This is a genomic window from Pseudomonas bubulae, from assembly GCF_900618535.1.
Taxonomy (GTDB): Bacteria; Pseudomonadota; Gammaproteobacteria; order Pseudomonadales; family Pseudomonadaceae; genus Aquipseudomonas; species Aquipseudomonas bubulae.
On record NZ_UYJA01000006.1, the window covers coordinates 223,325 to 277,250 of the forward strand.

Annotated in this window: 68 protein-coding genes and 1 tRNA gene (2 of these 69 cut by a window edge); 47 read left to right on the forward strand and 22 right to left on the reverse strand. The window is 56.7% G+C overall.

From position 1 onward, the window contains the following. On the forward strand, positions 1-37 hold the final stretch of the coding sequence (gene copD, locus PPTH39_RS21150; protein ID WP_095018569.1) for a copper homeostasis membrane protein CopD. The gene continues 812 nt to the left of window position 1, outside the view; only the last 37 of its 849 coding nucleotides appear in the window; the start codon falls outside the window, past its left edge; it ends in the stop codon at positions 35-37. A gap of 102 nt (positions 38-139) precedes the next feature. On the opposite strand, the gene lpxO is transcribed toward copD, so the two are convergent. The 8 genes from lpxO to PPTH39_RS21190 form a co-directional block, all read right to left on the reverse strand. Further along, on the reverse strand, positions 140-1,039 hold the full coding sequence (gene lpxO, locus PPTH39_RS21155) for a lipid A hydroxylase LpxO (RefSeq protein ID WP_095001991.1): 900 nt from the start codon (positions 1,037-1,039) through the stop codon (positions 140-142). Positions 1,040-1,273: 234 nt separating this feature from the next. Further along, positions 1,274-2,203, reverse strand: a complete 930-nt coding sequence (locus tag PPTH39_RS21160) for a PfkB family carbohydrate kinase (protein ID WP_095018570.1) — start codon at positions 2,201-2,203, stop codon at positions 1,274-1,276. Continuing rightward, positions 2,196-3,659: a purine-cytosine permease family protein gene (locus PPTH39_RS21165; RefSeq protein WP_095001989.1), complete on the reverse strand. Its 1,464-nt coding sequence runs from the start codon at positions 3,657-3,659 to the stop codon at positions 2,196-2,198. Before PPTH39_RS21165 ends, PPTH39_RS21160 begins: the two co-directional genes overlap by 8 nt. A 98-nt stretch (positions 3,660-3,757) precedes the next feature. After that, positions 3,758-4,762 (reverse strand): ADP-ribosylglycohydrolase family protein, encoded by a 1,005-nt coding sequence (locus tag PPTH39_RS21170; protein WP_130872401.1) that lies wholly within the window; start codon positions 4,760-4,762, stop codon positions 3,758-3,760. Continuing rightward, entirely contained in the window at positions 4,759-5,472 is a 714-nt protein-coding gene (locus PPTH39_RS21175) for a GntR family transcriptional regulator (RefSeq protein WP_095001987.1), read from the reverse strand. Before PPTH39_RS21175 ends, PPTH39_RS21170 begins: the two co-directional genes overlap by 4 nt. A 156-nt stretch (positions 5,473-5,628) precedes the next feature. Beyond that, positions 5,629-6,318, reverse strand: a complete 690-nt coding sequence (locus PPTH39_RS21180) for an endonuclease (protein ID WP_095020767.1) — start codon at positions 6,316-6,318, stop codon at positions 5,629-5,631. Positions 6,319-6,322: 4 nt separating this feature from the next. Further along, positions 6,323-6,574, reverse strand: a complete 252-nt coding sequence (locus PPTH39_RS21185; RefSeq protein WP_095001985.1) for a DUF1654 domain-containing protein — start codon at positions 6,572-6,574, stop codon at positions 6,323-6,325. A 173-nt stretch (positions 6,575-6,747) separates the two neighbouring features. Next, entirely contained in the window at positions 6,748-7,827 is a 1,080-nt protein-coding gene (locus PPTH39_RS21190) for an asparaginase (protein ID WP_095001984.1), read from the reverse strand. A gap of 438 nt (positions 7,828-8,265) precedes the next feature. Here PPTH39_RS21190 and PPTH39_RS21195 point away from each other — a divergent pair, with 438 nt between their 5' ends. The 7 genes from PPTH39_RS21195 to PPTH39_RS21225 are packed head-to-tail and all read left to right on the forward strand — an operon-like array spanning position 8,266 to position 15,225. Then, positions 8,266-9,219, forward strand: a complete 954-nt coding sequence (locus PPTH39_RS21195) for a sugar ABC transporter substrate-binding protein (protein ID WP_095001983.1) — start codon at positions 8,266-8,268, stop codon at positions 9,217-9,219. 55 nt (positions 9,220-9,274) lie between these two features. Then, complete coding sequence (locus PPTH39_RS21200) at positions 9,275-10,831, forward strand: sugar ABC transporter ATP-binding protein (RefSeq protein WP_095018574.1); 1,557 nt, start codon at positions 9,275-9,277, stop codon at positions 10,829-10,831. Then, positions 10,828-11,805 (forward strand): ABC transporter permease, encoded by a 978-nt coding sequence (locus PPTH39_RS21205; RefSeq protein WP_095001981.1) that lies wholly within the window; start codon positions 10,828-10,830, stop codon positions 11,803-11,805. The genes PPTH39_RS21200 and PPTH39_RS21205 overlap by 4 nt, the downstream gene beginning before the upstream one ends. 3 nt (positions 11,806-11,808) lie before the next feature. Next, positions 11,809-12,843: a LacI family DNA-binding transcriptional regulator gene (locus PPTH39_RS21210; RefSeq protein ID WP_095018575.1), complete on the forward strand. Its 1,035-nt coding sequence runs from the start codon at positions 11,809-11,811 to the stop codon at positions 12,841-12,843. Positions 12,844-12,853: 10 nt separating this feature from the next. Beyond that, positions 12,854-13,774, forward strand: a complete 921-nt coding sequence (gene rbsK / locus PPTH39_RS21215; protein WP_095018576.1) for a ribokinase — start codon at positions 12,854-12,856, stop codon at positions 13,772-13,774. Further along, positions 13,771-14,175, forward strand: coding sequence for a D-ribose pyranase (rbsD, locus tag PPTH39_RS21220; RefSeq protein ID WP_095001978.1), 405 nt, complete (start codon positions 13,771-13,773; stop codon positions 14,173-14,175). Before rbsK ends, rbsD begins: the two co-directional genes overlap by 4 nt. A gap of 21 nt (positions 14,176-14,196) precedes the next feature. Continuing rightward, entirely contained in the window at positions 14,197-15,225 is a 1,029-nt protein-coding gene (locus PPTH39_RS21225; protein ID WP_130872402.1) for a nucleoside hydrolase, read from the forward strand. Between the two features lie 17 nt (positions 15,226-15,242). Here PPTH39_RS21225 and PPTH39_RS21230 read toward each other — a convergent pair whose 3' ends face one another. Next, complete coding sequence (locus tag PPTH39_RS21230) at positions 15,243-15,443, reverse strand: hypothetical protein (RefSeq protein WP_095001976.1); 201 nt, start codon at positions 15,441-15,443, stop codon at positions 15,243-15,245. A 158-nt stretch (positions 15,444-15,601) separates the two neighbouring features. Here PPTH39_RS21230 and PPTH39_RS21235 point away from each other — a divergent pair, with 158 nt between their 5' ends. Then, a complete protein-coding gene (locus PPTH39_RS21235; RefSeq protein WP_130872403.1) occupies positions 15,602-15,907 on the forward strand; it encodes a hypothetical protein in 306 nt (101 codons plus the stop codon). 159 nt (positions 15,908-16,066) lie between these two features. Further along, the gene (locus PPTH39_RS21240; RefSeq protein WP_095001974.1) at positions 16,067-16,375 is read left to right on the forward strand and encodes an I78 family peptidase inhibitor; all 309 of its coding nucleotides are present in this window, start codon (positions 16,067-16,069) and stop codon (positions 16,373-16,375) included. A 70-nt stretch (positions 16,376-16,445) separates the two neighbouring features. Here the strand turns inward: PPTH39_RS21240 and PPTH39_RS21245 are convergent, their stop codons facing one another. Further along, positions 16,446-16,658, reverse strand: coding sequence for a cold-shock protein (locus PPTH39_RS21245; protein WP_003179963.1), 213 nt, complete (start codon positions 16,656-16,658; stop codon positions 16,446-16,448). Positions 16,659-16,952: 294 nt separating this feature from the next. Further along, complete coding sequence (locus tag PPTH39_RS21250) at positions 16,953-17,255, reverse strand: hypothetical protein (RefSeq protein WP_095001973.1); 303 nt, start codon at positions 17,253-17,255, stop codon at positions 16,953-16,955. A gap of 362 nt (positions 17,256-17,617) precedes the next feature. On the opposite strand from PPTH39_RS21250, the gene thrS reads away from it, so the two are divergent. From thrS to PPTH39_RS21295, 9 genes are all read left to right on the forward strand, one after another. Next, the gene (thrS, locus tag PPTH39_RS21255; protein WP_095001972.1) at positions 17,618-19,540 is read left to right on the forward strand and encodes a threonine--tRNA ligase; all 1,923 of its coding nucleotides are present in this window, start codon (positions 17,618-17,620) and stop codon (positions 19,538-19,540) included. Next, positions 19,540-20,091: a translation initiation factor IF-3 gene (infC, locus tag PPTH39_RS21260; RefSeq protein WP_169916631.1), complete on the forward strand. Its 552-nt coding sequence runs from the start codon at positions 19,540-19,542 to the stop codon at positions 20,089-20,091. Before thrS ends, infC begins: the two co-directional genes overlap by 1 nt. A gap of 60 nt (positions 20,092-20,151) precedes the next feature. Next, the gene (rpmI, locus tag PPTH39_RS21265; protein WP_002553160.1) at positions 20,152-20,346 is read left to right on the forward strand and encodes a 50S ribosomal protein L35; all 195 of its coding nucleotides are present in this window, start codon (positions 20,152-20,154) and stop codon (positions 20,344-20,346) included. 29 nt (positions 20,347-20,375) lie between these two features. Further along, complete coding sequence (gene rplT / locus PPTH39_RS21270; protein WP_003442184.1) at positions 20,376-20,732, forward strand: 50S ribosomal protein L20; 357 nt, start codon at positions 20,376-20,378, stop codon at positions 20,730-20,732. A gap of 109 nt (positions 20,733-20,841) precedes the next feature. Beyond that, positions 20,842-21,858 (forward strand): phenylalanine--tRNA ligase subunit alpha, encoded by a 1,017-nt coding sequence (pheS, locus tag PPTH39_RS21275; protein WP_095001971.1) that lies wholly within the window; start codon positions 20,842-20,844, stop codon positions 21,856-21,858. 26 nt (positions 21,859-21,884) lie between these two features. Continuing rightward, entirely contained in the window at positions 21,885-24,263 is a 2,379-nt protein-coding gene (gene pheT / locus PPTH39_RS21280; protein ID WP_095001970.1) for a phenylalanine--tRNA ligase subunit beta, read from the forward strand. A gap of 3 nt (positions 24,264-24,266) precedes the next feature. Next, positions 24,267-24,569, forward strand: coding sequence for an integration host factor subunit alpha (gene ihfA / locus PPTH39_RS21285; RefSeq protein WP_002553164.1), 303 nt, complete (start codon positions 24,267-24,269; stop codon positions 24,567-24,569). Next, the gene (locus PPTH39_RS21290) at positions 24,550-24,906 is read left to right on the forward strand and encodes a MerR family transcriptional regulator (RefSeq protein WP_095001969.1); all 357 of its coding nucleotides are present in this window, start codon (positions 24,550-24,552) and stop codon (positions 24,904-24,906) included. Before ihfA ends, PPTH39_RS21290 begins: the two co-directional genes overlap by 20 nt. A 79-nt stretch (positions 24,907-24,985) precedes the next feature. Then, a tRNA-Pro gene (locus PPTH39_RS21295) sits at positions 24,986-25,062 on the forward strand. 81 nt (positions 25,063-25,143) lie between these two features. Here the strand turns inward: PPTH39_RS21295 and PPTH39_RS21300 are convergent. Genes PPTH39_RS21300 through PPTH39_RS21310 form a run of 3 tightly spaced genes read right to left on the reverse strand, consistent with a single transcriptional unit; the run spans position 25,144 to position 27,028 of the window. After that, positions 25,144-26,295, reverse strand: a complete 1,152-nt coding sequence (locus PPTH39_RS21300) for a tyrosine-type recombinase/integrase (protein ID WP_232527684.1) — start codon at positions 26,293-26,295, stop codon at positions 25,144-25,146. Next, complete coding sequence (locus tag PPTH39_RS23765; protein ID WP_232527678.1) at positions 26,196-26,612, reverse strand: hypothetical protein; 417 nt, start codon at positions 26,610-26,612, stop codon at positions 26,196-26,198. Before PPTH39_RS23765 ends, PPTH39_RS21300 begins: the two co-directional genes overlap by 100 nt. A 35-nt stretch (positions 26,613-26,647) precedes the next feature. Continuing rightward, positions 26,648-27,028: a hypothetical protein gene (locus PPTH39_RS21310; protein WP_130872405.1), complete on the reverse strand. Its 381-nt coding sequence runs from the start codon at positions 27,026-27,028 to the stop codon at positions 26,648-26,650. Positions 27,029-27,501: 473 nt separating this feature from the next. On the opposite strand from PPTH39_RS21310, the gene PPTH39_RS21315 reads away from it, so the two are divergent. After that, positions 27,502-28,098, forward strand: coding sequence for an MltR family transcriptional regulator (locus PPTH39_RS21315; RefSeq protein WP_130872406.1), 597 nt, complete (start codon positions 27,502-27,504; stop codon positions 28,096-28,098). A gap of 314 nt (positions 28,099-28,412) precedes the next feature. On the opposite strand, the gene PPTH39_RS21320 is transcribed toward PPTH39_RS21315, so the two are convergent. From PPTH39_RS21320 to PPTH39_RS21355, 8 genes are all read right to left on the reverse strand, one after another. Further along, positions 28,413-29,225, reverse strand: coding sequence for a YfdQ family protein (locus PPTH39_RS21320; RefSeq protein ID WP_130872407.1), 813 nt, complete (start codon positions 29,223-29,225; stop codon positions 28,413-28,415). Between the two features lie 25 nt (positions 29,226-29,250). Continuing rightward, a complete protein-coding gene (locus PPTH39_RS21325; protein WP_130872408.1) occupies positions 29,251-29,598 on the reverse strand; it encodes a hypothetical protein in 348 nt (115 codons plus the stop codon). Positions 29,599-29,689: 91 nt separating this feature from the next. Further along, a complete protein-coding gene (locus tag PPTH39_RS21330) occupies positions 29,690-30,037 on the reverse strand; it encodes a hypothetical protein (protein WP_130872409.1) in 348 nt (115 codons plus the stop codon). A 393-nt stretch (positions 30,038-30,430) separates the two neighbouring features. Then, positions 30,431-30,814 carry a response regulator transcription factor gene (locus tag PPTH39_RS21335; protein WP_130872410.1) on the reverse strand — a complete coding sequence of 128 codons (384 nt, stop codon included), beginning with the start codon at positions 30,812-30,814 and terminating at the stop codon, positions 30,431-30,433. Between the two features lie 754 nt (positions 30,815-31,568). Beyond that, positions 31,569-32,663, reverse strand: coding sequence for a hypothetical protein (locus PPTH39_RS21340; protein ID WP_130872411.1), 1,095 nt, complete (start codon positions 32,661-32,663; stop codon positions 31,569-31,571). Between the two features lie 492 nt (positions 32,664-33,155). Beyond that, positions 33,156-33,812 carry a BRCT domain-containing protein gene (locus PPTH39_RS21345; RefSeq protein ID WP_130872412.1) on the reverse strand — a complete coding sequence of 219 codons (657 nt, stop codon included), beginning with the start codon at positions 33,810-33,812 and terminating at the stop codon, positions 33,156-33,158. After that, complete coding sequence (locus tag PPTH39_RS21350; protein WP_232527679.1) at positions 33,766-34,239, reverse strand: hypothetical protein; 474 nt, start codon at positions 34,237-34,239, stop codon at positions 33,766-33,768. Before PPTH39_RS21350 ends, PPTH39_RS21345 begins: the two co-directional genes overlap by 47 nt. A 27-nt stretch (positions 34,240-34,266) precedes the next feature. Beyond that, positions 34,267-35,037: a LexA family transcriptional regulator gene (locus PPTH39_RS21355; protein ID WP_095023619.1), complete on the reverse strand. Its 771-nt coding sequence runs from the start codon at positions 35,035-35,037 to the stop codon at positions 34,267-34,269. Between the two features lie 92 nt (positions 35,038-35,129). Between PPTH39_RS21355 and PPTH39_RS21360 the strand changes: the two genes are divergently transcribed. From PPTH39_RS21360 to PPTH39_RS21490, 27 genes are all read left to right on the forward strand, one after another. After that, positions 35,130-35,366 (forward strand): Cro/CI family transcriptional regulator, encoded by a 237-nt coding sequence (locus PPTH39_RS21360; RefSeq protein WP_307987432.1) that lies wholly within the window; start codon positions 35,130-35,132, stop codon positions 35,364-35,366. A 254-nt stretch (positions 35,367-35,620) separates the two neighbouring features. Beyond that, positions 35,621-36,394, forward strand: a complete 774-nt coding sequence (locus tag PPTH39_RS21365) for a DnaT-like ssDNA-binding domain-containing protein (RefSeq protein ID WP_130872414.1) — start codon at positions 35,621-35,623, stop codon at positions 36,392-36,394. Beyond that, the gene (locus PPTH39_RS21370; protein ID WP_130872415.1) at positions 36,391-37,086 is read left to right on the forward strand and encodes a replication protein P; all 696 of its coding nucleotides are present in this window, start codon (positions 36,391-36,393) and stop codon (positions 37,084-37,086) included. Before PPTH39_RS21365 ends, PPTH39_RS21370 begins: the two co-directional genes overlap by 4 nt. Next, entirely contained in the window at positions 37,079-37,288 is a 210-nt protein-coding gene (locus PPTH39_RS21375; RefSeq protein ID WP_130872416.1) for a hypothetical protein, read from the forward strand. The genes PPTH39_RS21370 and PPTH39_RS21375 overlap by 8 nt, the downstream gene beginning before the upstream one ends. Beyond that, a complete protein-coding gene (locus PPTH39_RS21380) occupies positions 37,285-38,580 on the forward strand; it encodes a tyrosine-type recombinase/integrase (protein ID WP_130872417.1) in 1,296 nt (431 codons plus the stop codon). The genes PPTH39_RS21375 and PPTH39_RS21380 overlap by 4 nt, the downstream gene beginning before the upstream one ends. A 2-nt stretch (positions 38,581-38,582) precedes the next feature. Then, positions 38,583-38,966 carry an antiterminator Q family protein gene (locus PPTH39_RS21385; RefSeq protein WP_198417416.1) on the forward strand — a complete coding sequence of 128 codons (384 nt, stop codon included), beginning with the start codon at positions 38,583-38,585 and terminating at the stop codon, positions 38,964-38,966. A 177-nt stretch (positions 38,967-39,143) separates the two neighbouring features. After that, positions 39,144-39,614, forward strand: coding sequence for a YodC family protein (locus tag PPTH39_RS21390; protein ID WP_130872418.1), 471 nt, complete (start codon positions 39,144-39,146; stop codon positions 39,612-39,614). An 87-nt stretch (positions 39,615-39,701) separates the two neighbouring features. Next, positions 39,702-40,022 carry a phage holin, lambda family gene (locus PPTH39_RS21395; protein ID WP_130872419.1) on the forward strand — a complete coding sequence of 107 codons (321 nt, stop codon included), beginning with the start codon at positions 39,702-39,704 and terminating at the stop codon, positions 40,020-40,022. Between the two features lie 60 nt (positions 40,023-40,082). Next, complete coding sequence (locus PPTH39_RS21400; RefSeq protein WP_130872420.1) at positions 40,083-40,280, forward strand: hypothetical protein; 198 nt, start codon at positions 40,083-40,085, stop codon at positions 40,278-40,280. Beyond that, positions 40,277-40,618, forward strand: coding sequence for an HNH endonuclease (locus tag PPTH39_RS21405; protein WP_130872421.1), 342 nt, complete (start codon positions 40,277-40,279; stop codon positions 40,616-40,618). Before PPTH39_RS21400 ends, PPTH39_RS21405 begins: the two co-directional genes overlap by 4 nt. 230 nt (positions 40,619-40,848) lie before the next feature. Further along, positions 40,849-41,343 (forward strand): terminase small subunit, encoded by a 495-nt coding sequence (locus tag PPTH39_RS21410; RefSeq protein WP_130872460.1) that lies wholly within the window; start codon positions 40,849-40,851, stop codon positions 41,341-41,343. Next, complete coding sequence (locus PPTH39_RS21415) at positions 41,344-43,017, forward strand: terminase large subunit (protein ID WP_130872422.1); 1,674 nt, start codon at positions 41,344-41,346, stop codon at positions 43,015-43,017. Then, positions 43,017-44,288, forward strand: a complete 1,272-nt coding sequence (locus PPTH39_RS21420; RefSeq protein ID WP_130872423.1) for a phage portal protein — start codon at positions 43,017-43,019, stop codon at positions 44,286-44,288. The genes PPTH39_RS21415 and PPTH39_RS21420 overlap by 1 nt, the downstream gene beginning before the upstream one ends. Before the next feature lie 17 nt (positions 44,289-44,305). Next, a complete protein-coding gene (locus PPTH39_RS21425; RefSeq protein WP_019829234.1) occupies positions 44,306-44,968 on the forward strand; it encodes an HK97 family phage prohead protease in 663 nt (220 codons plus the stop codon). A gap of 3 nt (positions 44,969-44,971) precedes the next feature. Next, positions 44,972-46,141 carry a phage major capsid protein gene (locus PPTH39_RS21430; RefSeq protein WP_130872424.1) on the forward strand — a complete coding sequence of 390 codons (1,170 nt, stop codon included), beginning with the start codon at positions 44,972-44,974 and terminating at the stop codon, positions 46,139-46,141. Between the two features lie 38 nt (positions 46,142-46,179). Next, entirely contained in the window at positions 46,180-46,440 is a 261-nt protein-coding gene (locus PPTH39_RS23610; RefSeq protein WP_095003531.1) for a DUF7302 family protein, read from the forward strand. Beyond that, complete coding sequence (locus tag PPTH39_RS21440) at positions 46,437-46,769, forward strand: head-tail connector protein (RefSeq protein ID WP_130872425.1); 333 nt, start codon at positions 46,437-46,439, stop codon at positions 46,767-46,769. Before PPTH39_RS23610 ends, PPTH39_RS21440 begins: the two co-directional genes overlap by 4 nt. Continuing rightward, on the forward strand, positions 46,766-47,101 hold the full coding sequence (locus PPTH39_RS21445; protein ID WP_130872426.1) for a phage head closure protein: 336 nt from the start codon (positions 46,766-46,768) through the stop codon (positions 47,099-47,101). The genes PPTH39_RS21440 and PPTH39_RS21445 overlap by 4 nt, the downstream gene beginning before the upstream one ends. After that, positions 47,094-47,567, forward strand: coding sequence for an HK97-gp10 family putative phage morphogenesis protein (locus PPTH39_RS21450; RefSeq protein ID WP_130872427.1), 474 nt, complete (start codon positions 47,094-47,096; stop codon positions 47,565-47,567). The genes PPTH39_RS21445 and PPTH39_RS21450 overlap by 8 nt, the downstream gene beginning before the upstream one ends. Further along, positions 47,567-47,932, forward strand: a complete 366-nt coding sequence (locus PPTH39_RS21455) for a DUF3168 domain-containing protein (RefSeq protein ID WP_130872428.1) — start codon at positions 47,567-47,569, stop codon at positions 47,930-47,932. The genes PPTH39_RS21450 and PPTH39_RS21455 overlap by 1 nt, the downstream gene beginning before the upstream one ends. 57 nt (positions 47,933-47,989) lie before the next feature. Then, positions 47,990-48,481 carry a phage tail tube protein gene (locus tag PPTH39_RS21460; protein ID WP_130872429.1) on the forward strand — a complete coding sequence of 164 codons (492 nt, stop codon included), beginning with the start codon at positions 47,990-47,992 and terminating at the stop codon, positions 48,479-48,481. A gap of 9 nt (positions 48,482-48,490) precedes the next feature. Continuing rightward, positions 48,491-48,841: a phage tail assembly chaperone family protein, TAC gene (locus PPTH39_RS21465; RefSeq protein WP_130872430.1), complete on the forward strand. Its 351-nt coding sequence runs from the start codon at positions 48,491-48,493 to the stop codon at positions 48,839-48,841. A gap of 29 nt (positions 48,842-48,870) precedes the next feature. Continuing rightward, a complete protein-coding gene (locus PPTH39_RS21470; protein WP_086797694.1) occupies positions 48,871-49,128 on the forward strand; it encodes a phage tail assembly protein T in 258 nt (85 codons plus the stop codon). A gap of 68 nt (positions 49,129-49,196) precedes the next feature. Further along, a complete protein-coding gene (locus tag PPTH39_RS21475) occupies positions 49,197-49,616 on the forward strand; it encodes a zinc ribbon domain-containing protein (protein WP_086797692.1) in 420 nt (139 codons plus the stop codon). An 87-nt stretch (positions 49,617-49,703) separates the two neighbouring features. Then, positions 49,704-53,297, forward strand: a complete 3,594-nt coding sequence (locus PPTH39_RS21480) for a tape measure protein (RefSeq protein WP_130872431.1) — start codon at positions 49,704-49,706, stop codon at positions 53,295-53,297. Next, positions 53,294-53,776 (forward strand): DUF1833 family protein, encoded by a 483-nt coding sequence (locus tag PPTH39_RS21485; protein ID WP_095003539.1) that lies wholly within the window; start codon positions 53,294-53,296, stop codon positions 53,774-53,776. The genes PPTH39_RS21480 and PPTH39_RS21485 overlap by 4 nt, the downstream gene beginning before the upstream one ends. 12 nt (positions 53,777-53,788) lie before the next feature. After that, positions 53,789-53,926, forward strand: partial view of a hypothetical protein gene (locus PPTH39_RS21490; protein ID WP_130872432.1) — the 5' end (the start) only. Its footprint extends 261 nt past the window's final position; only the first 138 of its 399 coding nucleotides appear in the window; the start codon lies at positions 53,789-53,791; its stop codon lies beyond the right edge, outside the window.

Consider the following 53,926-nt stretch of genomic DNA (forward strand, 5'->3'; position numbering starts at 1 on the left):
GTCATTGCTGGGCACCTTGCCGCCGCTGGTGGTGTAGCGGCTGACGAGGTGCGAGGCTGCATTAAGGGCCACAGGAGTTTAAAAGTGCGGGCCCGCTACGCAGCCCTTCGCAGCTTCGTGCCTCGTAGCGGCTACAAGGCTAGACCAACAAAAACACACCCAGCAACCCGCCGAACACCAACCATTTTTCTACGTAGTAACGCGTGCGATTGCGCTTTTTCAGCTCTTTGCCGCGCAGGCGAATCTTGTATAACCGGGTAAATGCGCGGTTCAGGGCGCCGGTTTTGTCACTGGCATCGTTAGGCGAACTGGCGGATGCCATCACTGTGCGGCTGAACCACTGATTGAAGGCACTGGCCCAGCGATACTGCATCGGACGCTCGACATCGCAGAACAGGATGATGCGATTTTTATCGGTAGTGTTTTCGGCGTAATGGATAAAGGTTTCGTCAAACATCACCGCCTCGCCGTCACGCCAGGCGTAGTTCTGGCCGTCAACGTTGATATAGCAGCCTGGATCATTCGGGGTGTCCAGGCCCAGGTGAAAACGCAGCGATCCGGCGTAGGGGTCGCGGTGACGCACCAGTTTGGAGCCAGGGGGCAATTCGGCAAACATGGCGGCCTTGACCGTACCGATGCTGTTGAGCAGCTCAATGGTGCGCGGGCACAGTTCGACCGCCGAAGGGTGGTTGTCGCCATACCACTTCAAGTAAAAGCGCTTCCAGCCACTTTTGAAAAACGAGTTGAAGCCGACATCGTTGGGTTGCTCGGAACGCTTGATCTCGCCCGCCTGCATCAGGTTTCGCGCTTCTTCACGGATTTCCTGCCAGTGATCCTGCAAGGGTTGCAGTTCCGGGAAATCGGCAGGTTTGAGGTAGGGCTGGCCGGGCACTTTGGAAAACAGATACAAAAAGCAGTTGATCGGAGCCAGGAAGGAGGAGTGATCGGTCAGTTGACGCCCGAGCTTATGGCGAACCTTGCCCCGCAGGTGGACATAGGCGATGGACAAGACGTAGACAGCAATAATGATGAGTTTCAAGAGTATCTTCACAATTCAGGAGAAACGCAGCCCTGCAAACACGCACAAATGGCCCGACCTCTAGAAGAGTTATCGGGCGCTGGAGTTGCATTCCGTGAGCCTGGTTAGGGTTAAAACAGTATTTTGAATATTTTCTAACGTTTCATCATGTTTTTGCAGATGTTTTTTACAGTCTTTAGTCCTGTTGTGGGCAGGCCTATAGTCGTATTTGCATGTAGGGGAATTCTTTTTCGATCAATGAAAACCATTTTCGCCCAATAAACGATCAATTTCGCCAGCGCCCGGCGCTGTGGCAGGCCCCCGACGGGTCACGGCGATTGCCGCTGCTGCATTGGCCCGTTGCGCCGCTTGCGGTGCGGGATGCCCGGCCGCCAATGCGGCAATCAGCACGCCTGTATGAGCATCCCCGGCACCATTGCTGTCGATGCACTGCACCTTGAACCCGGCGATGTGTTGCTGACCGTGGCGGTCACTGATCCAGCAGCCTTGCGGGCCGTCGCGCACAACCGCAAGGCAGTGTGTGGGCAGGCGTGCGCTCAGGGCAGGCAGGGCGTCGGTCAGTGTGGGGGCATGGGTAAAACTCAGCGCTTCGGCAGTGTTGCCGGTCCACAGGTTCAGGCGCGGGAGCAGGGCGTCGAGCAGTTGCGGGTCAATATCGGTCAGTAACGGGCCGGGATCGAAGGTCACCTGGACACTCTGCGCCAGGCCCTGTATCCACTGCAAAAGCGGCCTCGCCTTGCCGACATGGAGCAGGCTGTAACCGCTGACATAGAGATGGTCGTCGGGCTGCACGCTGACGTGCGCGAGGTCGTGGGCAGACAACCCGCCTTCGGCACCAATGCAGGAAATAAAAGTACGCTCGGCGCTGGCTTCGGTGAGTGCGACGCACAGCCCGGTGTCTTTATGCGGGTCTACTGGCAGGGTCATGTGTATGCCCTCGGCGTGCATGGCCTGGCGAGCCATGTCACCGAACTGTCCCTGACCATGACGCCCCAGGTACACACTCTGCAGGCCGTTGCGCTGGGCAGCGGCCATTACGTTGAACCCGCCACCGGCGTGAAAGCTGGCGCTGTGGGCCAGCGCGTCGCCGCCGGAGGCGGGCAGTGTGTCCAGGCTCATGGCCAGATCGATGATCACCTGGCCTGTGTGCAGCAATCTAGGCATGGGCGCTGTCCTGTGCTGGCAGGCGGCGGTCTCTGGCGCCGCCCAGCAGCGCATACAGGCCGCCAGCCACGATGAAAGTCACGACCCAGCCGAGGCCGTTGTGGCCCAGCCAGGAATCGGCGAGCGGGCCGGTAAACCAGTCGGCATCGTTGCTGCCAACCCGGGTAAAGCATAACCCCAGCAGCAGGGCCACGGCCCAGGCACTCAAGGCCCGCCATTCGATGCCGCCGCTGTACCAGTAGGCGCTGCTGGGGCTGACGTTGAGCAAGTCGTTGGCGCTGTAGCAGTGACGGTGCAGCAGGTCGACGACAAAAATCGCTACCCAGGCGGTAATCGGGATGGCAGTGAGTGAAATAAAAGTGATGAAAGGGCCGTAAAAGCTGTCGGCAAATAGCATGAAGTAAATCGAACCACAGAAAATCGCCACGATATCCACGACGACGGCCTGCACCCGCTTGATCCTTACACCCAGGGTCAGGGTAGTGAGACCGGCCGAATAGACGGACAGATGATTGGACAGCAACAGGCCGCCAAAGGCGCTGACCAGGTAGGGAACCGCCATCCAGGAGGGCAGCAGGCTGCGGATTGCTGCAATGGGGTCGGTTGCGGATGCCAGCGCGTGGTTGCCGACCGTCAGCAACCCCCCCAGAGTAATCAGCAGAACCAGTGGAATCCCTGCGCCCCAGGCTGCGCTGGCCACCAGTTGCGCGGCGCTGACGCTGGATTTTTGGTAGCGCGACATGTCAGCCCCGGCGTTGGCCCAACCGATACCGGTGCCCGCGGCCATGATGCCAATCCCGATAATCACGGCGCTGACGGGTGCCGGGCTGGCGCTGAAGACGCCTGGCCAGTCGATGGTGGCGCATAGAAAACCGCCGACCAGCAGGTTGAGCGCGCCGAACACATAAGTTGCCCACTTCTGGATCAGCAGCAGCGTGGCGTGGCCCAGGCCGGACACCGCAAGGGTCAGCAGGGTGAAGAGGGCGATAAACACCAGGGTGAGCACCGGTGCGCTTTTGGCTTCGGTGGGGGTATTGAACAGGATTGAAGACAAGGCCAGCAGCACAAATGCCGCGGTGGTGGTGTTTACGGTTTCCCAGCCGACACGGGAAATCAGTGAAACCAGCGTAGGACCTATGTTGCCCCGTACGCCGAATATGGCTCGCGATAGGGTCAGGCTTGGTGCTCGGCCCCGTCGACCGGCGATTGAGATGACGCCGACCAGGGCGAACGAGCCGCCAGCCCCGATCAAGGCGACGATGACCACCTGCCAGATGGCCAGTTGATGGAAGGCCACCAGCGTGGCGCCCAGTGGCAGGCCGAGGATGCTGATATTGGCAGCAAACCATACCCAGAACAGCTGCCCGGGGTTGCCGTTGCACTCGTTTTCGGGAACCGGCTCGATGCCGCGTGTTTCCAGTTGCCCGGCACTGTGCCCGGGGTCAGGGGAAGTCATGGCGTATGGCTCCTGATGCGCTTGTTATCGTTGTCGCAGGCTGTGTGTGGCGCTGACTTTGTGCCAGGCCCGTCGTGTTGCTGTCCATGGCAGGTTTTTTACGCAAGGCGCAGGGCTAACAGATCGCGTGCCAGAGGCTGCAGATGCAGGTCGTTGACCCTTGTGATCTGTTCGATCAGTGTCGCGGGCCACTGTTGCATTCCTCCACAGGCACCAAGCATGGCGCCGAGGATGGCGGCAATGGTGTCGGTGTCGCCACCGATGCTGGCGGCCATGCACAGGGCATCGAAACGGTTCAGCCCTGCGCTGGCCACGCGTTGGGCAAGGGCAAAGGCGACTACTACGGACTCCTGGGAGGCGACCGAAGTGCCAATCACGTCATAGAGCAGGTCGCCAAAATTGTCGGGGTTGCACTCGCTGCTGGCCTGCCTGGCCCAGCGAATACGCGGGCCGATGCGGCCCCCGGCAACCCAGTGACCCTGGTGTTCGGCGATATAGGCCATTTCAGTGCCAGCATTGAGGGCGTGCTCAAGTTTTTTACCGTTTATGCCACTGGAGATGACGGCGGCCACTGCGGCTGCGCTGGCAATCCCCAGGCTGGTGTTGTGCGTCACCTGGCACGCCTGAACCACACAATGGATGAAGCGTTCCGGCTGGTTGATATCGCTGGCGATACCTACCGGAGCAATGCGCATGGCCGCGCCGTTGGTGGTGCCGTAGCGGCCCGATTCGGTGGGGCTGTGGCCAGCGAGGATCATCTCGATTGCGCGCTTGGTTGATGGCCCCAGAAGGTCCTGGGAACCCTTGGCCCGCATGCCGGACTCCCAACTGATCAGGCGCCGGGCAAGCTGGTGGGGGTCAATATTGCCTTTGCCTTCAACCAGCAGTTGGCCGACCAGTATTGCCTGCTCGGTATCGTCGGTGATTGAGCCCGCGGGCATATTTGGCGCAATGGGTTGATCGGCCGGGGCATTTTCAAGGGTTGTAATGCGCCCGAAGCGGGCCTGGATCTGTCCGCGACTGAACGATTGGGTCGGCATGCCCAGCGCATCACCCAGGGCCAGGCCGTACAGTGCGCCAAGGGCGAGATCCGGCTGCGTCATGTTGGCGTGCCAAATGAGTGGTACATGCGAAAGTGCACAGGATCCAGCCAGCTCTCGACCATTTCCATAAAGCGTCCTTGGCGGTCGTAGGTGGTGCGCAGGGCTTTGAGAAAAACCGTGCCGGCGGGGCGGCCGAGCAATAGTGCGTCTTCTTTACCCAGCGGCTCGGCGCCAATCCATTGGTCGCCACGATCACCGACAAAGCCGTAGGCCGCCAGCGTAATGGTGAGCGAGTCGTCAATCAGCCCTATACGTGGCAGGCCTTCCAGGCCACCTGTTGCGGGCACGAACGAGCGTTCCAGAGAAATCGCAGTGCCATCATCGCGGCGACGGCGGCGCTCAAGGATCACGAACTGGCTCAAGCCGAAGCGATGCAGGAGGTCCGCACGCTCTATGGCCTCGAGTCGCAGCAGCTCGGTGTGGATACGGGCGCCGGTGTTGGCCAGGGCCTGTGTCCAGCCGTTGTTTTGGTCGAGCGTAATACCGTCGTAGGTGACGATGGCGCCGCCCTCGGTGCGTTTGGCAATGTATTTTCGCTTTTCCAGTTCGGCCAGTGCAGCTCGCAACGTACTGTGGCTGACACGCAGTTCTTGAGCCAATTGGTCTGCTTCCGGCAGCAGGTGACCGTCTGCCAGAAGCCCGCTTTCGATACGGTGGACGAGTTCGTCTACCACCCGTTGTTTTTTATTGAATCGAACCTGTTTGATCATGCCGAAAGTAATAGCTCAGCATTGTCGGTTCGGCAACATTCGCCCTCGGAATCCAGTCGGACAATGATTGGCCGAAAGCGAACGTCGAAGGGCAGGGACAGCACCTTGAACCGCAGTTTTAACCACGGCTCAAGGCGGGTGCAGGCAGGGGGGATTTCAACTGCAGGCTTTGAGGTTGACCGGGCCGACGAATTCGTTGCCACGGCCCATCACGCAGGCTACCGCCTGATTGCGCTGGCGCTCCCAGGCTTGAACCGGGTAGGTTTTGTTCCAGGCTTCGTAAAGCTGGCGGTCCTGCCTGGACAGACGCAAGTTGTATTGCTTGCTCATGTAAAAGTAGGTGCGCGCGATCATCCCGCGAATGGAGGGGCGGGGCATGACCTTTTTTGATTTGAAATCGACTTGTGTCAGGCACGAACCATATTGGCCTTTTTGCTCGGGCAACCAGCCAAAACTGAAATTGCTGCGGTCCCCGTTGACCTCGCCGATGCTGGGTACCAGGTTGTGCAAGTCGGCTTCAGCAACTTTGAACACCGGGTCGTTGCGAGTGCAGTTTTTTCGCCCGCCACTTTGCCAGCATTGGCGCTGATGGCCGATCTGCCAGGCGGGAACGATATGTTCCCACTCGATGCGTGCGGCACGGTTGGCATTTTTGCGCGGGATATAACCGCAGGCTTTCAGGTCGACGCGGTTGCCGGTGTATTTGCAACCGCAGTAGAACTCGGTGGACTGCGGCGCGTAGAGCTTCCAGGCAACCTTCTTGGCTTCGCTGAAGGTATTCGGGGCCGCGGCCTGTGCGCTTGCAACGGTGAAAAGACCGAGCAGTACCAGTAAACAAACCCTCATTGACTCAGTCTTCCTCAAGCACGGTCCAGAAAACATTCACGCCGCCATCATCGCGGTGGGCGACAGTGACGTTATCGTTTTCAGAAATTTCTTCCAGCAGGCGTTCCCAGAACTCAGGGTTATCGCCTTCGAGTCGCTCAAGCACCGCCATTTTGTCTTTTTGAGCTTTTGGCGAGCTGATGATTTTTTGTATACGTGTGCCGAAAATTTCATAGGGGCTTGGCGGAGTCGGCTCTTTTGCTGCTTTTTTAGCCATGATGCAATCCTTGGTGTGCTGTATACGCATACAGTATTTAACTGCGCCACATTTGGCAACTGTTTGGTGCAACTGCCGGTTGTGCCGCAGCTTTTGTCCGACCAATAAAAAGGCCGCCTCCCACAGGGGAGGCGGCCTTGCTTATTCAGCGCGCCAAGGCGTCAAGCAAGCACTCAGTATTCCCAGAAGATGCGCTGCAGCTCTTTGCTGTCCTGGGTCTTGGTCAGGGCGACCATGGCCAGGATGCGGGCTTTCTGCGGGTTCAGGTCATGGGCAACAACCCAGTCGTTTTTGTCGTCAGGCTGTTCTGCGTTACGCAGTACGAAACCGCCGCTGTTTACGTGGGAAGAACGAATGATTTGTACGCCATCCTTACGCAGGGCTTGCAAGGTCGGCACCACGCTGGAGGACACTGAACCGTTGCCGGTACCCGCGTGGATGATGGCTTTGGCACCGGATTGGGCCAGCGCTTTATAGGCGGTGTCGTCCACATTGCCGTAGGAGTAGGCGATGCCAACGTTTGGCAGGCTCTTGATGTTCTTGATGTCGAACTCGGAGTCCATGGTGTGGCGCTTGGCTGGCAAGCGGAACCAGTAGGACTTGCCTTCAACGACCATGCCCAGCGGACCCCACGGGCTTTTGAAGGCTTCGGTCTTGATGTTGATCATTTTGCTGACATCACGGCCCGACTGGATTTCGTCGTTCATGGTGACCAGCACGCCTTTGCCGCGCGCATCTTTGCTGCCGGCAACGGCAACGGCGTTGTACAGGTTCAGCATGCCGTCAGCCGACATGGCGGTGCCCGGACGCATGGAGCCGACCACCACGATGGGCTTGTCGGTTTTTTCGACCAGGTTCAGGAAATAGGCGGTTTCTTCGAGGGTGTCGGTACCGTGGGTGATAACGATGCCATCAACGTCGTTGCTGTCAGCCAGTTCGGCGACCCGGCGGCCCAATTGCAGCAGGTTTTCGTTAGTGATGCTCTCGGATGCTATTTGCATCACTTGCTCGCCACGCACATTGGCCAGTTGGCTTAGCTCGGGGACGCCGGCGATCAATTTGTCGATACCGACTTTAGCGGCCGTGTAAGTGGCGCTGTTGGCAGCGCTGGCACCTGCACCGGCGATAGTGCCGCCAGTGGCGAGGATGATGACGTTGGGCTTGGTGACAGCCTCTTGCGCTTGAGCGGTCGGCAGTGCCAGCAGCAGGGCCAGTGCGCCCGGAACAAAAGTTTTCAAAACAGCATTTTTCATTGTTTTTTCTCTTATTAGTGAGTATGCCGATGACTGCACACTTTGCTCGGCATGTGCCATTTATTGACCATGCATAGAGACTGGAAAGCACTATTTGTGCCACTAAGCGAAGTTTTTCGGGGAGCACACAACGTATTGATTTATGGGTCTTTATTTCCACGATCCGCTTTCTGGAAAAGAAACCGGACGGTTTTCCGAACAGAAGCGTTTTTTTTGTTCGGAGAGTCGAATATCGATGTGTCTGATCGCGTTTTTTTTCACATTGACAAATAACAGGTGGCTTTCCATAGTGAGGGCCTAGCAAACGTTTGCGCCGTTTTCTTGAGTCTGTATTTCTGGCAGTCAGGCAGGACCTGATGCCAGTCACCCAGCTTTTGGCGCTCAGGCGTGTGCGAGCAGGACGTTGCTCACAATAATCATAAGATCGGAGTTGCCCCCATGAAGCTGCCATTTGCTGGACGCCTTCTTGCTGTCGCCATGCTGGCTGCGGCATCCCTTACCCTCCCTGTCGCCAATGCCGATACGCCACAAAAACCCAAAGTCGGCCTGGTCATGAAGTCCTTGGCAAACGAGTTCTTTGTCACCATGCAAAAGGGTGGCGAGGATTATCAAAAGGCCAATGCCGCCAGTTTCGACCTGATTTCCAACGGGATCAAAAATGAAACGGACACTGCGGGCCAGATCGACATCATCAATCAGATGATCATCGCCAAGGTCGATGCGCTGGTGATTGCGCCCGCAGACTCCAAGGCGCTGGTGTCGGCCATCAAAAAGGCCAGTGACCGTGGCATTGTGGTGGTCAATATCGACAACCAGCTCGACCCCCAGGTGCTGAAAAGCAAAGGGCTCGAAGTACCCTTTGTCGGGCCCAACAACAGGCAGGGGGCTCGTGAGGTCGGCGAGTACCTGGCCACCAGGCTCAAGGCCGGTGATGAGGTCGGGATCATCGAGGGTGTATCGACCACGACCAATGCGCAAATGCGCACAGCGGGTTTCACGGATGCAATGAACGCTGCCGGGATGAAGATTGTGCCGGTGCAGTCGGGCAACTGGGAAATCGACGGTGGCAACAAGGTTGCGGCGGGCATGCTCAGCGAGTATCCGAACCTCAAGGCCATCCTGGCGGGCAATGACAGCATGGCGCTGGGCGCGGTGTCGGCTATCCGGGCTGCAGGCAAGGTCGGCAAGGTGCAAGTGGTCGGCTATGACAACATCGATGCGATAAAACCCATGCTCAAGGATGGCCGTGTGCTGGCAACGGCCGATCAGGCTGCCGCCAAACAGGCGGTTTATGGCATCGAAACGGCGCTCAAGCTGGTCAAAAAAGAACCGGTTGAAAACCTCAAGGACGGTGTCATCGATACCCCTGTCGAACTGGTCATCAACAAGTAATCCCACTCGCTGTCGCAGGCACTTGCCCGGTCGGGCAGGTGCCCGGAGAAATGTCATGTCTGCTCCTGATGCCAGCGTGGTCCTCACGGTCAGCGGGATTGGTAAAACCTACACTCAGCAGCCGGTACTGGCTGCTATCGAGCTGTCGTTGCATCGCGGCGAAGTTCTGGCCCTGACGGGTGAGAATGGCGCTGGCAAAAGCACACTATCGAAGATCATGGGTGGCCTGGAGGTGCCGACTCTCGGGCACATGCAATTCAATGGCCAGGCCTATGCCCCGGGCAGTCGTGCGCAGGCCGAGCAATTGGGTGTGCGCATGGTCATGCAGGAACTGAACCTGCTGCCCACGCTGACGGTGGCGGAAAACCTGTTTCTGGACAAATTGCCCGGCCACCTGGGCTGGATCAGCCGCAAGCAGTTGCGCAAAGCGGCCATTGAGGCCATGAGCCAGGTGGGTCTGGAGGCGATTGACCCGGACACCCTGGTCGGGGAGCTGGGCATTGGCCATCAGCAGATGGTCGAGATTGCGCGCAACCTGATCGGCGATTGCCATGTGCTCATCCTCGATGAGCCCACGGCCATGCTCACCGCCCGTGAAGTTGAAATGCTTTTTGTGCAAATCGAACGGCTGCAGGCCCGTGGCGTGGCGATTGTGTATATCTCCCATCGACTTGAAGAGCTGGCACAGGTGGCGCAGCGGATTGCCGTACTGCGCGACGGTTGCCTGGTGTGCGTCGAGCCCATTGCCGATTACAACAGCGAGCAACTGGTCAACTTGATGGTGGGCCGCGAGTTGGGTGACCAGCTGGATTTGGGCGAACGTAGCTTGGGTGAAACGGCACTTGAAGTCTGTGGTATCAGCCGCTCGGACAAGGTACGAGATGTATCGTTTAAAGTCAGAAAAGGCGAGATTTTCGGGATTTCCGGACTGATCGGGGCAGGGCGCACCGAACTGCTGCGACTGATCTATGGTGCCGATGTGGCCGACAGCGGCACGGTTGCAGTGGGTACTCCTGTGCAGGTAGTGACCATCCATTCGCCGGCAGATGCTGTCCGGCAGGGCATCGCACTGATTACCGAGGACCGCAAGGGTGAAGGCTTGCTGCTGACCCAGTCGATCAGTGCCAACATCGGCCTGGGCAATATGGATCGGATTTCAAGCAGTGGCTTGGTCAACCGGGAGCAGGAGGCCGCATTGGCCCGGCGTCAGATAGACGCCATGGGCATCCGCAGCAGCGGCCCGGAACAAGTGGTGTCGCAACTGTCCGGTGGCAACCAGCAGAAGGTCGTCATTGGCCGCTGGCTGGAGCGCGACTGTTCGGTTCTGCTGTTCGATGAGCCTACGCGCGGTATCGATATTGGCGCCAAGTTCGATATTTACCGGCTGCTGGGCGAGCTGACGCGCAAGGGCAAGGCGCTGGTGGTGGTGTCGAGCGATCTTCGCGAGTTGATGCTGATTTGTGACCGCATTGGCGTGCTGTCTGCGGGCCGGCTGATCGATACCTTTGAACGTGACAGCTGGAGTCAGGAACAGTTACTGGCGGCAGCTTTTGCCGGTTATCAAAAACGAGATGCGTTGCTTGCTGAAGCCACGCCAAAGGAAGCCTCATGAACCCTACCCGCGTGCCGCATAAAAGTGCACATAACTACTACGGAATGGGCACCTACCTCGGGTTGGCGGGCGCCTTGCTGGCCATGATCATTCTGTTTTCCAGCCTGAGTGAACATTTTTTCTCCTATGACACGCTCAGTACGCTGGCCAACCAGATCCCCGACTTGATGGTGTTGTCGGTCGGCATGACCTTTGTGCTGATCATCGGCGGCATCGACCTGTCGGTCGGCTCGGTGTTGGCCCTGGCAGCGTCGGCGGTCAGTGTTGCGATTCTGGGCTGGGGCTGGAGTGTATTGCCTGCCGCTTTGCTGGGCATGGGCTGTGCGGCCCTGGCGGGCACCCTTACGGGGTCGATCACGGTGGCCTGGAAAATCCCGTCTTTTATTGTCTCGCTGGGGGTGCTGGAAATGGCCCGGGGCGGGGCCTACCAGCTTACAGGATCGCGCACGGCGTATATCGGCGACGCGTTCGCCTGGCTTGCCAATCCGGTTGCCTTTGGCATCTCGCCCGCGTTCATTATTGCGTTGCTGATTATTGTCATCGCCCAGGCGGTGCTGACGCGCACGGTGTTTGGGCGCTATCTGATTGGCATTGGCACCAACGAAGAAGCCGTGCGCCTGGCCGGTATCAATCCAAAGCCCTACAAGATTTTGGTCTTTAGCCTGATGGGGTTGTTGGCAGGAGTGGCGGCGCTGTTTCAGATATCCCGCCTCGAGGCGGCAGACCCCAATGCCGGTTCGGGCCTTGAACTGCAGGTGATTGCGGCCGTGGTGATCGGTGGCACGAGCTTGATGGGCGGGCGCGGTTCGGTGATCAGTACGTTTTTTGGTGTGCTGATTATTTCAGTATTGGCCGCAGGGCTGGCTCAAATCGGCGCGACGGAACCCACCAAGCGTATTATTACCGGTGCTGTCATTGTGATAGCAGTGGTATTGGACACTTACCGCAGTCAACGCGCACAGCGACGGAATTGAGCAATGGCAACGATTAAAGATGTCGCGGCAATGGCAGGCATTTCGTACACGACGGTTTCTCATGTTTTGAATAAAACCCGCCCTGTCAGTGAACCTGTGCGCTTGAAGGTTGAGCAAGCCATTGCACACCTGGAGTATGTACCCAGCGCGGTAGCACGCTCGCTCAAGGCCAAGACCACAGCGACCATCGGCCTGCTGGTGGCCAATAGCCTGAACCCGTACTTTGCCGAGTTGGCGCGAGGTATCGAGGATTACTGTGAGCGCAACAATTACTGCGTGATCCTGTGCAACTGTGATGATGACCCGGTCAAGCAGCGCAATTACCTGCGGGTGCTGCTGGAAAAGCGTGTGGACGGGCTGGTGGTCGCTTCGTCCACAGGCGACCTGGGGATGGCCAGCGGGTTGGTCGGCGTACGCACGCCGATGGTGATTGTCGATCGCAGCTTTGAGGGGGTTGAGGCTGACCTGGTGTGCATCGACCACGAACTGGGGGCTTATCTGGCTACGCGGCATTTGCTCGATCTGGGGCATCGTGCCATTGCCTGCATTGGCGGGCCCGCCGCCACCCGTGTCGCGCAGTTGCGTATGGCCGGGTATCGGCGTGCGCTGCTGGAGGCGGGTATAACGCCTCAGGGGCAGTGGATGGTCGAGAGTGACTTCAGCAGTGTCGGGGGCTACAACGCGGCGGTCGGCTTGCTGCAGCACAACCCGCCCTCGGCCATTTTTGCCTGCAACGACATGATGGGCATCGGCGTATTGCGAGCGGCGGCCGAGCGCAATATTCGGGTACCCCAGCAGTTGTCGGTGATTGGTTTTGATGATGTACAGATGAGCCGTTATGTCTATCCGTCGCTGACAACTGTCGGGCAGTCGATCCTGCAATTGGGCGAGATCGCTGCCCAGTTATTGTTGCGCCGCATTGCCGTACCCGGGCGGGCGGTGGAGCAGCGGATCGTCAAACCCGACATTGTGCTGCGCGAGTCCACCCGGGCTTATGCGCAAGCACCGTTGAAATCCCCCCCTACAATCACTGGATGAGTGTCGATACATGCAAGCGAATGTTGTGGTTGCAGGCAGTCTGAATATGGATCTGGTCACGCGTACCGAGAGATTGCCGCGCCCGGGGGAAACGGTGTTCGGGCAATCCTTTACCACCGTGCACGGTGGCAAGGGCGCGAACCAGGCGGTAGCAGCGTCGCGCCTGGGGGCCCGGGTGGCAATGCTCGGCTGTGTCGGCGGTGACGCCTATGGCGTGCAGTTGCGCGACGGCTTGCTGGCTGACCGGGTTGATTGTGTGGCAGTGCGCACCGTGCCTGACTGTGCCAGCGGCGTGGCCCTTATCACGGTGGATGCCTGCAGCCAGAACACCATTGTGGTGGTGCCGGGTGCCAATGGCTGCCTGGCCGCGGAAGATATCCGCGCCTTTGATCACGTCTTGCAAGGTGCGCAAGTGCTTGTTTGCCAGCTTGAAGTGCCGATGGAAACAGTCGGATGCGTGCTGGCGCGTGGACGTGAACTGGGCAAAGTGGTGATCCTCAATCCCGCCCCGGTCAGTGCTCCGTTGCCGGGGCACTGGTATGGCGCCATCGACTACCTGATCCCGAATGAGAGCGAGGCCTGGGCGCTTAGCGGTGTGCCGGTTGATTCCCTTGAGTCGGCCGGGCGGGCTGCCCGGCGGTTGGTCGAGCTGGGCGCGGGCAAGGTGATTGTCACCCTGGGCGCGCTGGGGGCCTTGTTTGTCAGTGCCCACCGAGTGATGCACTTTACTGCGCCCAAGGTCGAGGCGGTGGATGCCACGGCGGCGGGCGATACCTTTGTCGGCGGCTTCTCTGCCGCGCTGGCGGCGGGTATGGAAGAGGACGACGCGATACGCTTTGCGCAGGTCGCCGCCGCGTTATCGGTCACTCGGGCGGGGGCTCAGCCTTCGATTCCATTGTTGCGTGATGTTCAGGGCTTTAAAGCACCATGAAAAAAACACCGCTGCTGAATATCGCCTTGTCGCGGCTGGTTGCCTCGCTGGGGCATGGCGACATCGTGGTGATTGCCGATGCCGGTTTGCCGGTGCCCAAGGGCATCGAACTGATTGATCTGGCCCTGACTCAAGGCGTGCCTGATGTTGCCAGCACGTTGCGCGCCCTGCTCAGTGAGATGCAGGTGCAAAGCCATGTGCTCGCCACTGAGTTGTTGCAGGCGCCATGCCCGGCGCTGTCATGTATCGACGAATATGCAGGCAAGGGGGAGTTGGGCTCAAGGAGCCTGCTCACCCATAATGCTTTCAAGGAACTATGCCTGCAGGCAAAGGTGATTGTTCGTACTGGAGAGTGTCGCCCGTACTGCAATATTGCCTTGGTCTCTGGCGTGACTTTTTAGACAAATAACCAGGGAGTTGTGATGCCACGTTTTACCCGGATTTTTCAGCCATTGATCAGGAGTGTCTTGTTCGTGTCCGCCATCACGATGTCGAGTGTTCAAGCCGCAGACAAGATCGATTTGATCATCGACACGGACCCCGGCGCCGATGATGTGGTCGCTCTGCTGCTGGCACTGGCTTCACCGGAGCAGTTACAGGTGCGGGCCATTACCACCGTGGCGGGCAACGTACGGCTCGACAAGACCTCGCGCAATGCCCGGCTGGCCCGGGAGTGGGCAGGGGGCGAAGACGTGCCGGTGTATGCCGGGGCCCCTAAACCCCTGGTGCGTACGCCGATTTACGCCGAGAACATTCACGGCCAGGAAGGCGTCACCGGTGTGCCTGTGCATGAGCCGGCCAAAGGTCTCGAAAAGGCCAATGCGGTCAATTACCTGGTTGATACCTTGCGTGCAGCCAAGCCAGGCAGCGTGACCATTGCCATGCTCGGCCCGCAGACAAACCTGGCCCTGGCCTTGATCCAGGCCCCGGAAATCACGCAGGGAATCAAGGAAGTCGTGGTCATGGGCGGCGCCCATTTCAATGGCGGTAATATCACCCCGGTTGCCGAGTTCAACCTTTATGCCGATCCGCATGCGGCAGACGTGGTGTTGAAGAGCGGGGTGAAACTGACCTATGTACCGCTGGATGTGACACACAAGATCCTTACCAGCGAGGCGCGACTGAAGCAGATCGCTGCACTGGGCAATACGGCCGGCAAACTGGTGGGCGATATTCTCAATGAATATGTGAAAGGCGACATGGTGCACTACGGACTGCCTGGCGGGCCTGTTCACGATGCCAGTGTCATTGCCTACCTGCTCAATCCTGCGCTGTTCTCCGGGCGTGAAGTCAACCTGGTCGTGGATACTCGCGAGGGGCCGACCTTTGGACAGACTATCCCGGACTGGTACAACACCTTGAACCAGCCCAAAAACGCCTTTTGGGTCGAGAGCGGTGACGCGCAGGGCTTTTTTGACTTGCTTACCGCGCGTCTGGGCCGGCTCAAGTGAAGTGAGGTTGCGCGCCGTCAGGTCAGCCTGACGGGCTCGGCCGGTTTGTACTTTTCGAACACCTGACTGACGAACGCTCGGGCAGCTTCCGTGCCGAGCTCTTTAACCAAAAGGTCGATGCCGATAATGGCCAGCTCTTCAGGGCTGCCAGGGCTGTATGAGCACTGTCCTTGATGCCACTTGGCCTTGATATCTGCATCGATGCTGACTGTTGTCATGGGGTGCTCATGGGAAGGGGGCGTGAAAAGGCGATTTTAGCAAAAAGTCGTCATTTCGCTATGAATAGACCAAAGTAAATATTGGTTTTTGCACCCTCAACAGCCCATGACCCCCGCACTGCGTGCCACACTTGCACTTTTTGGGAGCGGTGCAGGCCATGCAAATTGATCTAAACAACCCTGAGGGCTTTACTCTTGGCGCTGTGCGTCAGTTGCTGGCCTCGGCCACTGATGATGCCCATACACAGTTGCGCGTGACCAAGACGGGTATCGCTTATATTTCTTCGGGTGTGGTGGGCGGTGTCGATATCGACGGTCTGCTTTTCAGGCTGGAGACCTGGGCGGCAGGTTCTGGCTATGTCGGAAAAGTTGCAGCAAGCGATGAGGTCTGGGTCATGCAGATATTCAATGCCCTCAAGGACAACTGGCCTAATCCGCCGTTCGATTACATTGATGTGTACTGACACCTGAACATATTTGGCAATGATTAGGGGTGCACGGTAAAAGTCGGCTCGGGCACACTTGCCGGTGCTGGCAAATCAGAAGGCGCTGAGAGGCGTCATGCAACCTATGTGCGAAAAAGCTGTCGCAAGGGTTCAGACTATTTATCTTAAGGAGGCTTCATGTCTTGGAAGCTAGTGTCATTGGGTTCGTTGTTGGCGGTCTTGGCACTGTCCGGATGCAGCACCGCAAGTTCGGTCAAGGAGCCTGTCGCCGAGGCGGGGCATAGCCGTTGCGATGCTAAATCAGCAGCATTTGCAGTCGGTCAAAAGGCTTCGGCGCAGCTTCTGGAGCAGGCCCGTATCAAGGCTGGTGCGCAGAACGCGCGTATTTTGATGCCGCATGACGTGATGACGCTTGAGTACCGCTCGGACCGTCTCAATCTCAATGCGGACGACGCTGGCATCATTACCCGGGTTAACTGCGGCTAACCTGGCCTGACATTGCGTCAGGCATAAAAAACCCCGTCACATGGACGGGGTTTTTTTGTTCGCGGGAGATTTACTCCGGACGAACCTGTGCAGCTTGCATACCCTTTTGGCCTTTCTCAGCCACGAAGGAAACGGTCTGGCCTTCTTTCAGGCTTTTGAAACCGTCGCTTTCGATAGCTTTGAAGTGTACGAACAGGTCGTCACCGCCACCTTGAGGAGTGATGAAGCCGAAGCCTTTTTCATCGTTGAACCATTTTACGGTGCCGGTTTGGCGATTAGACATGGTGTATCTCCAAGAAACTTATATTTTCAGTAGTACTGTGCTGCTCAGGCCAACTGGGCACACCGAGGTATCATAGTCGAAATGTGCGCTTTGGGAGCCCCCCTGAACTACAGATTGCTGCAATGTTAACCCTCGTCTGCTCTTTGAAATGCTCAAGACCCCCGGTTTACGGGGGGTTGAGGGCTAAAGGCTGTTAGAAAAAAAGCAGTCGAGAATCAATATTTTTTACGTGCAAGAGCGTTTTTGACTGTTTTTGCTCTCCTCACGGCTCAATTCGAGCCGTGAGGAGGGTGGTTATTTCTTGGCCCGGCAAGCCTGGATGGCGTCCAGAGCCCGGGTGCGAAGCTCTGCGCTAGGCTGGGTTGTCTTGCTCATCAGCTGTGTGATTTCGGCGCTTGTAAACTTCTCGGACAGCTTGTCCGCACCGCATGCGCAATGCTGTTGGGCCGTTTTTGCGTCAACACTTTGGCTGGCTGCCGCTACGCAGTCCTTCATGTAGTCTTTTTTGGCGCCTGCAGGCCAGTTATCGGCCTGGGCGCTCAGGGGTAGCAGCAGCGCCAGGGGGGCTGCGAAGGCGAGTAAGCGGATCGTGCGCATAAGATGCTCCTTGTAGGCATTAAAACCGAGTGTGTATCACTGAGTATGTGAAAGGTAAGTGGAGCTCAAGTTCACCCTTTTGTAAAAAACCCCGTTTTCTCGCGGATGCGGGGAGGGGTGCGCAACAGGCGTATCCATCTGTGCTAGCATGCCGCCCTGGCTATTTCCTGCATTCGCGTGTTCCTTGAACCGCCATGCAGTGCCATTAACCTTTTTGATTTGAACTCCAGTCACTCTGGTTCGGTTTTAGGTTCGCCGCAAGGCTCCTGCCACTGTGAGGCAGGCATACCACCGAATCGCGTACTGGCTCATCCCAACCCACGTGACCTTTGGTAGGGGTCACCACTAGGAGAGGAGGCGCCATGCCAACTATTACTCTTCCCGACGGCAGTCAACGCTCTTTCGATCATCCAGTTTCTGTAGCCGAGGTTGCCGCTTCAATTGGCGCCGGCCTGGCTAAAGCCACCGTGGCCGGCAAGGTCAACGGCAAGCTGGTGGATGCCTGTGATCTGATTGAAAACGATGCCACCTTGCAAATCATCACGCCCAAGGATGAAGAGGGGCTGGAGATCATTCGTCACTCTTGCGCCCACTTGGTCGGTCATGCGGTGAAGCAGCTGTTCCCGACGGCCAAAATGGTCATCGGGCCGGTCATCGACGAAGGCTTTTACTACGATATCGCCTATGAGCGTCCGTTCACCCCGGATGACATGGCTGCTATCGAACAGCGCATGCAGCAACTGATCGAAAAAGACTACGACGTCATCAAGAAAGTGACGCCGCGTGCCGAAGTGATCGAACTGTTTGCTGCCCGTGGTGAAGACTACAAGCTGCGCCTGATCGAAGACATGCCGGACGAGCAGGCCATGGGTTTGTACTTCCATGAAGAATACGTCGACATGTGCCGCGGTCCTCACGTGCCGAACACGCGTTTCCTCAAATCGTTCAAGCTGACCAAGCTGTCGGGCGCCTACTGGCGTGGCGATGCCAAGAACGAGCAGTTGCAGCGTATCTATGGCACGGCCTGGGCTGACAAAAAGCAGCTGGCGGCCTACGTCCTGCGTATCGAAGAAGCCGAAAAGCGCGATCACCGTAAAATCGGCAAGCGCCTTGGCTTGTTCCACACCCAGGAAGAAGCCCCGGGCATGGTGTTCTGGCACCCGAATGGCTGGACCCTGTACCAGGTACTTGAGCAGTACATGCGCAAAGTACAGCGCGACAATGGCTACCTGGAGATCAAGACTCCTCAGGTCGTTGATCGCAGCCTCTGGGAAAAATCCGGGCACTGGGCCAACTACGCCGAGAACATGTTCACTACCCAGTCGGAAAGCCGCGACTACGCGATCAAGCCGATGAACTGCCCTTGCCATGTGCAAGTGTTCAACCAGGGCCTGAAAAGCTACCGCGAGCTGCCGCTGCGTCTGGCCGAATTCGGTGCCTGTCACCGTAACGAGCCGTCGGGCGCCCTGCACGGCATCATGCGTGTGCGTGGCTTTACCCAGGACGATGCCCACATCTTCTGTACTGAAGAGCAGATGCAGGCCGAGTCGGCAGCTTTTATCAAGCTGACGCTGGATGTCTACGCTGACTTCGGTTTCAAGGACATTGAGCTCAAGCTGTCGACGCGTCCTGAAAAGCGTGTGGGTTCGGATGAGCTGTGGGATCGCGCCGAAAGCGCATTGGCTTCAGCCCTTGATAGCGCTGGCCTGGCGTACGATTTGCAACCGGGCGAAGGTGCCTTCTACGGTCCCAAGATTGAATTTTCTCTGAAAGATTGTCTGGGTCGTGTCTGGCAATGTGGTACCCTGCAGCTCGATTTCAACCTGCCGATCCGTCTTGGCGCAGAATATGTGTCCGAAGACAACAGCCGTAAGCACCCGGTTATGCTGCACCGCGCGATCCTTGGATCGTTCGAACGTTTTGTCGGTATCCTGATCGAACATTACGAAGGCGCATTCCCTGCTTGGCTGGCTCCAACCCAGGCAGTGATCATGAATATCACTGACAAACAGGCAGATTTTGCTGCTGAAGTTGAAAAAACTCTCAATCAGAGCGGATTTCGTGCCAAGTCTGACTTGAGAAATGAAAAGATCGGCTTTAAAATCCGCGAGCATACTTTGCTCAAGGTTCCTTATCTCTTGGTTATCGGAGATCGGGAAGTCGAGATGCAGACTGTCGCTGTGCGTACACGTGAAGGTGCTGACCTGGGCTCGATGCCCGTCGCGCAATTCGCTGAATTCCTCGCACAAGCGGTTTCCCGGCGTGGTCGCCATGATTCGGAGTAATTATTATTAAGCGTGAAATGAGACAAGATAAACGAGCTGCACCGAAAGCCCCGATCAACGAGAATATCTCGGCACGCGAGGTTCGGTTAATTGGGGCTGAAGGCGAGCAGCTTGGGATTGTGTCAATTGAAGACGCGCTTCTTAAAGCTGAAGAGGCCAAACTGGACTTGGTGGAAATTTCCGCTGATGCAGTACCCCCAGTTTGCAAGCTGATGGACTACGGCAAATCTATCTTCGAAAAGAAGAAACAGGTTGCTGCTGCAAAGAAAAACCAGAAACAGATTCAGGTTAAAGAAATCAAGTTTCGTCCAGGGACGGAGGAAGGGGATTACCAGGTAAAACTGCGCAACCTGGTACGTTTCCTGAGTGATGGGGACAGGGCCAAGGTATCGTTACGATTCCGCGGCCGTGAGATGGCCCACCAGGAGCTGGGTATGGAACTGTTGAAGCGGGTTGAAGCTGACCTTGCGGAATACGGTACCGTCGAACAGCATCCTAAGATGGAAGGACGCCAGCTGATCATGGTCATCGCCCCGAAAAAGAAGAAGTAATCAATTGGGCACGGCAGGCCTTCTGATTATGTTTATCAACTGAATGCGGAGTATCCGAACATGCCAAAGATGAAGACTAAAAGTGGTGCTGCTAAGCGGTTTCTGAAAACTGCTAACGGTATCAAGCACAAGCACGCTTTCAAGAGCCACATCCTGACCAAAATGTCGACCAAGCGTAAGCGTCAACTGCGCGGTAGCAGCTTGCTGCATCCGTCTGACGTGGCAAAAGTCGAGCGCATGCTGCGCCTTCGTTAATTTTTGGTTAAGACTAGAGGAAGTAACTCATGGCTCGTGTAAAGCGTGGCGTTGTCGCCCGTAAACGTCACAAAAAAATTCTGAAACTGGCTAAAGGCTACTACGGCGCACGCTCACGCGTATTCCGTGTTGCCAAGCAAGCGGTAATCAAGGCAGGCCAATACGCCTACCGTGACCGTCGTCAGAAAAAACGTCAGTTCCGCGCTCTGTGGATCGCTCGTATCAACGCTGGTGCTCGTATCAACGGTCTGTCTTACAGCCGTTTCATTGCCGGCCTGAAAAAAGCTTCCATCGAGATCGACCGTAAGGTTCTGTCTGATCTGGCAGTGAACGAAAAAGCGGCGTTTGCTGCGATTGTCGAGAAAGCTAAAGCCACTCTGGCTTAAGTACCCCCGACAGTCACTTGGGCTTGCCTGTGTAAGCCCGGGTGCTAAACGTCATAAATAGGGGAAGAGCCTTCAAGCTCTTCCCCTATTTTGTATCTGGAGTCTGTACATGGAAAACCTGGATGCGCTGGTCTCTCAAGCACTAGAGGCTGTGCAAAGCGCTGAAGATATCAATGCCCTGGAGCAAATCCGGGTTCAATACCTTGGCAAAAAGGGTGAATTGACTCAGGTGATGAAGACCCTGGGCAATTTGCCAGCAGAAGAGCGTCCGCAAGTCGGTGCCCTCATCAACGTTGCCAAGGAGCGTGTCACAGAGGTTCTCAATGCGCGCAAGGCGTTGTTTGAAGAGGCCGAACTGGCCGCCAAACTGTCTGCCGAGTCCATTGACGTGACCCTGCCTGGCCGTGGCCAGACCTCTGGCGGTCTGCATCCGGTGACCCGGACTCTGGAACGTATCGAACAGTTCTTTACCCATATTGGCTACGGCATCGCCGAAGGCCCTGAGGTTGAAGACGACTATCACAACTTCGAAGCGCTCAACATCCCAGGCCATCACCCGGCCCGGTCGATGCATGACACCTTCTATTTCAATGCCAACATGTTGTTGCGCACCCATACCTCGCCGGTACAGGTCCGCACCATGGAATCCAAGCAGCCGCCGATCCGCATTGTCTGCCCGGGCCGTGTGTACCGTAGCGACTCGGATATCACCCATTCGCCGATGTTTCACCAGGTCGAAGGCCTGCTGATCGATCGCGATATCAACTTCGCTGACCTGAAAGGGACCATCGAAGAGTTCCTGCGGGTGTTCTTCGAAAAAGAACTGGCCGTGCGTTTCCGTCCGTCCTACTTCCCGTTCACCGAGCCTTCCGCTGAAGTGGATATGGAATGCGTGATGTGCAGCGGTAAAGGCTGTCGTGTCTGCAAGCAGACTGGCTGGCTGGAAGTCATGGGCTGCGGCATGGTTCATCCGAACGTGCTGCGCATGTCCGGGATCGACCCGGAAGAGTTCTCGGGCTTTGCCTTCGGCATGGGCGTTGAGCGTCTGGCCATGCTGCGTTACGGCGTGAACGACTTGCGTCTGTTCTTCGACAACGACTTGCGGTTCCTCGCGCAATTTCGCTAGTCGTAACGAATTCTTAGGAGAGCAGGATGAAATTCAGTGAACAATGGCTGCGTGGTTGGGTAAACCCGCAGGTAGGTCGCGACGAGCTGGTTGCTCGTCTGTCGATGGCCGGTCTTGAGGTCGACAGCGTTACGCCGGCCGCCGGTGTATTCAGTGGCGTGGTTGTGGGCGAGGTGCTGAGCACCGAGCAACACCCTGATGCTGACAAGCTTCGTGTTTGCCAGGTCAGCAATGGTGCCGAGACTTTTCAGGTAGTGTGTGGTGCGCCCAACGTGCGCCCTGGCTTGAAAATCCCGTTCGCCATGATCGGTGCCGAACTGCCGGGTGACTTCAAAATCAAAAAGGCCAAGCTGCGTGGCGTTGAGTCCAACGGCATGCTGTGCTCGCAAGCAGAACTGCAAGTGGGCGAGGGCAATGACGGCCTGATGGAGTTGCCGGCCGATGCACCGGTGGGCGAGGACATCCGCGTCTATCTGGGTCTTGAAGACGCCAGCATTGAAGTCGACCTTACGCCGAACCGTGGCGACTGCCTGTCGCTGGCAGGTCTGGCGCGTGAAGTGGGCGCTCTGTATAACGCCCAGGTGACTCGCCCGGTGGTTGCGCCAGTTGCTGCGGTACACGAGGAAGTGCGTCCGGTTGAAGTGCTGGCACCTGCTGCTTGCCCGCGCTACCTGGGCCGTGTGATCCGCAATGTCGACCTGTCCCGGCCAACGCCGCTGTGGATGGTTGAGCGCCTGCGTCGCGCTGACGTGCGCAGCATCGATGCCGCTGTCGACATTACCAACTATGTCATGCTGGAACTGGGTCAGCCGTTGCACGCGTTCGACCTTGCCGAGATCAATGGCGGCATTCGTGTACGCATGGCTGAAGAAGGCGAGAAGCTGGTACTGCTCGACGGCCAGGAAGTCACCTTGCGCAGCGACACGCTGGTGATTGCAGACCATACCCGCGCTTTGGCCATTGCCGGCGTAATGGGTGGCGAGCACAGCGGTGTGACCGACAAGACCCGCGACATATTCCTTGAAAGCGCTTTCTTTGATCAGATCGCCGTTGCTGGCAAGGCCCGCTCCTACGGCCTGCACACCGACGCTTCGCACCGCTACGAGCGTGGCGTGGACTGGAAACTGGCCCGTGAAGCCATGGAGCGCGCCACTGGTCTGCTGCTGGAAATCACTGGCGGCGAAGCTGGCCCGATCGTTGAAACCGTCAGCGAGCAGTATCTGCCGTCGATTGCACCGATCACCTTGCGTGCAGCGCGTATCAGCCAGATGCTCGGCATGGAAATGGACGCGGCGGAAGTTGAGCGTCTGCTCAGCGCCCTGGGCCTGACCATCACCGCTGAAGGGGCAGGGCAATGGCGCGTAGAAGTGCCAAGCCATCGCTTCGATATCAGCCTGGAAGTTGACCTGATCGAAGAACTGGCGCGCCTGTACGGCTACAACCGCCTGCCGGTCCGTTACCCGCAGGCCCGTCTGGCACCGCAAGCCAAAGCAGAGGCGCGTAGCGACCTGCCGGAGTTGCGTCGTTTGCTGGTCGCTCGTGGTTATCAGGAAGCAATCACCTACAGCTTTATCGACCCGAAACAGTTCGAACTGTTTAGCCCGGGTGTTGAACCGCTGTTGCTGGCCAACCCGATTTCCAACGACATGGCTGCCATGCGTGCCTCGTTGTGGCCCGGCCTGGTCAAGTCGTTGCAGCACAACCTGAACCGTCAGCAAGATCGCGTTCGCCTGTTTGAAAGCGGCCTGCGTTTTGTTGGCCAGCTTGAGGGTCTGAAACAAGAGCCGATGCTGGCGGGTGTTGTTTGCGGCAGTCGTCTGCCTGAAGGCTGGGCTCAAGGTCGTGATGTTGTCGACTTCTTCGACGTCAAGGCTGATGTAGAAGCGGTGCTGGGTTTTGCCGGTGCCCTGGACGCGTTTACCTTCGTGCCGGGCAAACATCCTGCTCTGCATCCGGGCCAGACTGCACGTATCGAGCGTGACGGTCGCGAAGTTGGCTATGTCGGTGCCATCCACCCTGAGCTTTCAAAAAACCTTGGTCTTGACCGTCCAGTGTTTGTTTTTGAACTGGTTCTGGCAGAAGTGGCGGCAGGTAAAATGCCGAAATTCCATGAGTTATCGCGCTTTCCTGAAGTGCGTCGTGACCTGGCGTTGTTGGCCGATCGTGACGTTGCAGCCAGTGCTGTGCTGGATGTAATTCGTGAAAATGCAGGCGAATGGCTGACAGACCTAAGGTTATTTGATGTTTACCAGGGTAAAGGCATTGATCCGCATAGAAAAAGCCTTGCAGTTGGCTTGACCTGGCAGCATCCATCGCGCACTCTTAATGACGATGAGGTGAACGCCGCAACGCAAAATATCCTCACCTCGCTTGAACAAAGGTTGAACGCCACGCTAAGGAAGTGACGTATGGGGGCTCTGACAAAAGCTGAGATGGCGGAACGTCTTTACGAAGAGTTGGGCCTGAATAAACGCGAGGCCAAAGAATTGGTCGAGCTGTTTTTTGAAGAAATCAGGCACGCTCTTGAAGACAACGAGCAGGTCAAACTGTCAGGTTTTGGCAATTTTGATCTGCGTGACAAGCGACAGCGGCCTGGCCGCAATCCGAAAACGGGAGAAGAAATCCCGATCACGGCTCGCCGTGTAGTCACTTTTCGTCCAGGGCAGAAGTTGAAGGCCCGAGTAGAGGCTTATGCTGGAACCAAGTCATAACGACGAGCTCCCGCCGATCCCAGGCAAACGCTACTTCGCCATAGGCGAAGTCAGCGAGCTGTGCGGTGTAAAGCCGCATGTGCTGCGCTACTGGGAGCAAGAATTCCCTCAGCTCAACCCCGTAAAACGTCGCGGAAACCGCCGGTATTATCAGCGCCAAGATGTGCTGATGATCCGGCAGATTCGTGCGCTGCTTTATGACCAGGGTTTCACCATTGGAGGTGCGCGCTTGCGGCTTTCCGGTGATGAAGCCAAAGATGACACCACGCAATACAAGCAGCTGATCCGCCAAACGATCTCCGAATTGGAGGATGTCTTGCTGGTACTGAAGAAATAACCAAGGCATTTAAAATACTTTCGTATTTCAAAAGCTTAAGGTATATTTCTCAACGTTCTAGCAAGTTGTAACGCCTAGTCGGGGCGTAGCGCAGTCCGGTAGCGCACTAGCATGGGGTGCTAGGGGTCGAGTGTTCGAATCACTCCGTCCCGACCATATTATTCAATGACTTAGCCACCTTCTCGGTGGCTTTTTCATTTCTACCCTAGTGACTTTTCGAGTGACCTTGGGTTTCTGCTATCCCTGCCTCCTCTTCAGGATCGTCAGCGCTGGTGCGCGTGAGTCGGTTACTGATACCTTGTTTGCAGCCTCAATCAGTTGGTCCAGCTCTGCCGCTGAGTAGTGACTGGTGATGCTGCCGTTCTTATGGCCGAGCAAAGCTTTGCGATCCTCCTCCGTCACGCCTGCTGCACGCAGCCTTCTGCCAAAGGTGTGCTTCAGGTCGTGAATGCGGATCCGGGCGAAACCATCATGTGCCGGCCGCAAATACCTCTCCTGCCATTTCTTCGCCGCCCTGACCCTGGCCTTCTTCCAGGCTGAGTCATTCATGCGGTGAACCATCGTTTCATCCCCGTCGCCGTCTGGTTTGCCAAAAGGGAAGACGTACAGCTTGTGCTGGCCTCGCTGCTTCTCAATGACCGACTTGGCCACCGTGTTGAGAATCACCAGGCGCTCGTCGCGGTTCTTCACACCAGACCTTGCGCTTCGCCCGCCAAACCCGGCCGGAATCAAAAACACTGTGGTATCCAGCTCCGGTACCGCGATTTCCCAATCCCACTGAAGCTTGCAAACCTCCTGCTCCCGACACCCCGTATTGACCTTGAACATGGCCATGGTCTGCAGGTTTGGCGGCAGCTCAGCAAACAAGATCGACTGCTCTTCCCAAGAAAGCGGGTAGGGCTTGCGACAGTTCGTCTTCTCATCCAGGAGCGAGATCATCGGCACAACATCGAGCCATGGTCTGCGCTCATCATCACGCCATTTGCGCGCACACAAATTGAGAACCCTGATTGCCCGCTGAAGGGCAATATTGACCGTGCGATTCGTTACAGGCTTGCCCTCGGCAGGGTGCAGCTTGGAATGAATGTACGGTGCCAGGGAGTCGTCATCGATGTGCGTGATCGGCATGTCCCCAATGAACGGATCAAGCTGAGCCATATAGGTTGCAGATATATGGATTGACGCTTGATCCTTCACTTCCAGCAAGAAGCGGGTAGCCGCTTCTCGCCACGTCCTTACCTTTTTGACACCGTAGACCTTTTCCTGTCGTAGCTTTTCCAGCAAGTGGATCAGGTACTGCTCTGCTTCTTGGCGGTCACAAGTTCCAGTACTCTCTTGAATTCGTTCTCCTCTGTACTTTTTGTCGATTTTCCAGATGCCGCTCGGCATTTTCTGGAGGCCGGTGATTGCTTTTTGGGCCATGGCGTAGCTCCGTTATCTTTGCCTTGGCGCTCGCTGCGAGGCCGATTGTTGTCCTGATTGACTGCTTTTTCAATCAGCCTGCTTGCGATGTACGCATCTACCCACTCATCGAGCTCGATCCGGTCAAAGCCGACACCCTGGGTGCCGATGCGGAATTCCCGGACGTGGGGCCTGACTGTTTTGTCGAATTCGCCACGGCACATGCCGAGGTAACCAGGTGCTTCGCCGGCGCGAAGAATGCGCGGCAGGTGCTGTCCGACCTTTGCTGCTGTTGCGTTTGCCATAAATTACCTCTGCGCCAAAAGCGCTATGCATTTGGCTAGGGCTTTGCGGGAAACCATTCGGTGTCATATTCGAGCTGAGTTACCCGAATTGGCGTAATAGACGGCACCACCTGGGTGAACGTGTGCACAGAAAAAGGCTTCTCGTTGAAGTGCGTAGCCTCTTTGATGAATCTCTCTTTGTAGATTCGCAACAGGTGCTCAGCGGCCGCGACGTAGCGTTCTTCCCTGTACCAGCCTTCGTTAATCGAGCCATTGCTTACGAGCCAGACCGTAAGCTTCGGAGACTCTTCGGCAGTTTTTATTCTCTCGGCCATCTGATCCCGTGCGTATCGCATCTGGTCCAGGGTAAGGGTCGCAACCCAAGCATCAGTTCCGATGCTTTGGGTGTGGCCGTATTCGCACTTAATTTCAGGCATGACTTCGTCCTGGCCGCTATAACGGCAAACTTAGAAGGGGGAGGGGTTGCGGGGATTTCTTGCTGGTGCCTTTGGCGATCGCTTCGAGTTTCTCGGCCATGGCCCACATGTCGTTGTTGTCGCGGCGTGATACCACTGCGGAGCGTTGGACGTTACGGTTTGTCAGGATCTTGGCAGCCAGCAGGATCAGTCAGGCCTCGATCTTGCGGCGGATGAGGCGCTTCACGGCTTCGCCCCATTCACTATGGTGAGTCCCTCTACAGTCTTGCTGTAAATGAACCTGAACTTCACCGGGTGCGCTGCTGCGATCGCACGTTGATTCTGTGTCGACAAGGTGCTGACTGGCTGGTAGACGGTTACCTGGCTTCCTGAATACTCCGGGCTACCCGCACTAGATGATGTATGTTGTTTGGTGCGATCGTAATAATTGTGTGGCAGTATGTTTTTAAGTGTGTCAATCATCAAGGTGTGAAATGGACGAGGCTTGTATAGATTTAAATGTTAAAAGAGGATTTGATCTTTTTGATGAGTCGGATCGAGGGGCGGCGATCGTAGGGGCTGCATTACTAGAAGATACCTTGGCAACATTACTCAAAGACAACATGTCTTCCGTCGCGATGTCGCAAAAGCAAGTCAGAGATATTTTCGATCTGAGCGGGCCTCTTTCAAATTTCTCAGCAAAAATATCAATTGCATTTGCATTTGCATTTATAGATAAAGTTACTTTTAATGATCTTCAAATAGTCAGAAAAATCAGGAATAGCTTTGCCCATTCCGCAGGTAAACTTTCTTTTGCTGATGTGAGTATAGCGTCCCAAGTACAGAATATGTACTGTTTTAGATATGCTAAAGATCAACTTCCATTTTTTTCGTCTGAGTGTAAATTAATGGTTGATGAGCATGGCAGAAGCTATGGAGAGCTATTACCTTTTAGCAAGGCTGCATTCTCGATTGCGATTCAGCACTTGCAAACTCGGGTGATGTTTTCTTCAACAATACGTAAGATGAGGCAGGATGGGATTGAGCTACCTCTCAGATTCATTGTTTTCAAAGATATTTATGATTCCTAACTGAAGCTCTAATGGGTGCCATCCTTTACCATGGGGCGTCCGCCAGTTTCGGCGGTGCACTTGAATTCAATATGGGGAAAAACAATTTAGAAACTTAGGTATTTTCCGAAAAGTTGGTTGATAATGCGAGGTGGGAGTTGCATTCAAAACTTCCATTTAGCGCTTGGGTCTAACTAGTATCCATTCCAAATTGGTAAATGAGATGTTTGGTGTGAATATATGGTGTGACTGCGCTCCTCTCGGTATGAGTATTGGTTAAAGGGGGGCGGTTGCACTCGCCCCCAGCAAGCTTTAGCCTGTATAAATCCGCTTGATTAAGCCGCAAAAGCTCCAAGCGTCAGCGGGGTCTCCGTACCAATCTGCGCATCGAGTACCGACTTGAACTCTTGCGCGATTTCTTCCCTCTGAACTTCTTCACCGATCCAGCGCAGTTTCAGCATTGGCTGAGCACCGCTGGTGATGACGGATACGCGCAGGGTTATATCGCGCACGCTCAAGCCCTCGTAAGGCATTATGGAGAACACCAGCGAGGCGGGCAGAGTCTCTTTGCTGGTTGCTTCGATCTGGTCCATCGCGCTGCGACTGGTGCGGGTTTCGCTGACGGCGTGATCACTTTCCGATGAGGCTTTGATGGTGATCGTGCGTACCGCAGCGATAGCTTTGGCGATGCTCATTGTCTGGCCGGCTTCGTCAGTGGCGCTCAACGAGGCATTCCAGTCTTCGATCCAGTCACTCAGGTCTTTCTGCGACAGCGCGCGCCCAGGGATGCCCTGGACAGCCTTGTAACCTGCTGACGGCTTGAGACGCAGAACTGCGCGATCATCTGCGTGCCCGGGTGCAACGTTTGTGCCAAGGTTGAAGATCAGCGTGCAGGTCATTTCGTCCTGATCGATAAAGCCTCGGGCGCCTTCAATAGCGCGTTCTTTGACGTAGGTACTGAAATCAATCAGAGAGTTAGTGGAAAGCACACCACGGAAGCGGCTGCGGCCCACCTGGTACTTTTCCAGATCAACCACTTTCACACCTTCAGGCAGGACGGCCGTTGGCGAGTAGGTCGACAGAGTTTTGCCAGCAGCCAAAAGGGCTGTGTCGGTGATTAGTTGAATTGCTTCTTGGCTTAGGGACATGGTTCAAGCACCTGTGAGAGCGGGTTTAAGTGCGCGGGGTGATTGGGGCTTCTTCTCGGCTGAAAAGCTGGTCGTGCTTTTCAGGAAACATGGCGATGCTGCCGCCGGTACCGACATGCATAGGGGTATCGAGCCGGGTGTTTTCGCTGCGAGTTCCACGCTTTGTGGGAACCTTGTAATCCAACTTGTGATTGATCTTTACCTGGCTGGACTCGCCGATCTGGGTGAAGTCGAGGGTAATCACCAGCTTTCCAGCTTTGCCGTGGTCGACTACGCCTGCAGCTACTTCTGAGAGGGCATGGCCGATTTGGCTGATGAAAGCACCTCCATTGAGGTCTTCGAGAAACTGCGCGGTATCAGTAGGTTTGGACATGGCTGTTGCTCCGGTCTGGCTTGGAGTCCGCTTGGCGGCAAGTGGTGTTGGGGCTGGCGAAGGCGTCGTTGCGCGGATGCGCTGGCACGTTTCAAATGTGACTTCCGAAGAAGACGAACACGGTCAGCGTGATGCCAAAGCGCAAAGTCCAACTGCTCAGGAATTTTCCGAACCGCTTAACGTTGAACTGCGCTTCTTTTGCCTCCAGCTCACGAGCATGAGCAGTGGCATTGTTGTGTCCGAAGCGCTCGGCTACGACCACGCCAGTAGCCCGATTGATCAGCGAGAAGGTGTTGTTCCCGCTTGGGCGCACGATGATCAGCGGTGCCAGTGGCGGCGGTTGTACACCGGGCTTTTGGTAGAACTCGGCCGTGGCCTGGTGGGCACGTGCGCGCAACCCGTCGAGAACGGTGATGCGCTGGGCGATTGATGGGTGCATGGTCGATCCTCGACAGGGTTACGGTTATTCGTCAGCACTCGTCACTGCGCTGTTTGCCGATGGGCGCGCAATCGAGTGCTGACGGATAAACCCAGGTATTAAAAAGCCCAGTCGAAACCGGGCTGTGTTGCACTCTTAAAACGCCACCGTATGTAAGAGCCTGGCTGTGCGGGCGTGCCCGTCTTTGTTTACTTGTGCATGGCGGAGTCCTCCGTTTTGGGCTTCAGTGGGGAAGGGGTGATGCAGGTGTCCAGCGTCTGCTGGGTTGGCGTCCGCATCGGTCTGTACTCAGGCGGGTTTATGCCGAAGATCAGACCGATACGGCCTGGTGCTGGGGAGTACCAGGGGGCTCGGGCAGTTAGCGACAGGCTGTCGTGGCGCTGGTTGATTCGATTAACCGACCAGATCAAATGAGTCAGCGCGGCGTGCCATTCTCAGTTCGCCGCTCCGTCGCTCAGTTGGGCGACGATCACGGCGAGCTATCCCGCTGTCATCAAGACCCTGCATGGTCATCACTGCGACCAGTAGCAGGCAGAGCGGGGTGATGATCTGCCGTCGCATCGCTTCGGCGACCATCGCGCCCTGGCGGTGAACGCCGAGCTTGAACATGGCGCAGGCCAGTCGCTTGACCACTGTGCCCGGCGCAATGCCGAACGCTCTGGCGATTTCCTTCGCGGTCATGCCTTGTGCCACGGCAAGAAGAAATTGCAGTTCCCGCGGCGCAAGGCCTCGGCCGAGATGGCCTTTCCATGCACCGTCTACGATTGTCGATTCCATGATGTTTACCCGGTTGTTTTCCCGATGCACCCGGCAAGCCAGGTGCAGCAGTGAAAGTGTCCGTTCTTAAAAGAGCTCTCATTACTGAGCCAGTCGATCCCCGTGAGGGGGCTGGGGTCAGGTTTCCCCCTGGCCGTGGTAGCCGGTGAGTCTCCGGCTTGTTGCCGGTGTGGTCCGGCGATGGCGCAAACAATACCAATGGCAATATTAATTGTAAATGCCAATGGTAATAATATTTTCGTTAGGCATGAAAAAACCCGCGCTTTGCGGGTTTCTATCTGGGTCAGATGAGAGCTTTCAGGTGCAGCGCCTGACGCTAGATGGGAGCAGACTGTCCGAAAAGTGGGGATTTGCATTCCACTTGCCCACCCGTTTACATCGCAATTGACCACCCATTTGCATTCGACTTGACCAGTACATTGGATGACTTTGACCGGCAGAAATCGGCCATAAGCGGACATGGACAAGCGACCGCCGTCGGCCAGAAACAGACATTGCTGACTCGAGCGGTCCCTAAGCGTGATGGTGGCTGAATAACATTAGGTAGCCGATCAGAGGCCCAAGCGATTGGACTTGCCGCACCTGACCGACTGCGGTATATCCCCAAGAACGGTGACGATCATTGCTGCGATCGAGGGACTAGCTATATTGGGTCGTTTTCAGCCCGTGGTGGCGGACCGCTTTTGGCGATAATTTATAACTTCCAGGCTCTGAAGTATTTATGCATTATCCAGTCTTGCTAACATGATCTGATTTACTGCAGGCTATTGATAAAAGACTTTGCGCCATCAAAACTAAATTTTATCTCCCGTTTGCCGAAAAATTTTGACCAGTGAGACATTAATTCTGCTCTATTTTCCACGGAACGATAATCAACCACGTGAATTCTTGCACTTTTCCTTGTCATTCTCGATAGCAGTTGGCGCATTTCAAAATCAGCATAGGGTAATGAGTACCCTATAAATACAATTTCGTCCGCTTCCGAAATCTCTATACCAGCGTTTTGCCAGACAATCCTGTACTGCGGATTAGATAAATCCTTTAAGTAAGTTGGCATTATTAGATTTGGGGAAAGTTTGTGCCTGCCATGTTCTTCAGGAAAATTCTTATCGCAGTGTCGGCATGACGTGGAATTCTCAAAATTCCGCATGGCGTCTTTTTCAAAAAACTTAGCATACAGCCTTGCGCACCTTGGACATTGCAGCCAATTAAGAGACCCATGGAGCTTTAAGAGCTTCACATTGAACCCGCCTTGGCCAAGCTTTTCAAGCCCAGGAACAACCGTATCGTCGTTCTCGTCTCTAGAGCTTATATAGCAGCAGTAGTCTACTACCCCGTTGTAGTCATTGTTCGAGTGCAGTGATTTGTAAATTGAGTTGTCGAGCAAGATGTCCCAGTTCGTACTTATTACGCTAACAGGATCTTTCCTCTTATACTCAACTCCTGCTCGGACTGAAGACTCTCTGGTCAAGTAGCTCGCAAAATGGTCTATATAGTCTTTAGTTTTTGTTGTTTCGTTTAGCAAAAGCTGTATTGTGCGCCCGACGACATAGAACACCGATTCGCGGACTTTCATTATCTTGTCCAAGCTGATCCCTCTGAACTGCGAGCTTTCAGCCAGACACCGATCTAAAGGAGTAAAGATATCTTCAAGATCAATATTTGAAAACATATCCTCAGAGATATTTAACTGCTGTTCAATGAAGCATGTAAATTCTTCAAATTTATTCTGTTCAAAGTTTGCGAGGTTTGATTTATGCAGTCTGAATGCCTCGCGTATAATAGCGGCTTGTGTCGGTGCACCTGCTTCGACAGAGAATCCTGCCCCTAAAATATATACGGTCTTCATGTTGTTTTTAATTCTCAATGTTAAGCATAGTCTATATTTTTTTCAAAAGGCTAAAGGGATGTTTACACTCCAAACCTGCCTTTTATGTTTTTCCTTACCGGCTGGCTATTTTTGTCGTCCGCCCCTATCCAGGATCCCATAGCCAATTCCATGTTAGATCTTGCCATTCCGCCGATATGATGTGAATCGCTCCAGGCCAGTAAGGCATCGTTAGGGATCCTCCGAACAAGTTTTTTTTCGTTAAAGGAGACTGCTGAAGCCCCCGGATTTATAGGGGGCGGATCAGCTCAAACCGACTTGTCCGGAGGATCCTTAGGGGCGCAATGGGTCGAAAGCAGTCCTGCCTGAGCGACTCCTTCTGGCCGATTGCTGCCCCTCGTAAAGGGTAGCTTTGGGTCGGTTTCTGCCGGTGAAAACCACCCGATGTGCTGGTCAAATCCAATGCAAACGACTGGTCAAGTCGAATGCAATTGGGTGGTCAAGTCCGTGCAATTAGGTAAAAAGAGCTTCTTGCCAGGCATACTCACCAATGATGGCTATCGGGCTCCCCGATTCGCGCAACTCAACGGCTCTCATGATCTTTAAGCCATAGCTGCTATGGCGCCACTGATCGTTCCCGACACTACCTACCACCAGGTAGTGGGTCTTCTTATTGATCCCGCCACCAATCAATCCGCCGCGCTCCTCAATAAGCGCCTGGCAGTCCTTGCGCGGCCCGTAGGCCATAACACCCGTGAAAACGAACAGACGCTCTTGCCAGATTATTTCTGGAATTGGCATGTTGAAGGGGAGGTCGTTCGGGGCGGTAAAGCTGGTTTCGGTGGTTTTGCTCTCGGCTTTACCTTGGCCAAGGCTCAGGCCTGAGAAATTTTGCAGCATTGCCAAAAGTTCTCTCGACTCCTCAGCATCCAAGACCCCATCGGAAAGCATGTTTGATAGGCGGCGATAGAGGATATTGACGACAGGGTCTTCTAGATGCAGAAGATTTTTGGCGATCCATTCTTCAAGAAAAATGGCTTCTTTCAAGGTGACGACACCGTCCGAAACAATGCCGGCTGCCAAGCCTACAAGGGCGTCAGCAGAGCGCCTATCAATGCGGTCTTCATGGAAAAAGCGACTCTTCTGAAACTCCTGATGCAGGTCCACCATTTAAAGCTCCTTCTTCAATGTTGTTAGTTTCGGACTCATTCAGGATTTTACGAATGTCCGGAGTGAAGGTCACGATCATCTGCGTTTTTACACATTTGATAGTTACTTCTGAATCCAAGGCGATGCTTAGATCTTCCCCGCGCAGCCCCTGCCATTGGGCCAGATAGCGCAAGGAGCCGAATTTTTCGCGCTTAACCAGAGTGCGATCGCTCCCACCTTTCCAGTTCAGGGGAGGGAGCTCTCCGGCCAGCGTTCGCGATGCCAAGTCGGGTTTCTGGATGGCAAGATTTCGACCAATTTCCCAGTTTTTTATCAGTCCAGAATCTGGACCTAGCCAAGTCTCGTGCCAGCTGAGGTTTGACCTTGCCGGCTCTGCATGGGATCGCTGAATTAGTCGGTTTGTCTCAGGTGATTCAATCTGGGTCATCCAAGGGTCCATCCTGCAGATTCTTTGTTAGAGCTTCTTCACATCCCAGGCCAAGAGGACGCGGGCGTGGACGTGCATGCGTTCCAGTTGTTCGCCATGTAGATCAATCGGGCGGTAGATCGGATTGTCAGAAATCATCGACAAGGACTTGCCGGTGATTCGCTGCAAACGCTTGATAAACAGGTCGCCGTCGAGGGTGAAAACATAAATGGCATCTGTTTTTATTTCAGTAATGCCGCGATCAATCAGAAGGGACGCACCATCGCTGAAAGTGCCTTCCATGCTGTCGCCGTCGCCAGTAATGATTGCCAGATTCTCGAGTTTTGAATAATGGACTCCCCGGCGTGCGAGCCAGTCCAAATGCACCGTAATGTCACGGATCACATCAATGTGTCCGTCTGGCGCTGCTATGCCTCGGCCCATGGATGCGGAGACATCCAGACGGGGGATGGTCACGTATCCCTCGCTGTCGGGCTTTCTGGTGAAGTCGACAGTGATTACGTTGTCTTCTTTGACGGTCTGCGGGCCGATAGCCTGGGCGATTTTTGTCATTTCTTCGGCGAGTCGCTCACTGAATGCAGAAACATCGACGCCGAGAATTTTCGCAAAGCTCGCGGCCACTGCAGCATTGAGCGGGTTAATACCGTTTAGGTAATGGCTTACGGAGCTCTGGTTCATTTCCAAAGCATGAGCAAGCTTCTCCTGGGTTAAACCAAGCTCATTTTTCTTCGCGTTAAAGATTGCCTTGAGTCGCTGGCACTCTTCTTTCTTTTCGGGGGGTAGCGGCTTTTTGCTCATGGCCGAATCCTATTCCCATCGGTAATAAAGCATCAAATGCCATTGGCATTTACATTTAAAAATGCCATAGGTAATATCTCGCCATGAAAACCATGGAGAGAACTCCTGTGAAGAGAACCCACATCACTCATTTTGCTCAGGAGTTTGGGCAATGTGAGGCGGCAGCCTTACTAAAAATGACTCAAGGCGCGCTCAGCAAAGCCATACGCCGTGGTCGGGACGTATACGTCACCAAGCACGCGGATGGCTCGTACACGGCAGAGGAGGTGCGTTCATTTCCTTCGCAGAATCCAGCAAAAAACCAATCACCTGAAGCTGTCGCCGTCTGAGAAATCAAGACGGCCAGCTTTGCGTGCCTGGCAATTATCAATTCTTCCGAACTTACCCAACAGCACCTCGGATTAGCTGTTAATCCATCCAGTTACCAAATCGCAGGCAAAAAAAAGCCGGTGGCTAGACCGGCTTCTTCACAACATATTTCGGGGGCCATTATGTGCACCAATTGTTCATCACGCAACACCGCTGACGTGATACCTCGCCTTGCGCCCTTACTTTCTACGACCACCGCACAGGAGGCCGTGTAATGGCCCGCATCCGCACGATAAAACCCGAGTTCTGGACCAGTGAACAGGTCATGGAATGCAGCCCTTTGGCACGCCTGTTGTTTATCGGCGTGTGGAATTTCTGCGACGACGCAGGCAACCACCCCATGTCGGCCAAGACCCTGAAGGCTCTGGTGTTCCCAGGCGATGACATCACCTCGGCGAAAGTCGCTGAACTGCTCGCCGAGCTGTCAATGAACGGGCTGATCGACCTCTACGAGGTGTCGGGTAAAGAGTACCTGCACGTCAACGGCTGGAAGCATCAAAAGATCGATCGGCCGACGATTAAACACCCTGCATATCGACTGACTATCGACGCTGATTCGGAGAGTGCTCGACGAGCCCTCGCCGAGGAACCGCCAGAGCCTAGACGAGCCCTCACCCCCGGAAGGGAAGGGGAATATAAGGGAGAAAACCCACCCAACGCGCACGAGCCGTTCGATCCACGCGAAATGGTCGCCATGACCCTGGACTGGTTGCCCGATCCGGAAACCCTAAAAACCTATGCCGTTCACGTTGGCCTGTCTGGCGCTCTGTTCACTCCAGCGGTGATTGCCCTGTTCACCTGCCACTACGAGCCGAAGGGTGTGATCAACACCCAGGCCGAGTGGGTGAGCATGCTGGTCAAGTGGGTGCAGCGTGATCAGGTCAAGACCGCCGGAACCAACGTCAGCCGCTTCCCGGGCAAGCCCCGTTCTGACGAACCCTTTGACGATGAAAACACCGACTGGCTGCATCAGGAGGCCTCCCAATGAACCAAGTTTCAGTAATCGCCACCGGCCTGTGGGCCAAGGTGCAGACCGGCCAATTTATCGCTGCCGGTGAAAGCGAGAGCATCCAGCCCGCCACCGAGCTATCCCAGGCCACGGCCAAAGTCATCAACGGCCTGTTCCGTGAACTGCGCTCGATCTTCCCGGCGTGGAAGCAGGCTTGGCCGGATATGGCGACCTACAAAGCCGCCAAACAGCAGTGGATGCGCGGGTTTCTTGAGGCCGGGATCTGCAGCACTGAGCAACTGCGCTTCGGCTTGATGCAGGCGCGCCAAGCCGCCAAGAACTTTGTGCCGAACGTGGGTGTGTTTATCGGCTGGTGTACGCCGACAGCGGAAATGCTCGGCCTACCGAGGTTGGCTGCGGCCCATCGCGAGGCTTGCCGTAACGCCCATCCGTCGATGGCCGGCCAGGCCAAGTGGACCCATGACGCGGTGTGGCACACGGCCAAAGAGTGCGGTTTTGAAAACCTCAACCGGCTGTCCCATGACCTGAGCATCAAGCTGTATGAGCGCAACTACACGATCACGGTGCGTCGCATTCTGGCGGGCCTGCCGTTGCAGAAAATGCCATTGGCTTTGCCGCCACGGGCCTTTGAACGCAGCGCGCCGGAAGTGGGCAACAAAGCCTTGGCGGCGCTGCGGGCCATGCGTTCGGGAGGTGCAGCGCATGCCTAACCCTCATCTGGCCCCGGTTGAACTGAGTGCCTATCGCTGGGCCGTTCACTGCTGCTCGTACAAGCTCGACTTGAGCCACAAACCCGACCGGGCCGTGGCCCTGTTTGAGCATGAAAGTGCGGCACACACGTTTGGTCGCCTGATGTGGCCAACCACTTACGAGGTTGTCGACCGGCAACCCCAGCAGGAAGGTGACCGTTGAACACCAAAATCAAAACCCTGACCGTGAAGCTGTCCGACGCGGAGATTGGGCGCAATGCGAAGCTTGAGCATGTGCGCGACCTGCGGGATGCCGGTCACCCGGCGTTGCACTTTCGCTTCTCCAAGAATCGCACCCGTGGCTCCTGGTACTTGCTCAGCAAGCGCCGCTGGCACCGCATTGGAGCCTTTCCGGACTTGAGCGCCAAGCAGGTTCTGGCCGAGCTGCCAGCCGTGCGCCTGCGTGTATCTGCTGATGCGGGCTCGACCATTTCCCAGTGGGCCACCACTGGTGAGCTGCTCACCTGGTATGCCGATCGCATGGCCCGCGACCGCAGCTTGTCGGCCAAGCGCAAGAACACCGGTGCTTCGGCCATGAAGTGCCACCTGCTGCCGCGCCTGGGTGACTTGCCGCTGGTTGAGGTCAACAAGGCCACGCTCGATACCCTGTTCATGTGGCCGCTGCAGGAATCCCTCTCAATCGATTACGTGCGCCTGGCGTTCCAGTTGCTGGCTCTGGCATTTCGTCAGGCGTTGAAGCTGGGTCTGATCACGTCCAATCCAATGGTGGGCATCAAGTTCAGTGACTTCTCCAAGGCCAAGGTAGGGATCAAGCCGTCGCGCCTGCGCGGTGTGCAGTTGCAGGATCTGCTGGGCGAACTGGGCCGGGCCATGACGAGCGATCCGGCTGACGCCATGCTTGCGTTGATAATGTTGTGCCATGGCACCCGGATCGGGGAGACCCGGCAAGCGCGCTGGCCGCATATCAGCCTGGCCGAACGCGAGTGGTTCATTCCAGCGGAGCACACCAAGACCGGCGTGGAGCATCACCTGCCATTGACCGACCAGGTGCGCAGCCTGTTGATCCAGTACCGCGAAATACAAACCGCCCGTGGCTATGACGGCCAGTACCTGTTCCCGGCACGCAACGGTAAGGCCTTGAGCGAAGGGCAGGCCAGTGCTGTGTTCACCCGGCTGGGAAAGGGCGAGTGGACCAGTCACGACCTGCGCAAGGTGGCCCGTACCGGCTGGGCAGACCTCGGCATCGACCACCTGATCGGTGAACTGCTGATCAATCACGCGATGGGTCACAACGTGAAGGTGTACATCCAGTCGGACGTGATGGGCCGCAAGCGTGACGCGCTGGAAAAGTGGCACGCCCATCTAGACCAAAAGGGTTTCAGCCTGATCCACGGGCAGACAGGCGTTAGATTCGGAGAATCCGGTAATACGCTGGAAGCCACTAACGGCGTGGCTTGCAGCGCTATTCAGAAAACAACCATAGGTGAGGATTAAAAATGATGATTCGCAAAACGCTGCACCGACCTTTGGGTGATACCGAACACATGCTTGAGCAATGGGGCTGGTGGCGAATGGACGGGATGGGGATTCCCAGCTATGCCTCGCCAATGCTGGCCTTGATGCGTGACGCGCTGCCTTCCAGCACGAAGTCTTACACCATCACTGATGAGCTGGCCTGCGCCGTTGACGGGGCGTTGGCCAAGCTGTGCAAGCGTGACCAGCAGATGGGTGACATGGTGTGGCTTTACTACGGATCCAAGTGGCCGGCAGTGCGGGTGGGTCGGCACTTCAAGGTGAGTGAGATGAAGGCGCGAGAGCTGATCAAGGCGGGTGTGGCCTGGATCGACTGCGCTCTCGAGACCCTGCGCGAAGCTGCGTAAAAAGAGTTGCCCATATGGAATAGCTCTGTTTTCATAGCACTGTGTTTAGCTGTTACAGCGGGACACCACAGAGAAAGCTCGGCCTTATGCCGGGCTTTTTGCATTTTAAGAATCACTCCTTCTGTTGTATTCGAATATTCCGCCTCCATATGCATATCGACCAACAGGAGATTCAAAATGAGCGATTCATTGAAGCTAGGCGATATTGTGCGGTACAAGCTGACCGGTGAATTAGAGACCGTCAGTGATGAAGGTCCTATTGCTGTTGGTGGTGTTGGCGCGATCGGTGTTAGTTCTCGGACCGCTTACAAGACGCCACTCAGCCATGACCATGTAATATGCAAGGTCTTTTCAGGGGCTGAGCTTAAAAACAATAGGCGTAAAAAAACTGAGCTGGAATTCGTTAGCTCTGGTAACCATTTTGAATTTAAAGAGTCCGATAAGGTTCGCCTCGCTTCGGGAGGCCCGCTTATGCTCATCACGCGCCTTGGTCCGAAACAGGTTGGCGGTGCTGCAATTGGAGTGAGCGGTAGCATTCGGAGAGTCAGCGGCTCTGTCCGGCATGACCTTATTGGCTGCAAGTGGATTAAGGGTAAAGGCGAAATGACTGAGGAGTTTGAAGTTGGAACTCTGATCCCTGCGGAATAACACCGACCTCGTCACTCGAACCCCGGCCTTTGCCGGGGTTTTTTATTTCCTGCTCCCAATAAAGGGAGGATAAAGAGATACACGAACATGCCTGATAAGCCAGACACCTGGGTGATAGTGCTCGCGTGGCTGAGTCAGCACTCGCCGACGATCTATGCCGCCACACTGTCCTTTGTAATGGCGGCGCTGCGGATCATCTACGGCGGCGGCACTCGGCGGCAGGCAATGCTCGAAGCAACCATCTGCATGCTGCTCACCACCAGCCTGATTGCGGTGCTGGAGTACTTCGGCCTGCCGTCCAGTCTGGCCACACCGGCAGGCATCTGGATTGGTTTCTTGGGTGTGAAGAAGATCGCCGACCTGGCTGACCGCTTCGCTGACCTCAAGCTGCCACGGCGGTCCGAGTGATGGTCTGCAGCGGATGCGCCGCCCGGCGCGAACAACTCAACAAGTGGAAGGCGATTGCATATGAGCGAGCAGCAGAGCTCTTTGGCTGGCCTGCTCAGCCAGGTACTGGCCGAACAGATCAAGCAGACAGCGATCCTCCAACGGATGGCGACCCAGCAGACCCAGTTGATCACAGCCTTGGCCGAGGAGGGGATTGAGTCGGACCCAGAGTCAGCGCCACCGACCTACATGAGCGGCGCACCGCGCCATCCAGCATGAGCCGCCTCAAGACACTGGCCACACGCCTGCAACCCCAAGCCAATCGCATCGCAACCGCAGTGCCTGGGTCATGGCGCAGCGACAAGGCCACCTCGACCCAGCGCGGTTACGGTTACGCATGGCAACAGGCGCGACTGGTGTACCTCAATGCTCACCCTCTGTGTGTCTACTGCCAGCGTGATTATCGGGTGACAGCGGCCAGCGTGGTCGACCACATCATTCCGCACCGTGGCGACATGACTCTGTTTTGGGACCGCACCAACTGGCAGTCGCTGTGCAGACCTTGCCACGATATCGTAAAAAAACGAGAGGAATCAGCAGGTTGCACGACCTTGTAATGTCAATCTTTATTGTTCGTTTTGGGCGAAAACATGCGAATAAGAATGTTTATCAATAAAGTTGTTGCAATTAATTCGCATTTGTGGTTTTGAGAATTATTCTTATTTGATTTAATGAGAATATTTCTCATCTGATTGAGGGGGGAGGGTAAAACTCCAGAGGTCTTTTGCTCCTAGACCACCCATCCCCGCACGCGCACATTTTTTCCCCTTTTCAGGAATTTTTGTTAATGGCTTTAACACCCAAGAAGCGGGCATTCGTCGACGCTTTGCGGGGCGGTGCCTCAAACAAGGACGCAGCCATCGCCGCAGGCTACGCGGCGTCCAGCGCATCGGCTGCCGGATCACGGCTTGCCAAAGACCCTTACGTCATGGCCGCAATGGCCGGGACCACCTTTAACAAAAAAGTTAACAAAATTGTTAAAGCTCCTGCAGCGCAACAACCGACTACCGAGGCGCCGCAATCAGCCGAACCCGACGACAGCCCGGCCTTCGATTTGAGCAAGATCATGTCCTACTCCGATCCGAAGGCCTTCCTGTTGGCAGCCATGAATGATCACGAAACGGAAAAAAAGCTGCGGGTAGATGCTGCCAAAGCGCTGATGCCTTTTATGCACCCGCGCAAAGGCGAGACCGGCAAAAAGACCGAACGCGAAAACGCGGCGAAGGTTGCCGGGGCAGGGCGCTTCGGCTCAAGCCCACCCCCATTGAAGGCGGTCAAGTAAATGCAATGGACGACTGCCTGCCCGGACTGGGAGGAAAAACTGCGCCTGGGGCAGTCGATTATCCCGCGCCCATTGTTTCCGCAGGAGGCCGAAGACGGTCTGGCGGTGTTGCGCGAACTAAAGATCGTCGACGCCCCGGGCAGCCCGACCATTGGTGAGTCCTGCGCCGAGTGGGTGTTCGACTTCGCCGGGGCGATCTTCGGCGCCTACGACTACACAACCGGGCGCCGGATGATCTCGGAATACATGCTGTGTATCCCGAAGAAGAACTCCAAGTCGACCATTGCCGCCGGGATCATGCTCACCGCGCTGATCCGCAATTGGCGCATGTCGGCCGAGTTCATCATCCTGGCCCCGACCAAGGAAATTGCTGACAACTCGTTCAAGCCTGCGGCCGATATGGTCAAGCACGACGAAGAGTTGCGCGACCTGATGCACGTCCAGCCGCACTTGCGCACCATCACCCACCGCGAAACCGGCGCCACGCTCAAGGTGGTGGCCGCCGATGGCGACACGGTGGGCGGCAAAAAGGCCGTGGGCGTGCTGATCGATGAGGCCTGGCTGTTCGGCAAGAACGTCAAGGCGCCGGACATCATCCGCGAAGCCACCGGCGGTCTGGCGTCACGGCCTGAAGGCTTTGTGATCTGGCTGACCACGCAGTCCAACGAGCCGCCTGCCGGTGTGTTCCGCGAAAAGCTCAAGTACTCCCGCGCTGTGCGTGACGGGCGTATCGATGACAACCAGTTCCTGCCGGTGATCTACGAGTTTCCCCAGGCGATGATCAAAAGCGGCGAAGCCCGCCTGGTTGAGAACTTCCACCTGGTGAATCCGAACATGGGGTTCTCGGTGGACGAAGCCTTCCTGCTGCGCAGCTTCAAAATGGCGCAGGAAGCGGGCGAAGAAGAGCTGCGCGGCTTTCTGGCCAAGCACGCCAATATCGAAGTCGGTCTGGCGCTGCTGTCCGAACGCTGGGCCGGGGCGGACTTTTGGGAGGTGCAGGGCAAGCGCCCTGGCTTGAGCTTCGATGACCTGCTACGCCAGTGCGAAGTGATTGATATCGGCATCGACGGCGGCGGGCTGGATGACTTGCTGGGCTTTGCAGCGGCTGGTAGGCATCGGGTGACACGCGAGTGGTTGTTGTGGAATCACGCTTGGGCTCACCCCTCGGTGTTGGTCCGTCGCCAGTCCGTCGCTGCCAACTTCCACGACTTTGCCAAAGACGGAAACCTCACCCTGGTCGACCAGATCGGTCAGGACGTGGAGCAGGTAGCCAATCTGGTTGCCCGGGTTGAGCAATCCGGCCTGCTGGACAAGGTCGGGCTCGACCCGGCGGGTATCGGCGCGATTCTCGACGCCCTGGTCGAAGCCGGCGTACCCGAAGAAAAGGTCATTGGTATCTCTCAGGGCTGGAAGCTCGGCGGCGCAATCAAAACCGCTGAGCGAAAGCTGGCCGAAGGCACCTTGATCCACGGCGGCCAGCCAATGATGGCCTGGTGCTGCGGCAACGCCAAAGTCGAGCCACGTGGCAACTCGATCCTGATCACCAAGCAGGCGTCGGGCTCGGCCAAGATCGATCCACTGATGGCCACGTTTAACGCGGTGACGCTGCTGTCACTGAACCCTATGCCCTCGGCAAACATCGATGACTTTCTCAACCGACCAATGAGTATGTAATGGCAGACACCGACTACAGCATTGACCTGCGCACCCGCAGTCCTTTCTGGGCGCGTATGGCGAGCTTCTTCGTTGGTGGGCGCCTGGTTTCTCCCGAAAAGGGCTCGCAGACCGGGCCTGTCTCCGCTACCGGCGTGGTGGGCGACTCAGTCGTCAACGATGAGCGCTCGCTGCAAATCTCCACCGTGTTCGCATGCGTGCGACTGATCTCCAGCGTCACGGCCTGCCTACCACTGGATGTATTTGAAACCAAGGGCGAGGACCGATCCAAGGTTGGCTTTGATAACCCGCTGGCCCGCTTGCTTCGTTACAGCCCCAATCAGTTTATGACCGCCTTCGACTTCCGCGCCGCCATGACCATGCAGCTTTGCTATTACGGCAATGCCTACGCGCTGATCGAGCGCAATAGTGTTGGCGACATCATCAGCCTGGTGCCGCTGATGTCAGTCAATATGGACGTGCGACTAGAGGGCAAGCGGGTTGTGTACCGCTACCGCCGTGACAGTGAATATGCCGACTTCAAACAGTCGGAGATTTTCCACCTCAAGGGCTTTGGCTTTAACGGGCTGGTGGGACTTTCTCCGATTGCCTTCGGCGCCAAAACAGTCGGTGTCGCGGTGGCGATGGAGGATCAGCAGCGCGACTTCTATGCCAATGGCGCGAAGTCGCCGCAGATCCTGATGACCGGCGATGGCAAGACACTCAACAAGGCCCAGCGCGATCAGCTTGAGGAGAACTTCAAGGAGATCTCCGGCGGGCCGGTTAAAAAGCGCCTGTGGGTGCTGGAGGCGGGGTTCACCACCCAGGCCATCGGCGTCAGCCCGCAGGACGCCGAAACAATGGCGGCGCGCAAGTTTCAGGTCAGCGAGCTGGCCCGGTTCTTCGGCGTACCGCCGCACCTGGTGGGCGATGTCGAAAAGTCCACCAGTTGGGGCTCCGGCATCGAGCAGCAGAACCTCGGTTTCCTGCAGTACACCCTGGACCCATATCTCGAAATCTGGGAAACCAGCATTTTGCGCTGGCTGATCAAGCCCGCGGACTTGGGCCGCATCCACGCTGAACATAACCGCGACGGATTGTTGAGCGGTGACTCGACGGCTCGGGCCAATTACATGAAGACCAAAATCGACACGGGCCTGCTCACGGTGAACGAGGGCCGGCGCGTTGATAACCGGCCGCCACTCCCCGGCGGTGACGTCGCAACCCGGCAGTCTCAGAACGTGCCGCTTACCCAACTTGGCAAAACAGACCTCGCACCCAGCGGGGTTTAGTTTTTCTGGAGACTGAAATGCCGAGCATTTGCAAAACACTGGCCTTCGATCAGGCCGCAATCAAGTTTTCCAGCGGCGGCGCCCAGGGCATTTTCGAAGGCTATGCCAGCGTCTTCAGCGTGGTCGATAGCGACGGCGACATTATCGAGCCGGGCGCCTTTGCTGCCGCGCTGAAAACCCAATCCCGGGCCGTGGCCATGTTCTTCAACCACCGGCGCAATGAAATCCCGGTAGGCAAGTGGCTGGATCTGTCGGAAGACAGCACCGGCCTGCATGTTCGGGGTGAGCTGACCCCCGGCAACCCGCAGTCGGACGCCCTCAAGGCGGCAATGATCCACGGCACCGTGGGCGGCATGTCGGTGGGTTTCTCGGCGGCAAAAGGTGACTGCGCACCCATTGCGACCGGCTATTCGTTCAAAAACGTCTCCCGGTTGAGCGAAATCAGCATCTGCACTTTCCCCGCGAATGAGCACGCCACGGTATCTGCTCTCAAGAGCATGGACACCATTGAAACCATCCGTGACGCGGAGAACTGGCTGAGAGACTCCGCCGGGCTCTCCAAGTCGGAAGCGTTGGCGTTTATCGCCCGCATCAAGTCCGCAGTTCGGAGCGACTCCGAAGGTGGCGAAATCAACGCGATCCTTGATCGCATCAAGTCCTTCCCATCTGTAGGAAACTAATTCATGTCCGAATTGGCTGATATCCAAAAGGCAATCGAAACCGCGCAAACGAACATGACCCAACTGTTCGATGCGCAGAAAAAAGAGATCGCCGCCACCGGCGAGATCAGCAAGAAACTGCAAACCGACCTGCAGACCGTTCAGGCCGACCTGACCAAATCCAGCACCCGGTTGTTTGATCTGGAGCAGAAACTGGCGGCTGGCAGCCTGGACAACCCTGAGACCAAAAAGTCTTTCGCCGAGCGCACCGCTGAAGACCTCAAGAAGTCCTGGAACGGCTCGACCTCCGGGAAAGTTGACGTGAAGACGTTCAACAAGGCTTTGGGCAGTGGCGCGGGCTCTGCCGGCACGCTGATTCAGGCTCAGCAAAACCCTGGCATTCTGATGCCCGGCCTACGCCGCCTGACCATTCGTGACCTGTTGGCCCAGGGCCGCACCACGTCCAACGCAATCGAGTACGTTCGTGAAAACGTCTTCGTCAACAGCGCCGCATCGGTGGCTGAAGGCACTTTGAAGCCTGAATCTCAGCTGACCTTCACAAAAGAAACCGCCAACGTCAAAACCATCGCTCACTGGATTCAGGCTTCGCGCCAGGTGATGGATGATGCGCCGATGCTGGAGTCCTACGTCAACAACCGCCTGCTGTTTGGTTTGGCGCTTGTTGAAGAAGGCCAACTGCTCAACGGTGACGGTACTGGCGACAACCTGATTGGCCTGAACAAGGTGGCCACGGCCTACGATGCAGGCCTGGATGTCGAGGGCGATACCCGCGCCGACCAGATTGCCCATGCGATCTTCCAGACCAGCGAGTCCGAGTTTGAAGCCTCTGGCTTGATCCTTAACCCCCGTGACTGGCACGCCATTGCGCTGCTGAAAGACGCGGATGGCCGTTACATCTTCGGTGGCCCAGCTGCATTTGCGGCGAAGGTCATGTGGGGCCTACCGGTGGTGGCCACCAAGGCCCAGGCGCTGGGCACCTTCACCGTTGGCGGTTTTGATCTCGCTTCGCAGGTATGGGATCGCATGGACGCCACGGTCGAGGTCAGCAATCAGGACCGCGACAACTTCGTCAAAAACATGCTGACCATCCTGTGTGAAGAGCGTTTGGCCCTGGCTCACTACCGTCCAACCGCGATCATCAAAGGCACTTTCAACCCAGCTGCAGGCGGCTGATTATCGAGGCGGGGCAGGCAACTGCCCCGGTACCCGCAATGACCAAAATTCGCGCACTGCGTCAGTTCTCGCACTATCACGCTGGCAGCTTCAACCAGTTCGAAGTGCGGGTGGTTAAAGACGAATATGCAGAAGCATTGATCGGGATGGGCTTGGCAGAAGACGTCGATGCCGATCCAATCCTGAAGCCAGAGCCAGAGCCAGAGCCAGAGCCAGAGCCAGAGCCAGAGCCAGAGCCAGAGCCAGAGCCAGAGCCCACAACTCCGGTCGACCTTGAGAAGAAAGGCTCGAAAAAATGACCATCATCGTCGCGGATCTGCTGTCGATTGAGCTGATGCGCAAGCACCTGCGGGTCGATCACCAGGAGGACGACGACCTGATCGAGCTGTATGCCGAGTCTGCTTTGGCCTGGGCCTTGTGGTTCTGCGACAACCCTGCATTTCTTCAAGCCAGCGACATACCCGCATCATTCAAATCAGCACTGCTATTGCTGCTTGGCAACTCCTACGCCGTCCGCGAAGCGGTTGTTGTGGGCACCACGGCGGACAAGGTGCCGCTCGGGGTGGAGTCGTTGCTGTGGTCGTCACGCAACTTCACTGGCCCGGCCAGAAAGGAGCCTGAGCCATGAGAGCAGGGGATCTGCGGCACCCGGTCGTCATCCAGCACCAAACCACACAGCAAGACCCGGCCACAGGCGAGGTGGTAACAGCCTGGGTCGAGTTTGCGCGTGTATGGGCGGCAGTCGACCCGCTCAGCGCCCGGGACCTGATTGCCGCGCAAGCCAACCAGTCCCAGGCCAGCGGGCGTATCACCATCCGCTATCGTCCGGGCGTGCTCCCGACCATGCGCATCCTGCATCGCGGGCAAATCTTCACAATCATCGGTCAGCCGCTCCCGGACAGAAACTCGGGCCTGGAGTACCTGACCCTTGTGGTCGCTACGGGGGTGAATGATGGCTGACGGTATGCAGTTCAATATCCAAGGGCTCAATGGCGTGGTCGACAAAATGCGCACCCTGGGCCCACGGCTGCAAAAGAAAGGTTTGCGCAAAGCGGCGCGGGCGGCGATGAACATCGTGCGTGATGCTGCGAAAGCCAATGCCAAGACCATCGATGACCCTGCCACCAAAGAGAAGGTGTTCCGCAACTTGGTCACCCAGGAGTCGAGCAAGCAGTCCAAGCGCGAAGGCGGGGTGGTGATGCGGGTCGGTGTGCGCGGCGGCTCGGGGTCAAATCAGCACAGCAAGGGCGCCTCCGGCAACCCGGGCGGCGACACCCGGCACTGGCGTTATATCGAGTTCGGTACCGAGCACAATCCGGCGGCGCCATTTATGCGCCCGGCGTTCTCCAGCAATGTGCAGGCGGTTACTGATCGCTTTGTCGCGGTGCTGAATACTGAAATCAACGCTTTGCTGGGGGCACGCTGATGTACGCGCCGATCTTCGCCGTGTGCGCCGCTGACCCGGCGGTAACGGCTTTGCTGGGCGTTTCGCCTGTGCGGATCTACCCCTTTGGCGAAGCGCCTCAAGGCGTCATCAAGCCCTATGCGGTATGGCAAACGTTCGGCGGAAACCCTGAAAACTATCTGGCGCAACGCCCGGACATCGACGGTTTCAGCCTGCAAATTGATGTCTATGGCGTGTCCGTGACACAGACCCGTGACACGGCCAAAGCCATCAGGAACGCCATTGAACTCAAGGCCAATATTGTGCGCTGGGGTGGCGACTCGCACGACCCGGCCACCAAAACCTACCGCTACAGCTTCGATGTGGACTGGCTGGTACCGCGCTAAAACATCACCGACCCCTGGCCCGCCTTGAGCGGGCTTTTTCGTTTAAAGGAGACACCCATGTCCGTTCTCACACAAGGCACGCAGGCTTACATCCTCGTGCCGGCTTCGCCCGGTAGCGGCCCGCTGACCGTCATGGAGGTGGAGTGCATCACCACCTTCGACCCGGCGGGCTCACCGGCAGACCAGATCGAAGACACCTGCCTCAGCCATAAAGATCGCCGCTACAAGAAAGGTTTGCGTACGCCCGGCCAGGCATCCGTTGGCCTTAACGCTGATCCTGCCAACGCAAGTCACGTCCGCGTGCATCAGCTGTCCGAGGAGGACGGCAAAAACAACATCAAGTGGGCAATTGGCTGGGCTGACGGGTCTGCGCCGCCGACCGTGAATGAAGCCGGTGACGACTTTGAATTCCCTAAAACGCGCACCTGGTGTGCCTTTGAGGGTTATGTGGCCGACTTCCCGTTCTCTTTCGCGGCAAACGCAGTGGTTGCTTCGACCGTTTCCATTCAGCGTTCCGGCGGTCTCGCCTGGATCCTCAAAACCATCTAAGGGCTTCCCATGAACCTCAAGCAACTCAAAGCCAAAGGCGGCATCGTCGACGGCGCACTGGTTAAAAAAGAAGTGACCTGGGTGCATGCCGACCCGGCCACCGGCAAGGATGTGACCGAGAAGTTCGACGTGCATATCCGCCGCCAGTCGTTCGGCGTCATCGAGCGCCTGTTTGCACCGGGCGAAGCCGAGCAAAGCCGCAACGCCAAGTACATCGCGGCCAGCGTGTTTCTGGGTGAAGAGGGTGCTGAAGCGCTTAGCTACGAAGACGCCTTCAGCCTGGAGTCTTCCCTGGGCTTTGCCATCCTCACCGCGGTCAATGAAGCCAACGGCACCGGGAAAAACCAGGCAAAAAACTAAGCGCCTCCGATGAGTTCTGGCACGAGCTGGTGCTGAACCGCATCGGAGGCAGCACCATTGCCGAAGCCAAGGAACGCCTGACCCACCGCGAAGTACTGGACTGGATCGCTTACCGGGAAAAGTACGGCACTCTCGATCAAAATCGGCGCCTGGAGCGTCACTTCGCGCTGCTGACCCATCTAACCAGCAGGGTGGCTGGCGGGAAAATGGAATTGAGCGATTTCATGGTTTACAGCCAGGCGCAGGCTACGATCAGCCTGGAAGAGGCCATGGCGACGTGGCAGTAAGCGGCTTGCGGTTGGGTGCTTTCGGGGGATGGTGTTAGATTGCCGCCCATTTCAGGGAGAATTCACCCGTGCAGTTAGCCATTTTATTAGTCCTTATCGTCATTGCCGTCATTCTTGCGCCATGGCTGCTCGGGCTGATTGCAGTCGCAATTGCTGCTTATGGTTTGTGGCTGATTATCAGCCTTGCCGTGGCCGTTGTGGTCTCTATTTTGGTTGTTGGCGTGATCTTGATGTCAGGCTCCAAGCGCTCTGTGTCCAGCAACACCGAGCAGATGATTTCACAGGTGAATGAGCAGTACCGGGCAAAAGAAGCGGCTGAGCGAGCTGCTGCCCGTGAAGCGTCTGCGATTGAGCAGGCAGAGATTGAACGAGTCAAAAAAGTGCGTGTGGTGGAGTGCCCAAACTGTTCCGCCACGATAGCCAAACACAGCCTTTATTGCCCGCAGTGCGGGAAAAGCACCAAGCCCCGTTCAGCTTCAAATGATTGAGGCAACGCAAGCCCGGTATGACTGACACCCGGGCATCATCACTAAAAACCGGCTAAGGCCGGTTTTTTGTTACCTGGAGAAAAGTAGATGGCCTCGCGCTCACTGGGAACCCTGACACTTGATCTCATTGCGCGAATTGGCGGTTTTGAACAGGGAATGGATCGCGCCGCCCGAACGGCAACAAACCGCATGGGGCAAATCGAGAGGTCGACCCAAAGCGCGAGCAGCCAGATTGTCAGCTCGCTTAAATCAATTGGTGTGGCTGCTGTTGGGTACCTGGGCACGCGCGAACTCATTGCCTACGCCGAAACATGGACCTCGGTTCAGAACCGGCTCAAGCAAGTAACCGTGAGTCAGCAAGAGCTGGCCAAGGTCTCTCAAGAGGTTTTTGAGGTGGCGCAGCGATCCCAAGCGGCGCTTGAGCCTACCGCAGAGCTCTACCAGCGGATCGCTTCGACCACTAGCGCTTTGGGCGTAAGCCAGACGGAGATGATCCGGGTTACTGAGTCCATCAGTAAGGCCATGTCGGCCAGTGGTGTGTCAGCCGGCGCAGCAGCAGGGGCGCTGGTCCAGCTTGGGCAAGCCTTTGCGTCTGGCGTCCTGCGCGGGCAAGAGTTGAACTCGGTACTCGAGCAAGCGCCCGGGCTTGCCCGCTCAATTGCTGACGGTCTGGGCGTTGCAGTTGGTGACCTGAGAAAACTCGGTGAAACCGGATCAATTACGTCCGAAAAGCTGTTTCGGGCCATTTTGAGCCAAACCCAGGCCATTGATGACCAGTTTGCTCGGGCGCAAACCACCATCAGCGGTGCATTTACTGTTCTTGAAAACAGCGCAACTCGGGCTATCGGTACGCTGGACAACACCCTTGGCGTGTCCCGGGCTTTTGTGACGGCAGTGCTGGATTTATCTGCGGCCCTGGACTCTGGAAAGCTTCAAACCTTTACCCGGATTTTGGAAGCCGGACTGCTGGTTATTTTGGGTAGAACAGCGGGAGCACTGATCAGCAACGCCTATGCAATGGGCGTCAACATTAAGGCATCCTCCGAACTTGCTCTGGCAAATTCCGTTGCCACTGCGGGCGAAGTGCGCAGGCTTGAGGCTGTAAAGGCAGGGGTTGTTGCAGACTTGGCGCGGGCGCGAAGCTCCGTTGCCAGCGCTGAAGCCTCGGTAATGGCGTCGCGCCAGGTGCAGACGGCTGATTTGGCCCGCCTGCAAACTGTTCGCCAGTCATTGGTGGCCGAGCTTGAGCTCGAGCAGCAACGCCTGCGTGCGCAAATTTCCGATATTGGCCGGCAACAGTCTGTCGCCCGGATGGCCGAACTGCGATTGGCTGAAACGGCGATCATTCGGCAGCTCACCGCCGCCGAGGCGCAGCTGACGGCAACCACCGTTGCCGGCTCTGCGGCCGTCACTGCATCCCTTGCACAACGTACCGCTGCCACTGAAGCGCTGGCCGTGGTCAATGGCCAACTGGCCGTAGCTCAAGTGGCCGCCACATCAACAATGGCCGCATGGGCTGCTAGTAGCACTGCTCTTGGCGCAGCCTTTGCGATGGCTGCAAAAGCGGGCCGCGCCTTGTTGTCGCTGGCCGCTGGCTGGCCCGGCCTGATTATCACCGTGGGCCTGATCGCCTATTCATTTCTGGACTTTGGCGACAAGGCTGAGGAGGGCACGAGCAAGGCTGCAAATGCTTTTGATGATGCGTCTACGCGCATTCGTCGAGCGGTAAAAGGGATGCTGCCTGATGACCTGGGCAAGCGCTCGTTTGAGCAGTTGAGCGGCACGCTTGACGGGCTTCAATCCGAACTCAAAAACGCTGAAGAGGTGTATGACCGCTTGCAGTCGGGCTCTGACTCGGGCGGCGATGTGCCTTTTGCTTTGCCGCTGGATCAGGCAGGTGAGCGGGTAGAGGCGCTTAAAGGTGCCATTCAGAAAACCCAGGCAGAATTGAATGGTGTGCGATTTGCCAGCGACAAGGCGGGCCAGAGCTATCTGGACAGCCTGAAAAAACAGGCAGTCGTCGCCGGAAAACTGACAGAGGTTGAAAAGCTGCGCGCACAGCTTTCCGCAGGCATTCTCAAGCTGGACCCGGAGTCGGAAAAAGAAGCGCTCAAACATGCTGCCGCGATCGACAAGGTCAATGCCAGCCTCAAAACGCAAAAGGCCGACACCAAGTCGGTTTCCGAGGTGCAGAAGAAGTTCGCGTCTACGGAAGAGGATTATCAGCGTCAAATCGAGCTGATCAACACCACCACCGACGCGCGCAAAAATGCCACGGAAGTGGCAAAGCTGCAGTTTGAGATTGAAAGCGGCAAGTTGGTCGGCATCAACGGCCAGCAGCAAAAGCGCCTTGAAAGTTTGGCCGCTGAGCTGGACGCGCTGAACAAGATCAAGACCGCCACCGAAGACGCCGCAAAGCTCTCCGCCTTTGACTCCACGATCAAACTCGATATCCAGACCCAGAGTGATGGTTTTGCCCTGGAGCTGGAAGGTGCTGGGCGCGGCGAGAAGTACAAAGCGCGTCTGAAGGAAACGCTGGCCATCCAGCAAGACTTCAACAAGCAGATGCGCGACCTGCAAGAGCAGCAGAACAGCGGGAAAATCAGCGAAAGTCTCTATGAGAGCGAAACCGAGCTGCTCAGCGAAGCACTGGCGACCCGGCTGGTCATGCAGCAGGACTATTACAACCAGCTCGATCAGGCGCAGTCCAACTGGCTGGACGGGGTTTCTTCTGCCTGGGAAAGCTATCTGGAAACGGCTACCGACTACAGCCAGCAAGCGAGCGATGCGACCACGGGCATCTTGGGCGATACCACGTCCTCGCTGTCGGAACAGTTCCAGGGCCTGGTAAAGGGCACCACTGATCTTGGCTCAGCATTTATCAGTCTCGGCAGCACGATGGGCAATTCCATTCTGGGCGCACTTGCTGATATTACGGCTCAGTGGGCTGTTACGCATGCACTGAAAATGGCCGGGCTTGCGACCGAGACCACTGAAACTTTGGCATCCGAGGCGGCTAAAACCGCTGCCAAAGTTACGGCGGATACAGTCACCACGGGCTCGTCCCTTGCCGCAACGGCAACTACCACTGCCGCTCAAATTGCAGCCGCTGCAACCACGGCATCGGCCTGGCTGCCGGCAGCGCTTGTTGCCTCGATTGGTTCGTTCGGCGCCGCTGCAGTTGTCGGCGGAACCGCATTGATCGCGGCTTACGCGCTGATGAAGGGTTTCAAGGAGGGCGGCTATACCGGCCCCGGCGGCGTCAATGAAGTGGTAGGCGTGGTCCACGGCCAGGAGTTTGTGGTGGATGCCGAAAACACCAAACGCATCGGCGTCGACAGGCTGAGCAATCTGGTCGGTATGGCGCATAACGGCATCGACTCGGTTCCGCAAACGGGCACTTGGTTACTCGAAAAGGGCGAGCGGGTCACCACCGCTCAAACCAGCGCCAAGCTGGATCAAACCCTGGACCAGATGTCGCAAGGCTCCGGCGGCGGCATGAACGTCCAGATCATCAACAACAGCAACAGCCAAGTGCGCACCAAGCAGGACCGTAAAGGCGAGCTACAGGTGATCATCGACGCAGTCCGCGAGGATTTCCTGAGCGGTGTTTCCTCGGGCGATTCGTCGTACTCCCGGGCAATCGAAGGCACTTACCACGGCATGAGGAGGGGCGCATGAGTTTGATCGAGCGTGTGTACGCCTCGGGCGGTGACGTGATCATCGACACCCTGGAGCTGACGTGTCCGGCCTGGACGGAGCCGGTGTTGATCTGTGGCGGCTTTGAGGATGTGGTCTGCACCGCCGAGGATGGCCGCAGCCTGCCCCTCATTGCCGCTGGCATCGACGTGTCGCTGCCGAAGAAGAGCAACAGCGCGAGCCAGACGCTCAACTTCGCCATCGACAATGTGCTGGGCGAGGCGCAGCAGAAAATGGACCAGGCAAAGGCGGCAGGGGCGCCGATCACGCAAACCTACCGCCGTTACCTGGCCAGCGACCTGTCGGCGCCGGCAGAGCCGCCGATCCGCATGAAAGCCTTCGGCGCCGGGATCGAGGGCACCACTGTGCAAATCACGGCGGGCTACGGTGACCTGATCAACCGGGCATTCCCCCGGGACAAGCTGACCACGCTGAATGCGCCCTGCATGAAGTACCTGTAACGGATCAAACCCATGCTCAACAAATTCTTACTCGCGCCCTATGTGGACGGCGGGCGGGGCCCAGCTGCGTTCGATTGCTGGGGGCTCTGCATTGCTGTGCGTCACGAGCTGTTCGGTTTGCCGCTGCTGCCCAGCCTGGGCGGCGTAGGG

Bases quoted from the DNA above. Each gene is read 5' to 3' on its own strand.
- PPTH39_RS21160 (WP_095018570.1), bottom strand. From the start codon at position 2,203: ATGCCTAGATTGCTGCACACAGGCCAGGTGATCATCGATCTGGCCATG.
- PPTH39_RS21165 (WP_095001989.1), bottom strand. From the start codon at position 3,659: ATGACTTCCCCTGACCCCGGGCACAGTGCCGGGCAACTGGAAACACGC.
- PPTH39_RS21170 (WP_130872401.1), bottom strand. From the start codon at position 4,762: ATGACGCAGCCGGATCTCGCCCTTGGCGCACTGTACGGCCTGGCCCTG.
- PPTH39_RS21175 (WP_095001987.1), bottom strand. From the start codon at position 5,472: ATGATCAAACAGGTTCGATTCAATAAAAAACAACGGGTGGTAGACGAA.
- PPTH39_RS21180 (WP_095020767.1), bottom strand. From the start codon at position 6,318: ATGAGGGTTTGTTTACTGGTACTGCTCGGTCTTTTCACCGTTGCAAGC.
- PPTH39_RS21185 (WP_095001985.1), bottom strand. From the start codon at position 6,574: ATGGCTAAAAAAGCAGCAAAAGAGCCGACTCCGCCAAGCCCCTATGAA.
- PPTH39_RS21190 (WP_095001984.1), bottom strand. From the start codon at position 7,827: ATGAAAAATGCTGTTTTGAAAACTTTTGTTCCGGGCGCACTGGCCCTG.
- PPTH39_RS21195 (WP_095001983.1), top strand. From the start codon at position 8,266: ATGAAGCTGCCATTTGCTGGACGCCTTCTTGCTGTCGCCATGCTGGCT.
- PPTH39_RS21200 (WP_095018574.1), top strand. From the start codon at position 9,275: ATGTCTGCTCCTGATGCCAGCGTGGTCCTCACGGTCAGCGGGATTGGT.
- PPTH39_RS21205 (WP_095001981.1), top strand. From the start codon at position 10,828: ATGAACCCTACCCGCGTGCCGCATAAAAGTGCACATAACTACTACGGA.
- PPTH39_RS21210 (WP_095018575.1), top strand. From the start codon at position 11,809: ATGGCAACGATTAAAGATGTCGCGGCAATGGCAGGCATTTCGTACACG.
- rbsK (WP_095018576.1), top strand. From the start codon at position 12,854: ATGCAAGCGAATGTTGTGGTTGCAGGCAGTCTGAATATGGATCTGGTC.
- rbsD (WP_095001978.1), top strand. From the start codon at position 13,771: ATGAAAAAAACACCGCTGCTGAATATCGCCTTGTCGCGGCTGGTTGCC.
- PPTH39_RS21225 (WP_130872402.1), top strand. From the start codon at position 14,197: ATGCCACGTTTTACCCGGATTTTTCAGCCATTGATCAGGAGTGTCTTG.
- PPTH39_RS21230 (WP_095001976.1), bottom strand. From the start codon at position 15,443: ATGACAACAGTCAGCATCGATGCAGATATCAAGGCCAAGTGGCATCAA.
- PPTH39_RS21235 (WP_130872403.1), top strand. From the start codon at position 15,602: ATGCAAATTGATCTAAACAACCCTGAGGGCTTTACTCTTGGCGCTGTG.
- PPTH39_RS21240 (WP_095001974.1), top strand. From the start codon at position 16,067: ATGTCTTGGAAGCTAGTGTCATTGGGTTCGTTGTTGGCGGTCTTGGCA.
- PPTH39_RS21245 (WP_003179963.1), bottom strand. From the start codon at position 16,658: ATGTCTAATCGCCAAACCGGCACCGTAAAATGGTTCAACGATGAAAAA.
- PPTH39_RS21250 (WP_095001973.1), bottom strand. From the start codon at position 17,255: ATGCGCACGATCCGCTTACTCGCCTTCGCAGCCCCCCTGGCGCTGCTG.
- thrS (WP_095001972.1), top strand. From the start codon at position 17,618: ATGCCAACTATTACTCTTCCCGACGGCAGTCAACGCTCTTTCGATCAT.
- rpmI (WP_002553160.1), top strand. From the start codon at position 20,152: ATGCCAAAGATGAAGACTAAAAGTGGTGCTGCTAAGCGGTTTCTGAAA.
- rplT (WP_003442184.1), top strand. From the start codon at position 20,376: ATGGCTCGTGTAAAGCGTGGCGTTGTCGCCCGTAAACGTCACAAAAAA.
- pheS (WP_095001971.1), top strand. From the start codon at position 20,842: ATGGAAAACCTGGATGCGCTGGTCTCTCAAGCACTAGAGGCTGTGCAA.
- pheT (WP_095001970.1), top strand. From the start codon at position 21,885: ATGAAATTCAGTGAACAATGGCTGCGTGGTTGGGTAAACCCGCAGGTA.
- ihfA (WP_002553164.1), top strand. From the start codon at position 24,267: ATGGGGGCTCTGACAAAAGCTGAGATGGCGGAACGTCTTTACGAAGAG.
- PPTH39_RS21290 (WP_095001969.1), top strand. From the start codon at position 24,550: ATGCTGGAACCAAGTCATAACGACGAGCTCCCGCCGATCCCAGGCAAA.
- PPTH39_RS21300 (WP_232527684.1), bottom strand. From the start codon at position 26,295: ATGCCGAGCGGCATCTGGAAAATCGACAAAAAGTACAGAGGAGAACGA.
- PPTH39_RS23765 (WP_232527678.1), bottom strand. From the start codon at position 26,612: ATGGCAAACGCAACAGCAGCAAAGGTCGGACAGCACCTGCCGCGCATT.
- PPTH39_RS21310 (WP_130872405.1), bottom strand. From the start codon at position 27,028: ATGCCTGAAATTAAGTGCGAATACGGCCACACCCAAAGCATCGGAACT.
- PPTH39_RS21315 (WP_130872406.1), top strand. From the start codon at position 27,502: ATGGACGAGGCTTGTATAGATTTAAATGTTAAAAGAGGATTTGATCTT.
- PPTH39_RS21320 (WP_130872407.1), bottom strand. From the start codon at position 29,225: ATGTCCCTAAGCCAAGAAGCAATTCAACTAATCACCGACACAGCCCTT.
- PPTH39_RS21325 (WP_130872408.1), bottom strand. From the start codon at position 29,598: ATGTCCAAACCTACTGATACCGCGCAGTTTCTCGAAGACCTCAATGGA.
- PPTH39_RS21330 (WP_130872409.1), bottom strand. From the start codon at position 30,037: ATGCACCCATCAATCGCCCAGCGCATCACCGTTCTCGACGGGTTGCGC.
- PPTH39_RS21335 (WP_130872410.1), bottom strand. From the start codon at position 30,814: ATGGAATCGACAATCGTAGACGGTGCATGGAAAGGCCATCTCGGCCGA.
- PPTH39_RS21340 (WP_130872411.1), bottom strand. From the start codon at position 32,663: ATGAAGACCGTATATATTTTAGGGGCAGGATTCTCTGTCGAAGCAGGT.
- PPTH39_RS21345 (WP_130872412.1), bottom strand. From the start codon at position 33,812: ATGGTGGACCTGCATCAGGAGTTTCAGAAGAGTCGCTTTTTCCATGAA.
- PPTH39_RS21350 (WP_232527679.1), bottom strand. From the start codon at position 34,239: ATGACCCAGATTGAATCACCTGAGACAAACCGACTAATTCAGCGATCC.
- PPTH39_RS21355 (WP_095023619.1), bottom strand. From the start codon at position 35,037: ATGAGCAAAAAGCCGCTACCCCCCGAAAAGAAAGAAGAGTGCCAGCGA.
- PPTH39_RS21360 (WP_307987432.1), top strand. From the start codon at position 35,130: ATGGAGAGAACTCCTGTGAAGAGAACCCACATCACTCATTTTGCTCAG.
- PPTH39_RS21365 (WP_130872414.1), top strand. From the start codon at position 35,621: ATGGCCCGCATCCGCACGATAAAACCCGAGTTCTGGACCAGTGAACAG.
- PPTH39_RS21370 (WP_130872415.1), top strand. From the start codon at position 36,391: ATGAACCAAGTTTCAGTAATCGCCACCGGCCTGTGGGCCAAGGTGCAG.
- PPTH39_RS21375 (WP_130872416.1), top strand. From the start codon at position 37,079: ATGCCTAACCCTCATCTGGCCCCGGTTGAACTGAGTGCCTATCGCTGG.
- PPTH39_RS21385 (WP_198417416.1), top strand. From the start codon at position 38,583: ATGATGATTCGCAAAACGCTGCACCGACCTTTGGGTGATACCGAACAC.
- PPTH39_RS21390 (WP_130872418.1), top strand. From the start codon at position 39,144: ATGAGCGATTCATTGAAGCTAGGCGATATTGTGCGGTACAAGCTGACC.
- PPTH39_RS21395 (WP_130872419.1), top strand. From the start codon at position 39,702: ATGCCTGATAAGCCAGACACCTGGGTGATAGTGCTCGCGTGGCTGAGT.
- PPTH39_RS21400 (WP_130872420.1), top strand. From the start codon at position 40,083: ATGAGCGAGCAGCAGAGCTCTTTGGCTGGCCTGCTCAGCCAGGTACTG.
- PPTH39_RS21405 (WP_130872421.1), top strand. From the start codon at position 40,277: ATGAGCCGCCTCAAGACACTGGCCACACGCCTGCAACCCCAAGCCAAT.
- PPTH39_RS21410 (WP_130872460.1), top strand. From the start codon at position 40,849: ATGGCTTTAACACCCAAGAAGCGGGCATTCGTCGACGCTTTGCGGGGC.
- PPTH39_RS21415 (WP_130872422.1), top strand. From the start codon at position 41,344: ATGCAATGGACGACTGCCTGCCCGGACTGGGAGGAAAAACTGCGCCTG.
- PPTH39_RS21420 (WP_130872423.1), top strand. From the start codon at position 43,017: ATGGCAGACACCGACTACAGCATTGACCTGCGCACCCGCAGTCCTTTC.
- PPTH39_RS21425 (WP_019829234.1), top strand. From the start codon at position 44,306: ATGCCGAGCATTTGCAAAACACTGGCCTTCGATCAGGCCGCAATCAAG.
- PPTH39_RS21430 (WP_130872424.1), top strand. From the start codon at position 44,972: ATGTCCGAATTGGCTGATATCCAAAAGGCAATCGAAACCGCGCAAACG.
- PPTH39_RS23610 (WP_095003531.1), top strand. From the start codon at position 46,180: ATGACCAAAATTCGCGCACTGCGTCAGTTCTCGCACTATCACGCTGGC.
- PPTH39_RS21440 (WP_130872425.1), top strand. From the start codon at position 46,437: ATGACCATCATCGTCGCGGATCTGCTGTCGATTGAGCTGATGCGCAAG.
- PPTH39_RS21445 (WP_130872426.1), top strand. From the start codon at position 46,766: ATGAGAGCAGGGGATCTGCGGCACCCGGTCGTCATCCAGCACCAAACC.
- PPTH39_RS21450 (WP_130872427.1), top strand. From the start codon at position 47,094: ATGGCTGACGGTATGCAGTTCAATATCCAAGGGCTCAATGGCGTGGTC.
- PPTH39_RS21455 (WP_130872428.1), top strand. From the start codon at position 47,567: ATGTACGCGCCGATCTTCGCCGTGTGCGCCGCTGACCCGGCGGTAACG.
- PPTH39_RS21460 (WP_130872429.1), top strand. From the start codon at position 47,990: ATGTCCGTTCTCACACAAGGCACGCAGGCTTACATCCTCGTGCCGGCT.
- PPTH39_RS21465 (WP_130872430.1), top strand. From the start codon at position 48,491: ATGAACCTCAAGCAACTCAAAGCCAAAGGCGGCATCGTCGACGGCGCA.
- PPTH39_RS21480 (WP_130872431.1), top strand. From the start codon at position 49,704: ATGGCCTCGCGCTCACTGGGAACCCTGACACTTGATCTCATTGCGCGA.
- PPTH39_RS21485 (WP_095003539.1), top strand. From the start codon at position 53,294: ATGAGTTTGATCGAGCGTGTGTACGCCTCGGGCGGTGACGTGATCATC.